The 56,072-nt window shown below is 71.6% G+C and carries 50 protein-coding genes, 5 tRNA genes and 3 pseudogenes (2 of these 58 running past the window's edge); 40 read left to right on the top strand and 18 right to left on the bottom strand.

The window, feature by feature from the left end:
• On the bottom strand, window positions 1–659 hold the 5' portion of the coding sequence (locus ACSU6L_RS11185) for a nitrate- and nitrite sensing domain-containing protein (RefSeq protein WP_437055961.1). It extends 3,139 nt beyond the left edge of the window; the window shows 659 of its 3,798 coding nt (coding positions 1–659); the start codon lies at window positions 657–659; its stop codon lies off the left edge, out of view.
• Window positions 660–1,235: 576 nt separating this feature from the next.
• Here ACSU6L_RS11185 and ACSU6L_RS11180 point away from each other — a divergent pair.
• The 9 genes from ACSU6L_RS11180 to ACSU6L_RS11140 all read left to right on the top strand — a co-directional run bounded on the left by ACSU6L_RS11180 (window position 1,236) and on the right by ACSU6L_RS11140 (window position 5,223).
• Window positions 1,236–1,421, top strand: a complete 186-nt coding sequence (locus ACSU6L_RS11180) for a hypothetical protein (RefSeq protein ID WP_073941120.1) — start codon at window positions 1,236–1,238, stop codon at window positions 1,419–1,421.
• Between the two features lie 119 nt (window positions 1,422–1,540).
• Entirely contained in the window at window positions 1,541–2,326 is a 786-nt protein-coding gene (locus ACSU6L_RS11175; protein WP_437055959.1) for a fumarylacetoacetate hydrolase family protein, read from the top strand.
• On the top strand, window positions 2,319–3,803 hold the full coding sequence (gene gltX, locus ACSU6L_RS11170; protein ID WP_437055957.1) for a glutamate--tRNA ligase: 1,485 nt from the start codon (window positions 2,319–2,321) through the stop codon (window positions 3,801–3,803). The genes ACSU6L_RS11175 and gltX overlap by 8 nt, the downstream gene beginning before the upstream one ends.
• Window positions 3,804–3,918: 115 nt before the next feature.
• The gene (locus ACSU6L_RS11165; protein WP_437055955.1) at window positions 3,919–4,650 is read left to right on the top strand and encodes an HAD family hydrolase; all 732 of its coding nucleotides are present in this window, start codon (window positions 3,919–3,921) and stop codon (window positions 4,648–4,650) included.
• 92 nt (window positions 4,651–4,742) lie between these two features.
• A tRNA-Gln gene (locus ACSU6L_RS11160) sits at window positions 4,743–4,814 on the top strand.
• A 41-nt stretch (window positions 4,815–4,855) separates the two neighbouring features.
• Window positions 4,856–4,928, top strand: a tRNA-Glu gene (locus ACSU6L_RS11155).
• A 29-nt stretch (window positions 4,929–4,957) separates the two neighbouring features.
• A tRNA-Glu gene (locus ACSU6L_RS11150) sits at window positions 4,958–5,030 on the top strand.
• Between the two features lie 20 nt (window positions 5,031–5,050).
• A tRNA-Gln gene (locus ACSU6L_RS11145) sits at window positions 5,051–5,122 on the top strand.
• Window positions 5,123–5,150: 28 nt separating this feature from the next.
• Window positions 5,151–5,223, top strand: a tRNA-Glu gene (locus tag ACSU6L_RS11140).
• A gap of 55 nt (window positions 5,224–5,278) precedes the next feature.
• Here the strand turns inward: ACSU6L_RS11140 and ACSU6L_RS11135 are convergent.
• Entirely contained in the window at window positions 5,279–5,923 is a 645-nt protein-coding gene (locus ACSU6L_RS11135; RefSeq protein WP_437055953.1) for a MerR family transcriptional regulator, read from the bottom strand.
• Window positions 5,924–5,994: 71 nt separating this feature from the next.
• Between ACSU6L_RS11135 and ACSU6L_RS11130 the strand changes: the two genes are divergently transcribed.
• Window positions 5,995–6,489: a DUF4188 domain-containing protein gene (locus ACSU6L_RS11130; RefSeq protein ID WP_437064850.1), complete on the top strand. Its 495-nt coding sequence runs from the start codon at window positions 5,995–5,997 to the stop codon at window positions 6,487–6,489.
• 102 nt (window positions 6,490–6,591) lie between these two features.
• On the opposite strand, the gene ndgR is transcribed toward ACSU6L_RS11130, so the two are convergent.
• Complete coding sequence (ndgR, locus tag ACSU6L_RS11125; protein WP_026278050.1) at window positions 6,592–7,308, bottom strand: IclR family transcriptional regulator NdgR; 717 nt, start codon at window positions 7,306–7,308, stop codon at window positions 6,592–6,594.
• 194 nt (window positions 7,309–7,502) lie between these two features.
• On the opposite strand from ndgR, the gene leuC reads away from it, so the two are divergent.
• The 4 genes from leuC to ACSU6L_RS11105 all read left to right on the top strand — a co-directional run bounded on the left by leuC (window position 7,503) and on the right by ACSU6L_RS11105 (window position 10,843).
• On the top strand, window positions 7,503–8,927 hold the full coding sequence (gene leuC / locus ACSU6L_RS11120) for a 3-isopropylmalate dehydratase large subunit (protein ID WP_437055950.1): 1,425 nt from the start codon (window positions 7,503–7,505) through the stop codon (window positions 8,925–8,927).
• A gap of 6 nt (window positions 8,928–8,933) precedes the next feature.
• Entirely contained in the window at window positions 8,934–9,527 is a 594-nt protein-coding gene (gene leuD, locus ACSU6L_RS11115) for a 3-isopropylmalate dehydratase small subunit (RefSeq protein WP_437055948.1), read from the top strand.
• A 278-nt stretch (window positions 9,528–9,805) separates the two neighbouring features.
• On the top strand, window positions 9,806–10,036 hold the full coding sequence (locus ACSU6L_RS11110) for a hypothetical protein (protein WP_073941127.1): 231 nt from the start codon (window positions 9,806–9,808) through the stop codon (window positions 10,034–10,036).
• Window positions 10,037–10,174: 138 nt separating this feature from the next.
• Complete coding sequence (locus ACSU6L_RS11105) at window positions 10,175–10,843, top strand: HU family DNA-binding protein (RefSeq protein WP_437055946.1); 669 nt, start codon at window positions 10,175–10,177, stop codon at window positions 10,841–10,843.
• A 104-nt stretch (window positions 10,844–10,947) separates the two neighbouring features.
• Here the strand turns inward: ACSU6L_RS11105 and ACSU6L_RS11100 are convergent, their stop codons facing one another.
• Both ACSU6L_RS11100 and cofC read right to left on the bottom strand, forming a co-directional pair.
• Window positions 10,948–11,151, bottom strand: a complete 204-nt coding sequence (locus tag ACSU6L_RS11100; protein ID WP_073941129.1) for a hypothetical protein — start codon at window positions 11,149–11,151, stop codon at window positions 10,948–10,950.
• A 9-nt stretch (window positions 11,152–11,160) separates the two neighbouring features.
• Entirely contained in the window at window positions 11,161–11,799 is a 639-nt protein-coding gene (gene cofC, locus ACSU6L_RS11095; protein WP_437055944.1) for a 2-phospho-L-lactate guanylyltransferase, read from the bottom strand.
• A gap of 154 nt (window positions 11,800–11,953) precedes the next feature.
• Between cofC and ACSU6L_RS11090 the strand changes: the two genes are divergently transcribed.
• From ACSU6L_RS11090 to ACSU6L_RS11080, 3 genes are all read left to right on the top strand, one after another.
• A complete protein-coding gene (locus ACSU6L_RS11090; protein WP_073941131.1) occupies window positions 11,954–12,724 on the top strand; it encodes a lysophospholipid acyltransferase family protein in 771 nt (256 codons plus the stop codon).
• Complete coding sequence (locus ACSU6L_RS11085; RefSeq protein ID WP_073941132.1) at window positions 12,721–13,731, top strand: NAD(P)H-dependent glycerol-3-phosphate dehydrogenase; 1,011 nt, start codon at window positions 12,721–12,723, stop codon at window positions 13,729–13,731. Before ACSU6L_RS11090 ends, ACSU6L_RS11085 begins: the two co-directional genes overlap by 4 nt.
• Window positions 13,732–13,902: 171 nt before the next feature.
• Window positions 13,903–15,063 (top strand): D-alanine--D-alanine ligase family protein, encoded by a 1,161-nt coding sequence (locus ACSU6L_RS11080; RefSeq protein ID WP_437055941.1) that lies wholly within the window; start codon window positions 13,903–13,905, stop codon window positions 15,061–15,063.
• A gap of 216 nt (window positions 15,064–15,279) precedes the next feature.
• On the opposite strand, the gene ACSU6L_RS11075 is transcribed toward ACSU6L_RS11080, so the two are convergent.
• Window positions 15,280–15,777 carry a DUF3515 domain-containing protein gene (locus ACSU6L_RS11075; protein WP_437055939.1) on the bottom strand — a complete coding sequence of 166 codons (498 nt, stop codon included), beginning with the start codon at window positions 15,775–15,777 and terminating at the stop codon, window positions 15,280–15,282.
• A 20-nt stretch (window positions 15,778–15,797) separates the two neighbouring features.
• Complete coding sequence (locus ACSU6L_RS11070) at window positions 15,798–16,031, bottom strand: Lrp/AsnC family transcriptional regulator (RefSeq protein ID WP_029384521.1); 234 nt, start codon at window positions 16,029–16,031, stop codon at window positions 15,798–15,800.
• Window positions 16,032–16,257: 226 nt separating this feature from the next.
• On the opposite strand from ACSU6L_RS11070, the gene ACSU6L_RS11065 reads away from it, so the two are divergent.
• Window positions 16,258–17,223 carry a thiamine-phosphate kinase gene (locus ACSU6L_RS11065; protein WP_073941134.1) on the top strand — a complete coding sequence of 322 codons (966 nt, stop codon included), beginning with the start codon at window positions 16,258–16,260 and terminating at the stop codon, window positions 17,221–17,223.
• Window positions 17,220–18,032, top strand: coding sequence for a bifunctional hydroxymethylpyrimidine kinase/phosphomethylpyrimidine kinase (gene thiD / locus ACSU6L_RS11060; protein WP_437055937.1), 813 nt, complete (start codon window positions 17,220–17,222; stop codon window positions 18,030–18,032). The genes ACSU6L_RS11065 and thiD overlap by 4 nt, the downstream gene beginning before the upstream one ends.
• Here thiD and ACSU6L_RS11055 read toward each other — a convergent pair.
• The 3 genes and pseudogenes from ACSU6L_RS11055 to rpmB form a co-directional block, all read right to left on the bottom strand.
• Window positions 18,014–19,251, bottom strand: a pseudogene (locus ACSU6L_RS11055) (FAD-dependent monooxygenase). The gene thiD and the pseudogene ACSU6L_RS11055 overlap by 19 nt on opposite strands.
• 35 nt (window positions 19,252–19,286) lie before the next feature.
• Window positions 19,287–19,847 carry a tetratricopeptide repeat protein gene (locus ACSU6L_RS11050; RefSeq protein ID WP_437055935.1) on the bottom strand — a complete coding sequence of 187 codons (561 nt, stop codon included), beginning with the start codon at window positions 19,845–19,847 and terminating at the stop codon, window positions 19,287–19,289.
• 73 nt (window positions 19,848–19,920) lie between these two features.
• Entirely contained in the window at window positions 19,921–20,106 is a 186-nt protein-coding gene (gene rpmB, locus ACSU6L_RS11045) for a 50S ribosomal protein L28 (protein WP_003993230.1), read from the bottom strand.
• A gap of 264 nt (window positions 20,107–20,370) precedes the next feature.
• On the opposite strand from rpmB, the gene ACSU6L_RS11040 reads away from it, so the two are divergent.
• Window positions 20,371–22,059, top strand: a complete 1,689-nt coding sequence (locus ACSU6L_RS11040) for a DAK2 domain-containing protein (protein WP_437055933.1) — start codon at window positions 20,371–20,373, stop codon at window positions 22,057–22,059.
• A gap of 101 nt (window positions 22,060–22,160) precedes the next feature.
• On the opposite strand, the gene ACSU6L_RS11035 is transcribed toward ACSU6L_RS11040, so the two are convergent.
• Together ACSU6L_RS11035 and ACSU6L_RS11030 are read right to left on the bottom strand one after the other, a co-directional pair.
• Window positions 22,161–24,452: a tetratricopeptide repeat protein gene (locus ACSU6L_RS11035; RefSeq protein WP_437055931.1), complete on the bottom strand. Its 2,292-nt coding sequence runs from the start codon at window positions 24,450–24,452 to the stop codon at window positions 22,161–22,163.
• Between the two features lie 89 nt (window positions 24,453–24,541).
• Window positions 24,542–25,603: pseudogene (locus ACSU6L_RS11030) on the bottom strand (HSP90 family protein); the annotation flags it as partial.
• Window positions 25,604–25,794: 191 nt separating this feature from the next.
• Here ACSU6L_RS11030 and recG point away from each other — a divergent pair.
• The 8 genes from recG to mutM all read left to right on the top strand — a co-directional run bounded on the left by recG (window position 25,795) and on the right by mutM (window position 33,157).
• A complete protein-coding gene (gene recG, locus ACSU6L_RS11025; protein WP_437055929.1) occupies window positions 25,795–27,990 on the top strand; it encodes an ATP-dependent DNA helicase RecG in 2,196 nt (731 codons plus the stop codon).
• A gap of 32 nt (window positions 27,991–28,022) precedes the next feature.
• The gene (gene rsmD, locus ACSU6L_RS11020; protein WP_437055927.1) at window positions 28,023–28,739 is read left to right on the top strand and encodes a 16S rRNA (guanine(966)-N(2))-methyltransferase RsmD; all 717 of its coding nucleotides are present in this window, start codon (window positions 28,023–28,025) and stop codon (window positions 28,737–28,739) included.
• A complete protein-coding gene (gene coaD, locus ACSU6L_RS11015) occupies window positions 28,736–29,245 on the top strand; it encodes a pantetheine-phosphate adenylyltransferase (protein ID WP_073941141.1) in 510 nt (169 codons plus the stop codon). Before rsmD ends, coaD begins: the two co-directional genes overlap by 4 nt.
• 99 nt (window positions 29,246–29,344) lie before the next feature.
• Window positions 29,345–30,439 (top strand): ATP synthase F0 subunit B, encoded by a 1,095-nt coding sequence (locus tag ACSU6L_RS11010; RefSeq protein WP_437055925.1) that lies wholly within the window; start codon window positions 29,345–29,347, stop codon window positions 30,437–30,439.
• A 130-nt stretch (window positions 30,440–30,569) separates the two neighbouring features.
• Window positions 30,570–31,214, top strand: a complete 645-nt coding sequence (locus ACSU6L_RS11005; protein ID WP_437055923.1) for a YceD family protein — start codon at window positions 30,570–30,572, stop codon at window positions 31,212–31,214.
• A gap of 2 nt (window positions 31,215–31,216) precedes the next feature.
• A complete protein-coding gene (gene rpmF, locus ACSU6L_RS11000; protein ID WP_003951102.1) occupies window positions 31,217–31,390 on the top strand; it encodes a 50S ribosomal protein L32 in 174 nt (57 codons plus the stop codon).
• Between the two features lie 19 nt (window positions 31,391–31,409).
• Window positions 31,410–32,219, top strand: a complete 810-nt coding sequence (gene rnc, locus ACSU6L_RS10995; RefSeq protein ID WP_437064848.1) for a ribonuclease III — start codon at window positions 31,410–31,412, stop codon at window positions 32,217–32,219.
• Between the two features lie 77 nt (window positions 32,220–32,296).
• Window positions 32,297–33,157, top strand: coding sequence for a bifunctional DNA-formamidopyrimidine glycosylase/DNA-(apurinic or apyrimidinic site) lyase (gene mutM, locus ACSU6L_RS10990; protein ID WP_073941145.1), 861 nt, complete (start codon window positions 32,297–32,299; stop codon window positions 33,155–33,157).
• On the opposite strand, the gene ACSU6L_RS10985 is transcribed toward mutM, so the two are convergent.
• Window positions 33,130–33,531: a winged helix-turn-helix transcriptional regulator gene (locus ACSU6L_RS10985; RefSeq protein WP_437055921.1), complete on the bottom strand. Its 402-nt coding sequence runs from the start codon at window positions 33,529–33,531 to the stop codon at window positions 33,130–33,132. The two genes, mutM and ACSU6L_RS10985, sit on opposite strands and share 28 nt — an antisense overlap.
• Before the next feature lie 169 nt (window positions 33,532–33,700).
• Here ACSU6L_RS10985 and ACSU6L_RS10980 point away from each other — a divergent pair, with 169 nt between their 5' ends.
• Window positions 33,701–34,285, top strand: coding sequence for a flavodoxin family protein (locus tag ACSU6L_RS10980; RefSeq protein ID WP_437055919.1), 585 nt, complete (start codon window positions 33,701–33,703; stop codon window positions 34,283–34,285).
• 46 nt (window positions 34,286–34,331) lie between these two features.
• On the opposite strand, the gene ACSU6L_RS10975 is transcribed toward ACSU6L_RS10980, so the two are convergent.
• Both ACSU6L_RS10975 and ACSU6L_RS10970 read right to left on the bottom strand, forming a co-directional pair.
• Window positions 34,332–34,649: a hypothetical protein gene (locus ACSU6L_RS10975; RefSeq protein WP_437055917.1), complete on the bottom strand. Its 318-nt coding sequence runs from the start codon at window positions 34,647–34,649 to the stop codon at window positions 34,332–34,334.
• A gap of 287 nt (window positions 34,650–34,936) precedes the next feature.
• On the bottom strand, window positions 34,937–36,058 hold the full coding sequence (locus ACSU6L_RS10970) for a CAP domain-containing protein (protein WP_437055915.1): 1,122 nt from the start codon (window positions 36,056–36,058) through the stop codon (window positions 34,937–34,939).
• Window positions 36,059–36,230: 172 nt separating this feature from the next.
• On the opposite strand from ACSU6L_RS10970, the gene ACSU6L_RS10965 reads away from it, so the two are divergent.
• From ACSU6L_RS10965 to ACSU6L_RS10950, 4 genes are all read left to right on the top strand, one after another.
• On the top strand, window positions 36,231–36,512 hold the full coding sequence (locus tag ACSU6L_RS10965; RefSeq protein WP_073941150.1) for an acylphosphatase: 282 nt from the start codon (window positions 36,231–36,233) through the stop codon (window positions 36,510–36,512).
• 379 nt (window positions 36,513–36,891) lie between these two features.
• Window positions 36,892–37,098 carry a hypothetical protein gene (locus ACSU6L_RS10960; protein ID WP_073941151.1) on the top strand — a complete coding sequence of 69 codons (207 nt, stop codon included), beginning with the start codon at window positions 36,892–36,894 and terminating at the stop codon, window positions 37,096–37,098.
• Between the two features lie 208 nt (window positions 37,099–37,306).
• Window positions 37,307–41,203, top strand: coding sequence for an AAA family ATPase (locus ACSU6L_RS10955; protein WP_437055913.1), 3,897 nt, complete (start codon window positions 37,307–37,309; stop codon window positions 41,201–41,203).
• A gap of 233 nt (window positions 41,204–41,436) precedes the next feature.
• Window positions 41,437–42,852, top strand: a complete 1,416-nt coding sequence (locus ACSU6L_RS10950) for a sugar porter family MFS transporter (RefSeq protein ID WP_437055911.1) — start codon at window positions 41,437–41,439, stop codon at window positions 42,850–42,852.
• Window positions 42,853–42,933: 81 nt separating this feature from the next.
• Here the strand turns inward: ACSU6L_RS10950 and ACSU6L_RS10945 are convergent.
• Window positions 42,934–43,906, bottom strand: a pseudogene (locus ACSU6L_RS10945) (LLM class flavin-dependent oxidoreductase).
• A gap of 143 nt (window positions 43,907–44,049) precedes the next feature.
• The gene (locus ACSU6L_RS10940; RefSeq protein WP_437055909.1) at window positions 44,050–45,519 is read right to left on the bottom strand and encodes a cytosine permease; all 1,470 of its coding nucleotides are present in this window, start codon (window positions 45,517–45,519) and stop codon (window positions 44,050–44,052) included.
• Between the two features lie 170 nt (window positions 45,520–45,689).
• Between ACSU6L_RS10940 and ftsY the strand changes: the two genes are divergently transcribed.
• The gene (gene ftsY / locus ACSU6L_RS10935; RefSeq protein ID WP_437055907.1) at window positions 45,690–46,907 is read left to right on the top strand and encodes a signal recognition particle-docking protein FtsY; all 1,218 of its coding nucleotides are present in this window, start codon (window positions 45,690–45,692) and stop codon (window positions 46,905–46,907) included.
• 147 nt (window positions 46,908–47,054) lie between these two features.
• Here ftsY and ACSU6L_RS10930 read toward each other — a convergent pair whose 3' ends face one another.
• Window positions 47,055–47,717 (bottom strand): bifunctional DNA primase/polymerase, encoded by a 663-nt coding sequence (locus tag ACSU6L_RS10930; protein WP_437055905.1) that lies wholly within the window; start codon window positions 47,715–47,717, stop codon window positions 47,055–47,057.
• A 454-nt stretch (window positions 47,718–48,171) separates the two neighbouring features.
• Here ACSU6L_RS10930 and nsdA point away from each other — a divergent pair, with 454 nt between their 5' ends.
• The 6 genes from nsdA to ftsH form a co-directional block, all read left to right on the top strand.
• The gene (nsdA, locus tag ACSU6L_RS10925) at window positions 48,172–49,677 is read left to right on the top strand and encodes a transcriptional repressor NsdA (protein WP_437055903.1); all 1,506 of its coding nucleotides are present in this window, start codon (window positions 48,172–48,174) and stop codon (window positions 49,675–49,677) included.
• A gap of 335 nt (window positions 49,678–50,012) precedes the next feature.
• Complete coding sequence (locus ACSU6L_RS10920; RefSeq protein ID WP_437055901.1) at window positions 50,013–51,353, top strand: ammonium transporter; 1,341 nt, start codon at window positions 50,013–50,015, stop codon at window positions 51,351–51,353.
• Entirely contained in the window at window positions 51,350–51,688 is a 339-nt protein-coding gene (locus ACSU6L_RS10915; RefSeq protein WP_003997576.1) for a P-II family nitrogen regulator, read from the top strand. The genes ACSU6L_RS10920 and ACSU6L_RS10915 overlap by 4 nt, the downstream gene beginning before the upstream one ends.
• A gap of 65 nt (window positions 51,689–51,753) precedes the next feature.
• On the top strand, window positions 51,754–54,201 hold the full coding sequence (locus ACSU6L_RS10910; protein WP_437055899.1) for a [protein-PII] uridylyltransferase: 2,448 nt from the start codon (window positions 51,754–51,756) through the stop codon (window positions 54,199–54,201).
• Window positions 54,202–54,321: 120 nt separating this feature from the next.
• Window positions 54,322–55,872 (top strand): signal recognition particle protein, encoded by a 1,551-nt coding sequence (ffh, locus tag ACSU6L_RS10905; protein WP_437055897.1) that lies wholly within the window; start codon window positions 54,322–54,324, stop codon window positions 55,870–55,872.
• A gap of 107 nt (window positions 55,873–55,979) precedes the next feature.
• A protein-coding gene (gene ftsH, locus ACSU6L_RS10900; RefSeq protein WP_437055895.1) for an ATP-dependent zinc metalloprotease FtsH crosses the window boundary here: on the top strand, window positions 55,980–56,072 show its 5' portion. 1,854 nt of this gene lie beyond the right edge of the window; 93 of the gene's 1,947 nt are visible here — the first part of the coding sequence; it begins with the start codon at window positions 55,980–55,982; its stop codon lies beyond the right edge, outside the window.

Genomic DNA, 56,072 nt, shown 5'->3' with positions numbered 1-56,072 from the left:
TTGTTGTTCTTGGCCTCGTAGGCCGAGCTGCGGACCTTGTTCAGCGTCATCAGGTCGCGCGCCAGACCGACGACGCTGTCGCGGACGCCCTGGAGGTTGCCGTCCCGGCTGGTGCTGTCGAGCTCCTCGGCCGAGTCGAGGAAGTTCTTCAGGGCCCGGTCGGTCTTGTCCCGGTAGCCCTTGACGGTGATGGCGCTCGACTTCGAACCGTGCGCCAGCGGACCCGCGGACTTGTCGCGCTCCTCCTGGAGCGCGGCGGCCAGCTCGGTGGCCTCCTTGGTCATGTCCGTCAGCAGCTTCATGTTGTCGAGCTGCTGCATGTCCTCCATGGACTGGCTGATGCGCAGCGCACCCAGCGAGGTCGCCGCGACCACGGGGAGGGTCAGCAGCGCGACCAGACGGGTGGAGATCCGCCAGTTCCGCAGGGCTATTCGCGGGCCGGGGCCGGGCGGGCCCTGCGGCGGCTTCACGGCCGGAGCGGGGCTCGCCGGGCCCGAGGGCGCGGACGTGCCGGGGCGCCCGGGGCGCGTGCCGGCCTCACCGGACGGGCTCTGGCCCTGGGCGTGCTGGGGCGAGGAGCTGCCGGCCATGGGGCCAGTCCCGCCGTGCGGCTCCGGCTCCGCCGAAGCGCTGCCATCCCTCTTGAAACGTCCCTGCACTAGCGTCGCAACCTCTGGACCAGGCGCCCCTCCGCGAACGGAAGGACGGTGTCGGCGTCGTCGGGGACGCCCTGAATACGTCCCCGGGTGGTCGTGAGTGACCGGCGCTGGCCTCCCCCTTCTCGCCGCCACTCGGCGCGTGTCGCGCCCTGGTGCGCCGGCTCGTTCCTGCGGCGGTCCGTGGAATTCCAGCACAGTGCCGGATCTCCAACAAGGTCCGTTGGTCAGGCTGTGACCTCCGTGACAGCACGTGAGGGCCGGGTTACGAGACGTAGAGCTGCGCCCGCCTTATAACGGACATTTGCCTACGAGTCGCCGAGGTGTGCCGGGTGTCCCAGTCGCCATGATCAGGAGCGGAATGGTCGCTTCAGGGGCCCAATGTCCGTTTCATGGGCATCAGTTGTGAGCCTGAATTGACCGGTTTGCGCGTGGCTTCGTGAGCAAAATCACACGCCGATCCTGAACGCTTCCGCCCTTTGACGGGAATCCGCATGTTTAGCCTGACGCTTTACAAGAGTCACCGCGATGACAAGCTCTGACAAGCCCCGACAAGTCTGACGACGAGCAAGGACACCCGTGAAGACGACGATGTTCCACAAGATCGCCAACCCGCGGCGCACGACGCTGGCGCACCTGAAGGACGCCGACGACCTGCAGACCCCGGTGCAGCCGGAGCACCCCGTCGAGCTCCCGTCGCAGACGGCCAACCCCAAGCGTACGGTCCTGATGGAGGTCCCCGTGGGCGCCTCCGCCGCGGAGTGACACGCTCCGCACCCGGGTCGACAGGGCGCCTCGCGCACAATGCGCGAGGCGCCTCGCCTTTGCCGCGTTAGCCTGGAGCGTCAGACTCCCGCCGCTTAAGTCAAGGGGCAAAGCATCCCGTGCGCATCGCCAGGTTCTCCATCGACGGGAACGTCGCCTTCGGCGCGGTCGAGGGCGACAAGCCGGACGAGCTCGTCCTCGACATCATCAAGGGCATCCCGTTCGCGGACTTCGAGCTCTCCGGTACGAAGGTGCCGCTGAGCAAGGTCCGGCTGCTGCCGCCGGTGCTCCCCAACAAGGTCGTGGCCTTCGGCCGCAACTACGCGGAGCACGCGCGCGAGCTGGGCAACGAGGCCCCCGACGCCCCCTTCGCCTTCTTCAAGCCGTCCACCTCGGTCATCGGCCCGGGCGACGACATCCAGTACCCCTCCTTCTCCGAGGAACTGCACCACGAGGCTGAGCTGGCCGTCGTCATCGGCCGGATGTGCCGCGAGGTCCCGCGCGACCGCGTCAAGGACGTGATCTTCGGCTTCACCTGCGCCAACGACATCACCGCGCGGGACGTGCAGCGCCGCGAGAAGCAGTGGGCGCGGGCTAAGGGCTTCGACACGTCCTGCCCGCTCGGCCCCTGGGTGGAGACCGGCCTGGACCTCGACCGGGCGTCCGACCTGACCGTCCAGCTCACGGTCAACGGCGAACAGCGCCAGCTCGGCCGCACCAGCGAGATGATCCACTCCATCGAGGATCTGATCGTCAACATCTCCGAGGCCATGACGCTGCTCCCCGGCGATGTGATCCTCACCGGCACCCCCGCAGGGGTCGGACCCCTGAACGTCGGCGACGAGGTCGCCGTCACCATCGAAGGCATCGGCACTCTCACCAACAAGGTTGTCAAGCGTGGCTAGCGCATCCGGCTCCCCCGTACGCGTCCGTTTCTGTCCGTCGCCCACCGGTAACCCCCATGTGGGCCTGGTCCGCACCGCCCTGTTCAACTGGGCGTTCGCCCGGCACCACGGCGGCACCCTGGTCTTCCGCATCGAGGACACCGACGCGGCCCGCGACTCGGAGGAGTCGTACAACCAGCTGCTCGACTCGATGCGCTGGCTGGGCTTCGACTGGGACGAGGGCCCCGAGGTCGGCGGCCCGCACGCGCCCTACCGCCAGTCGCAGCGCATGGACCTCTACAAGGACGTCGCGGCCAAGCTGCTGGACGCCGGCCACGCCTACCGCTGCTACTGCTCCCAGGAGGAGCTGGACACCCGCCGCGAGGCCGCCCGCGCCGCCGGCAAGCCGTCCGGCTACGACGGCCACTGCCGCGAGCTGACCGCCGCGCAGGTCGAGGAGTACCAGGCCCAGGGCCGCGAGCCGATCGTCCGCTTCCGGATGCCCGACGAGACGATCACCTTCACCGACCTGGTCCGCGGCGAGCTGACCTTCACCCCGGAGAACGTCCCGGACTACGGCATCGTCCGCGCCAACGGCGCCCCGCTGTACACCCTCGTCAACCCGGTCGACGACGCCCTGATGGAGATCACCCACGTCCTGCGCGGCGAGGACCTGCTCTCCTCCACCCCCCGCCAGATCGCCCTCTACAAGGCGCTGATCGAGCTGGGCGTCGCCAAGGGCATCCCGCAGTTCGGCCATCTGCCGTACGTCATGGGCGAGGGCAACAAGAAGCTCTCCAAGCGCGACCCGCAGTCCTCGCTCAACCTGTACCGCGAGCGCGGCTTCCTGCCCGAGGGCCTGCTCAACTACCTCTCGCTGCTCGGCTGGTCGCTCTCCGCCGACCAGGACATCTTCACGATGGACGAGATGGTCGCGGCCTTCGACGTCGCGGACGTCAACCCCAACCCGGCCCGCTTCGACCTGAAGAAGTGCGAGTCCATCAACGGCGACCACATCCGCCTGCTGGACGTGAAGGACTTCACGGAGCGCTGCCGCCCCTGGCTGAAGGCCCCGTTCGCCCCCTGGGCGGCGGAGGACTTCGACGAGGCCCAGTGGCAGGCGATCGCCCCGCACGCCCAGACCCGTCTGAAGGTGCTCTCCGAGATCACCGACAACGTCGACTTCCTCTTCCTGCCCGAGCCGGTCTTCGACGAGCCGAGCTGGACGAAGGCGATGAAGGAGGGCAGCGACGCCCTGCTGCGCACCGCGCGGGAGAAGCTGGAGGCCGCCGACTGGACGTCCGCGGAGTCCCTCAAGGAGGCCGTCCTGGCCGCCGGCGAGGCCCACGGCCTCAAGCTCGGCAAGGCCCAGGCCCCGGTCCGGGTCGCCGTCACCGGCCGCACGGTCGGCCTGCCCCTGTTCGAGTCCCTCGAGGTCCTGGGCAAGGAGAAGACCCTGACCCGCATCGACGCGGCCCTGGCCAAGCTGGCCGCGTAGGACGCACAGGCGCGTGAAAGGGGCGGTACCCGGACTCCACGGGTACCGCCCCTTCGTCGTACGGCTCCTCCCGCGTCCCCCGGACACGGGGGCCGTCCCGCGCTACCGTCGGATCATGAGCATCCGTGCCGTGGTCTGGGACGTGGACGACACCCTCTTCGACTATTCGACCGCGGACCGCGAGGGCATCCGCGCCCATCTGGCGGCCGAGGGACTCCTGGAGCGCTACGCCGGCCCCGAGCGGGCCCTCGCCCTCTGGAAAGAGGTCACCGAGCGTCACTGGGACCGTTTCGCGGCGGGGGAGACCACCTACGAGGGCCAGCGCCGGGACCGGGTGCGGACGTTCCTGGCCCGGGACCTCACCGACCCGGAGGCCGACGCCTGGTTCGAGCGTTATCTCGCTCACTACGAGGCCGCCTGGGCCCTGTTCCCGGACGTCCTGCCGGTGCTGGACGCGCTGGCCGCCAGCCACCGTCACGCGGTGCTCTCCAACTCCAGCCTCGTGGTGCAGGACCGCAAGCTGCGCGCCCTCGGCGTGCACCACCGCTTCGAGACCATCCTGTGCGCCGCGGAGCTCGGCGTCTCCAAGCCCGAGGCCAGGGCGTTCCTGGCCGCCTGCGAGGCCCTGTCGCTGCCTCCGGACCAGGTGGCGTACGTCGGCGACCACCCGGAGATCGACGGCCGGGGCGCCGCGGAGGCCGGGCTGCTGTCGGTCTGGATCGACCGCGTGGGCGGCTCCGCGACGGTGGCCGCGGGGTCCGGTCCGCACCGGATCGCGTGCCTCTCCGAACTCCCGGCGCTGCTCGGCGCGGATACCCGTTTTGGAGCCCCGTCCACCTTCGGGTAATGTTCTTTCTGCGCCGCCGGGGAGCGGGCCGAAAGGCCGGGAACCGGAGGAGCGAACTAGAACAAGATCCCCACACGGGGCTTGCGTTCCAGTGGCCTATGGTGTAATTGGCAGCACGACTGATTCTGGTTCAGTTAGTCTTGGTTCGAGTCCAGGTAGGCCAGCTCGCGGAGCTTCATCCGCAACCGTGGATCTGATCCACAAAGCCCCCGTTGTGTAGCGGCCTAGCACGCTGCCCTCTCAAGGCAGTAGCGCCGGTTCGAATCCGGTCGGGGGTACGGTGATCTCTCACGAGGTGATCGCTAGGGCCCCCGTTGTGTAGCGGCCTAGCACGCCGCCCTCTCAAGGCGGTAGCGCCGGTTCGAATCCGGTCGGGGGTACTGACTGGTCTAAACCACATTGGTCTATGGTGTAATTGGCAGCACGACTGATTCTGGTTCAGTTAGTCTTGGTTCGAGTCCAGGTAGACCAGCTCGGACCTGCGGAAACGCAGAGTCCACGCCCCCGTTGTGTAGCGGCCTAGCACGCCGCCCTCTCAAGGCGGTAGCGCCGGTTCGAATCCGGTCGGGGGTACATCAGAGGAAGGCCCTCCGCTTCGGCGGAGGGCCTTCGTCGTGCCCGGCGCCGGCTAATCGAATCCGTACCGCCGCGTCGTCTCCTCCTCCTGCGCCAGCCGGTGCAGCGCCTGCAGCACGGGCTCGTTGAGGATCGCCCCCAGCACCGCGAACTCGACCCGCTCCGCCTCCGACGGGTACGTCTCCATGTTGTCCACGTCGAGAACGGCCGTCCGGTGCATCAACTCGGCGTACGGCGCGAGCTGTCCGGCCCCCCAGTCGTAGCCGAGCCTGCGGAACGCGGCCACCCCCACCACCAGCGAGCGGTACGCGCGGGAGAAGCCCGCGAGCCGCTTGGCGTTCTCCCAGCCGAGCCGGTCCATGAGCGCGGCGACCTCCTCGTGCGCGGCCCGGACGTACTCGTCGTCCTCGTCCGGCTCCGGGCCCCGCGGCAGCTCCAACAGGGCCGCGCCCAGCCGGATCGAACGGCCCAGGGGCTCGTCGTCGACGTGCCGGAGCACTTCACGGGCGTTGGCCACCGGGACCTTGCCGACCTGGATCAGCGCCCGCACCAGCCGCAGCCGGCGCAGGTGTGTCTCGTCGTAGTCCGCCGTGGTGGCGTTGAGCTGGCGGCCGGGCGGCAACAGGCCCTCACGCAGGTAGTACTTGATCGTCGCGGTGGAGACACCGCTGCGGTTGCTCAGTTCGGCGAGCCGCATGTCTTGCGCCTTTCATTGGGTAGCGGCACTATCCAAGCATGGCGGACACTGAGAAGAAGACGGGCCGCGCGATGCGGCTCACGACCGCGGATGCTCGGGGGGACGTGATCGTCCTGCTGATCGGGATGCGCATCAACAGGTTCTGGGCGGTGCACCAGTGGTTGCCTGTGATGCTGTCGATGCTCCGGATGCTGGCGGAGCTGAAGAAGAGCCCGGGACGCGGGCTGCTGTCGAGGGTGCTGCTGACGGCCTCGCCCCGGACGTACTACCTCGTGCAGTACTGGGAGTCGAAGGAGAAGCTCTACGCGTACGCGAGCGCGCCGGACGGGTTCCACCACGAGATGTGGGGGCGGATGAACCGCATGGACCGCGAGGGGAAACTCCGGGGGCACGTCGGGATCTGGCACGAGGCGTACGTCGTGCCGGAGGGGCGTTACGAGGCGATCTACGGGGACATGCCGGCGTTCGGCCTGGCCTCCGCCCATGGGCAGGTGCCGCTGGAGCGGCGCGGGCGGTACGCCAAGGACCGGTTCGCTCACCGGTCGGAGGGCGGAACGGCCGCCTGAGAGCCGTGGGGGCATCCCGTGCCGTAGGGACATCCCGTGCCGTAGGGAAGGAGCTGCCGCGGCGTTGAGGCCGCTCTTCCCCTACGGCGTTCGCTTCCGCGGTCAGCCCGAGCGGCGCAGGGCCTCGGAGAGGCGGGCGGCGGCGTCGATGACCGCCTGCGCGTGCATACGGCCGGGGTGGCGGGTCAGGCGCTCGATGGGGCCGGAGACGGACACGGCGGCCACCACGCGGTTCGACGGGCCGCGCACGGGCGCGGAGACGGACGCGACACCCGGCTCGCGCTCGCCGATCGACTGGGCCCAGCCGCGGCGCCTGACGCCCGACAGGGCCGTCGCCGTGAAGCGGGCGCCCTGCAGGCCGCGGTGCAGGCGCTCCGGCTCCTCCCAGGCCATGAGGATCTGCGCCGAGGAACCCGCCTTCATCGTGAGCGTCGAGCCGACCGGGACGGTGTCCCGCAGGCCGGACAGGCGCTCCGCGGCGGCGACGCAGATGCGCATGTCGCCCTGGCGGCGGTAGAGCTGCGCGCTCTCGCCCGTGACGTCACGGAGGTGGGTGAGCACCGGGCCGGCCGTGGCGAGGAGACGGTCCTCACCGGCCGCCGCGGCCAGTTCTGCCAGGCGGGGGCCGAGAATGAAACGGCCCTGCATGTCACGCGCCACCATGCGGTGGTGTTCCAGAGCCACGGCCAGGCGGTGTGCCGTGGGTCGTGCCAGTCCGGTGGCCGCGACCAGACCCGCGAGGGTGGCCGGACCGGACTCCAGAGCGCTCAGGACGAGGGCCGCCTTGTCCAGAACGCCGACGCCGCTACTGTTGTCCATGCAACGATACTTGCGTCTCACTCTGTGAAACGCAAGTTCAATTTTCCGTGGAACACGCCACCCTGGAATCACGAAGGCACAGCGGCCCGCACAAATGACGGGCCTGGCGGCGGACGCCCGGAACCAGGGGCGCGGGCGCCGCCTCACAGATCTCTAGTTGGGTCGGCGCACCTTTGCCGGCCGGAGGGAAAGCGATGGGTAGGACACTCGCGGAGAAGGTCTGGGACGACCACGTCGTCCGGCGCGCCGAGGGCGAGCCCGACCTCCTCTTCATCGATCTGCACCTGCTGCACGAGGTGACCAGCCCGCAGGCCTTCGACGGCCTCCGCAAGAGCGGGCGGAAGGTGCGCCGGCTCGACCTCACCATCGCGACCGAGGATCACAACACCCCGACCCTCGACATCGACAAGCCGATCGCCGACCCGGTCTCCCGGGTCCAGCTGGAGACGCTGCGCAAGAACGCCGCCGAGTTCGGTGTGCGCCTGCACCCGCTGGGCGACGTCGAGCAGGGCGTCGTGCACGTCGTCGGCCCGCAGCTGGGTCTGACCCAGCCCGGCATGACCGTCGTCTGCGGCGACTCCCACACCTCCACGCACGGCGCCTTCGGCGCGCTGGCGTTCGGCATCGGCACCTCCCAGGTGGAGCACGTGCTGGCCACCCAGACGCTGCCCATGGCCCGCCCGAAGACCATGGCGATCACCGTGAACGGCGAGCTGCCGGAGGGCGTCACCGCCAAGGACCTGATCCTGGCGATCATCGCCAGGATCGGCACCGGCGGCGGCCAGGGCTACGTCCTGGAGTACCGCGGCTCCGCCATCGAGAAGCTCTCGATGGAGGCCCGGATGACCATCTGCAACATGTCGATCGAGGCCGGCGCCCGTGCGGGCATGATCGCCCCCGACGAGACCACCTTCGAGTACATCAAGGGCCGCGTCCACGCCCCCGAGGGCGCCGACTGGGACGCCGCGGTCGAGTACTGGAAGACGCTGAAGACCGACGACGACGCCGAGTTCGACGCCGAGGTCGTCATCGACGCCGCCGCGCTGTCGCCGTTCGTCACCTGGGGCACCAACCCCGGCCAGGGCGCGCCGCTTTCGGCGTCCGTCCCCGACCCGGCTTCGTACGAAGACGCTTCGGAGCGCCTCGCCGCCGAAAAGGCCCTGGAGTACATGGGGTTGGAGGCCGGACAGCCGCTGCGCTCCATCAAGGTGGACACCGTCTTCGTAGGCTCCTGCACCAACGGCCGCATCGAGGACCTGCGCAACGCCGCCGACATCCTGCGCGGCCGCAAAATCGCCGACGGGGTACGGATGCTGGTCGTCCCGGGCTCCGCGCGGGTGGGTCTGCAGGCCGTCTCCGAGGGCCTGGACGTGGTCTTCAAGGAGGCCGGCGCCGAGTGGCGGCACGCGGGCTGCTCGATGTGCCTCGGCATGAACCCGGACCAGCTGGCCCCGGGCGAGCGCTCCGCGTCCACCTCCAACCGCAACTTCGAGGGCAGGCAGGGCAAGGGCGGACGTACGCACCTGGTGTCGCCGCAGGTCGCGGCCGCGACCGCCGTCCTGGGGCACCTGGCCTCGCCCGCCGACCTGTCCGACGCCCCCGTGCCCGCTGGAGTCTGATCAGTCATGGAAGCTTTCACCACGCACACCGGCCGGGCCGTCCCGCTGCGCCGCAGCAACGTCGACACCGACCAGATCATCCCCGCCCACTGGCTCAAGAAGGTGACCCGGGACGGGTTCGAGGACGGGCTGTTCGAGGCCTGGCGCAAGGACCCGGAGTTCGTGCTCAACCGGCCCGAGCGGCAGGGCGCCACGGTGCTGGTCGCCGGACCCGACTTCGGCACCGGCTCCTCCCGTGAGCACGCCGTCTGGGCGCTGCAGAACTACGGCTTCAAGACGGTCATCTCGTCCCGCTTCGCCGACATCTTCCGCGGCAACTCACTCAAGAACGGCCTGCTCACGGTGGTGCTGGAGCAGAAGATCGTGGACGCGCTGTGGGAGCTCACGGAGGCGGACCCCGAGGTGGAGATCACCGTCGACCTGGTCGCGCGCGAGGTGCGCGCCGAGGGCATCACCGCCTCCTTCGAGCTGGACGAGAACTCCCGCTGGCGGCTGCTGAACGGGCTGGACGACATCTCCATCACCCTCCAGAACGAGGAGGACATCGCGGCGTACGAGGCGAAGCGCCCCGCGTACAAGCCGCGGACGCTGGAGGTCTGACCTCAGGAGCCCCACAGGCCCCACCCGGAGGTCGAGTTTCGGCCACCCCAACACCCCGGCTGTACCCCCGATCGGCCCGATCGGGGGTACAGCCGTTTTTGTGCCCGCGGCGCCCCGCACGGCCTCCGGAGGCTCCCCAACTTCCCACGTTAGAGCGGTGATTGGCGGGGTACGCGTGCGTTGGCGGCGCGGCGGCGATGACCGTCCGGAGGGCCGTTTGAGGCGGCAGTTGCCCCCCCGGGCAGGCGACAACTCGCCCCAGATGGCACAATCTGTGCATGGAACACGACGGCCAACTCGAGCTCTATACGGCAGTCGCGGACCGACTCAAGGAAGCGCACGCAAAGGTGCGCGCACTGCAAGTCCCGGAGGGCGTACGGATGGCGCTGACCCGGAAGCTGCTGGTCATCACGGCCGCGGCCAAGCACGATCTCGCCGAAGCGACAAGGCGTCTGGACCGGTTCATGGCCGACCTCGACGAGGGGCGATTCCCCGAAGGGGATGGCTGAAACAAGTCCGGGACAGTTGAGTCGGATGCGGCACAAGGGTGATTAGCCCGTTTCGTGTTTGATTTGCGGTATATATCTGCCTAACGTGCGAAAAAGCTTGAACACTTTCGTTCTGGCGATGTCTCCGAAGGGGAAGACGTGAACAAGGCGCAGCTCGTAGAAGCGATTGCCGACAAGATGGGCGGCCGCCAGCAGGCCGCCGATGCCGTCGACCACGTACTGGACGCCATCGTCCGCGCGGTCGTCGCCGGTGAGCGGGTCTCCGTCACCGGCTTCGGTTCGTTCGAGAAGGTCGACCGGCCGGCGCGTTACGCCCGTAACCCTCAGACGGGCGAGCGGGTTCGGGTCAAGAAGACCTCTGTGCCGCGCTTCCGTGCAGGTCAGGGCTTCAAGGACCTGGTCAGCGGCTCGAAGAAGCTGCCGCGTGGCGGCGAGGTCGCCGTGAAGAAGGCCCCCAAGGGCAGCCTGACCGGCGGCGCTTCGGTGACGGTCAAGAAGGCCGCCGCGAAGAAGACCACCGCGAAGAAGGCGGCGCCGACGGCGAAGAAGGCCGCCGCGAAGAAGACGACGGCCGCCGCGAAGAAGACCACGGCCGCCGCCAAGAAGACCACGGCGAAGAAGGCCCCCGCCAAGAAGACCACGACGGCGGCGGCCAAGACCACCGCCGCGAAGAAGACCACCACCGCGAAGGCGACGGCGGCCAAGAAGGCCCCGGCGAAGAAGGCGACGGCCAAGAAGGCCCCCGCCAAGAAGTCGTCGGCACGCAAGACCACGACCGCCAAGAAGGCCACCGCCCGCAAGAAGTAAGGGCAGCCACAGGGGCACTCACGCGCCGGGCCGGACTCCCCAGGGAGCCCGGCCCGCGGCGTTTCCGGACGCCGAACGGGCCGGTCGGGCGGTCCGCGCCCAGGTCAGAAGGTCTGCAGCGTCACCAAGGTGATCCGGCGGCCCTCGCCCTCGCCCTCGGTCTCGATCCGCACCCGCTGGCCCGGCCGCAGCAGCCGCAGCCCGCCCGCGTCGAACGCGGCGGCGTCGAAGGGGACGGGAGTGCCGTCGTCGAGCAGCACCTGCCCGCTGCGCGTCCCGGCGTCGTACGTGTATGCGGTCGCGTGCATGACGGCAGCCTACTGCCCGGGGATCAGCAGGCGCTCGGCCACCGCCGCCGTACGGGGGCCCACGCCCAGCGCGAGCGCCGTGCGCAGATCGTCGCCGGTGTCCACGTCCTGGCGTACCGAGTCCACCCCGGTGAGGGCCAGCTCCACCGCGCCCGACGCGCGGTGACGGGCCCGGGAATCAAGGCCGAAGGCCGGCTGTAATTCCCGCCCCGGACTCGCGGCCAGCAAGGTCGTGCCGATTTCCGCGGCGTCCGGGAGAAAAGCACGCGGGAATTCCGCGGCGGCGGCCAGTACCCGGTCCAATTCCGCCGGGCGCAGCGCCGGAAGATCCGCGTTGAGGGCCGCCACGGCGCTTTCGGGGCGCGCGGCACGCACGGCCGCCACCGCGTGCTCCAGTGCGGCGTTGAGACCGCCGCCCGGCTCGTCGGGGACGATTCGGGCGCCCAGCGCGCCCAGCTCCCGGCCCGCCATGCCGTCGTCCGTGACCACTGCCACATCCCGCACCCCCGGGCAGGCCAGGGCCGCGGCCACCGTGTCCTGCGCGAAGGCCAGCGCGAGACCCGGCCGCAGCCCGTCGTCCGCTGTGTCCGCCAGCCTGCTCTTCGCCCGCGCCAAAGGCTTCACGGGGATCACCAAGGTCCAGTGCACGAGCGTTCGACCCCTCTCTTGTCGCGGACATTGTCCCCCGGGCCATCCGGCGGCCGCGTCCTCGGGGCGTACGGTGTTCTCGACAGACCGACGGTCTGGGGCGACACTTGTGCGGCCCCCGGGCCTGGTGGCAGCCCTAGAGGAAGGTGTCCGCGTGCCCCGCCGCAGAATCGGCTTCTGGTACCGCTTCGCCGCGGTGATCTGCAAACCGCCGCTGGTGGTTCTGCTCAAGCGGGACTGGCGTGGAATGGAGAACATTCCGGCCGAGGGCGGGTTTATCACCGTGGTGAACCACAATTCGCACGTCGACCCCTTCGCGTACGCGCACTTTCAGTACAACACCGGACGGGTGCCGCGATTCCTGGCGAAGAGCGGCCTTTTCAAGAAGGGATTCGTCGGCGCCGCGATGCGCGGCACCGGACAGATCCCCGTCTACCGCGAGAGCACCGACGCGCTCAGTGCCTTCCGGGCCGCGATCGACGCCGTGGAGCGCGGCGAGTGCGTCGCCTTCTACCCCGAGGGCACCCTCACCCGCGACCCGGCCGGCTGGCCCATGACCGGCAAGACCGGCGCAGCCCGCGTCGCCCTGCGCACCAAGTGCCCGGTGATCCCGGTCGCCCAGTGGGGCTGCAACGAACTGCTGCCGCCGTACGCCAAGAAGCCGCACCTCTTCCCGCGCAAGACCAGCCGGGTGCTGGCGGGCCCGCCCGTCGATCTGTCGCGCTTCTACGACAAGGAGATGACCGCGGACGTCCTCAAGGAGGCGACCGAGGTCATCATGGCCGCGATCACCCGCCACCTGGAGGAGATCCGCGGCGAGAAGGCTCCCGCGACGCCCTACGACCCGAAGCGCGAGCGCATCGAGCAGCGGCGGCGCACCCGGGCGCAGGCCGAGGGGAAGCAGCCGGAAGGGCAGGGCAAGTGAGCAAGCCGGTCAAAGCGGCGGTGTTCAGCGCCGGTTCGTGGGGCACGGCCTTCGGCGTGGTGCTCGCCGACGCGGGCTGTGACGTCGTGCTGTGGGCGCGCCGCCCGGAGGTCGCCGAGGCGATCAACTCCACCCGGACCAACCCCGACTACTTCCCCGGCGTCGAGCTGCCGCAGAACCTGCGGGCCACCACGGACCCCGCCGAGGCCGCCGCCGGCGCCGACTTCACGGTCCTGTCCGTGCCGTCCCAGACGCTGCGCGCCAACCTCGCCGAGTGGACTCCGCTGCTCGCGCCCGGCACCGTCCTCGTGTCCCTGATGAAGGGCATCGAACTCGGCACCGCGATGCGGATGAGCGAGGTCATCGACGACGTCGCCAAGGTCGGCCAGGACCGCATCGCCGTGGTCACCGGGCCCAACCTGGCCCGCGAGATCGTCGCCCGGATGCCGGCCGCCTCCGTCGTCGCCTGCACCGACGAGGCCGTCGCCCAGCGGCTGCAGACCGCCTGCCACACGCCGTACTTCCGCCCGTACACCAACACCGACGTCGCCGGCTGCGAACTCGGCGGCGCGGTCAAGAACGTCATCGGGCTCGCCGTCGGCATCGCGGACGGCATGGGCCTCGGTGACAACGCCAAGGGTTCGCTGATCACGCGCGGGCTCGCCGAGACCACCCGGCTGGGTCTCGCCATGGGCGCCGACCCGCTGACCTTCTCCGGCCTCGCCGGACTCGGCGACCTGGTCGCCACCTGCTCCTCGCCGCTGTCCCGGAACCACACCTTCGGCACCAACCTCGGCAAGGGCATGACGCTGCAGGAGACCATCGCGGTCACCAAACAGACCGCCGAGGGCGTCAAGTCCTGCCAGTCGGTGCTGGATCTGGCCCGCCGGCACGGCGTCGACATGCCGATCACCGAGACGGTCGTCGGCATCGTGCACGAGGGCAAGCCTCCGGTGGTCGCCCTCAAGGAGCTGATGTCGCGCAGCGCGAAGCCCGAGCGACGCTGAGCGAACGCGCTGCGTTCGATCAGTCACCTCCGGGGCGCTTCAGCCGGTGTCGAGCGCGCGATCGTGCTCAGCCCTTCGGGCCTCCGCGCGTCCGCACTCCCGACACCGGCGCGCCCCTTCGGCGGGCGGACGCTGTCTCCGCGCCCTACCAACGGGTACTCTCATCGCGATATGAGCACCGAGAACCTCCCCCAGAGCCCCGAGCAGCAGCCGACGCGCAAGCCGCGGGTGGCCGTCGTGTGCGGCGGGCGCAGCTCCGAACACGGGATCTCCGTGGTCACGGCCGGCGCCGTCCTCAAGGCCATCGACCGGACCAAGTACGAGGTCCTGCCGATCGGCATCACCCGCGACGGCCGCTGGGCGCTCACCGCCGACGAACCCGAGCGGATGGCGATCACCGATCGCCGTACGCCGACCGTCGAGGACCTCGCCGAGTCCGGCGAGGGCGGTGTGGTGCTCCCGGTCGACCCCGGCAACCGCGAAGTCGTCTACACCGAGCCGGGTTCCGTGCCCAAGGCACTGGGCGAGGTCGACGTGGTCTTCCCGGTGCTGCACGGCCCGTACGGCGAGGACGGCACTCTCCAGGGCCTGCTGGAGCTGTCCGGGGTGCCGTACGTGGGCTCCGGTGTGCTCTCCTCGGCCGTCGGCCAGGACAAGGAGTACATGAAGCGGGTCTTCGAGTCGTTCGGGCTCAAGGTGGGCCCGTACCTCGTGATCCGGCCGCGCGAGTGGGAGGCGGACGAGGCGGGCGCCCGGCGGCGGATCGCCGACTTCGCGGGCGAGCACGGCTGGCCGCTGTTCGTGAAGCCCGCCCGGGCCGGCTCCTCCATCGGCATCACCAAGGTCGACGACTTCTCCGGCCTGGACGACGCCATCGCCGAGGCCCGCCGTCACGACCCCAAGATCCTGATCGAGGCCGCGCTGCGCGGCCGTGAGATCGAGTGCGGCGTCCTGGAGTTCGAGGACGGCCCGCGCGCCTCCGTGCCGGCCGAGATCCCGCCGCCGGACGCGCACGCGTACTACGACTTCGAGGCCAAGTACATCGACTCCACGCCCGGCATCGTCCCCGCCCCGCTGACCGGGGAGGAGACCGCCGAGGTCCAGCGGCTCGCGGTGGAGGCCTTCGAGGCCGCCAGCTGCGAGGGCCTGGTCCGCGCGGACTTCTTCCTCACCGAGGACGGCGAGTTCGTGATCAACGAGATCAACACGATGCCCGGCTTCACGCCGATCTCCATGTACCCGCAGATGTGGCAGGCGAGCGGCATCGCCTACCCGGAGCTGGTGGACCGCCTGATCCAGGCGGCCCTGCGCAGGTCGACCGGCCTTCGCTGAGACGCCCCGCGGTGCCTAAGGGGTGTCTCGCCGATCATGCCGGGCTCGCGGCGCCTGGCACCGCGCCTCGCCGCGTTGTCGTCACTCGCCGATTCCCCCAAGCTCTCGGCTCCGCTCGAGCAGGGGGGACCCCCATCGCATCGGCTCCCTCCTCCGCCTTGCGATGCACGGCACCGGACGCCGCTCCCTGATCCGGCCTGATCGACGAGACACCCCCTAGTCGGCGATCCCCTTCGGAATCGCCGACTTGATCGCGGGCGCCAGCTCGATCAGCACCGCCGAGCTGTCCACGTCCCCCGGCACCGACACCTCGACGTACGCCTTCCGGTTCGCCGTGGTGAACCGGAACCCGTCCTCCGCCTTCTCCTGCAGCCAGTCGACCCCGTTCACCCCGCCGGGAGCCGCGTCCGGGTCGTGTCCTTCCGCGACCTTCGGGTCGATCATCTTCGGCGGTCTGGGCACCCCGCAGCGCAGTATGATCTCCGGGTTTCCCCAACCCGCGGTCAGTGCGGACCGGGGCTCAGGGTCCTCGCGGCTCAGACCGGCCACCTTCCTCGGCAGCGCTTCGTCCAGCTTCCGGCACAGCTCGGTCACCGTCGCGTCCGGACTGGGAACCGCCACCGACGCGCTGTCGTCTGCTGAGGAGCAGCCCGCGGTGGTGATCAGCAGGGCGAGCGCGGGCAGGCCGATGAGCCGGTGACGGAAAGAGTTCACCGGCACAGCGTAGACGGGGGCTACAGATGGACGACCGGACAGGTCAGAGTGCGGGTGATGCCGTCCACCTGCTGGACCTTGGCGACCACCATGCGACCCAGGTCGTCGACGGTGTCGGCCTGCGCGCGCACGATGACGTCGTACGGACCCGTCACGTCCTCGGCCTGGATCACCCCAGGGATCTTGCCGATCGTCTCGGCGACGGTCGACGCCTTGCCGACCTCAGTCTGGATCAGGATGTACGCCTGTACCACGGAACCTCCAGGGCGGCCACGAGGATCATGTGGGGAAAAGGAACGCCACGGTATCGCGTCGCCGCTCGTCGCGGGGAGACCTGCGGGAACCGGGACCTGCGCGCCGGGTGGCGGCACGACGGAGGTTGACGGTCAGGGGGACCGCGCCGACGGTCACTTCGACCGTATCGAGGACACTGATGACGCGCGACCGGGCATGCACGAGGACAGAAGGGGCGTAAGGGCAATGAAGGGCACTGTTGGTGAGCTCGGGGAGTTCGGGCTCATCAGGGAGCTCACCTCCCGTCTCACCACCACCCCGGCGGTGCGGGTCGGCCCCGGCGACGACGCCGCGGTGGTCGCCGCACCCGACCGCAGGGTCGTGGCCAGCACCGACATCCTCGTCGAGGGGCGGCACTTCCGCCGCGACTGGTCCACGGCGTACGACGTCGGCCGCAAGGCCGCCGCGCAGAACCTCGCGGACATCGCCGCCATGGGCGCCGTGCCGACCGCGCTGCTGCTCGGCCTGGTCGTACCCGCCGAGCTGCCGGTGACCTGGCCGAGCGAGCTGATGGACGGACTGCGCGACGAGTGCCAGGTCGCGGGCGCGGCCGTCGTCGGCGGGGACGTCGTACGCGGCGACACCATCACCGTGTCGATCACCGCGCTCGGCGACCTGCGCAACCAGGAGCCGGTGACCCGGGCCGGCGCTCAGCCCGGCGACCTGGTCGCGGTGACCGGCTGGCTCGGCTGGTCCGCCGCCGGGTACGCCGTGCTCTCCCGCGGCTTCCGCTCGCCGCGGGCCTTCGTCGAGGCGCACCGCCGCCCGGAACCGCCGTACCACGCGGGCCCCGCCGCCGCCGGGCTCGGCGCGACGGCGATGTGCGACGTCAGCGACGGGCTGATCGCCGACCTCGGGCACATCGCGGAGGCCAGCAAGGTCCGTATCGACATCCGGTCCGGGGCGATCGACATCCCCTCCCAGATGAACGACATCGGGCAGGCGGTCGGCGTGGATCCGCTCCAGTGGGTGCTGACCGGGGGAGAGGACCACGCGATCGTGGCGACCTTCCCGCCGGACGTGAAGCTGCCCGCCCGCTGGAAGGTGATCGGCGAGGTCCTGAACCCGTCCGCGCTGCCGCAGGTCACGGTGGACGGGGCGCCCTGGACCAGCAAGGGCGGCTGGGACCACTTCGGGGACATCGAGTCGTGAGCGCGCCGCCCCGGGTCCTGACCGTGGCCGGCTCCGACTCCGGCGGCGGCGCCGGCGTCCAGGCCGACCTGAAGACGATGCTCGCGCTCGGCGTGCACGGCATGAGCGTGATCACCGCGGTCACCGCGCAGAACTCCCTCGGCGTCCAGGGCGCTTGGGAGCTGCCGGTGGAGGCGGTGCGGGCCCAGTACCGCAGCGTCGTCGACGACATCGGCGTACAGGCGGTGAAGACCGGCATGCTCGCCTCGGCGGAACTCGTCGAGACGGTCGCCGAATTGATCTCCGGGACGGACGCCCCGGCCGTCGTCGACCCCGTCGGCGTCTCCAAGCACGGGGACGCGCTGCTCGCGGCCTCCGCGCTGGACTCCGTACGGACCAGGCTGCTGCCGGTCGCGACCGTCGCCACCCCGAACCTCGACGAGGTCGCCCAACTGACCGGCGTCCGGGTCGAGTCCGAGGAGCACATGCGGCGGGCCGCGGTGGCCGTCCTCGGGTACGGGCCCCGCTGGGTGGTGATCAAGGGCGGCCATCTGTCCGGGGAGGCCGTCGACTTGCTCACCGACGGCTCCGAGGAGCACTGGCTGCGCGCGCCCCGGCACGACAACCGCCACACCCACGGCACCGGCTGCACCCTGGCCTCCGCGATCGCCTCCCATCTCGCGAAGGGCCTGTCCGTGCCCGAGGCGGTGACGGCGGCCAAGGAGTACGTCACCGGGGCGATCGCGGCCGGTTTCGCCCTCGGCGGCGGCATCGGGCCGGTCGACCACGGCTGGGCGCTCGGGACGCGCGGTCAGGCGGAGGCCGGGTAGTCCCGCCGGGTCCCGGCGGGGGCCGGATAGTCCGGCAGGTCGATGGCCGTTGCCGCCCGCTCCGTCAGCCGCTTGAGGAGACCCGCCAGCGGGCGGGAGGCGAGCAGGCGGTACACGCGGTCCCGGGAGCGGATGCGGCGCTCGGTCGGCGGGGCGAAGAACGGGCCCGCGTTGCCGGCGGTCCCCTGGCAGCCCTTGGCGAAGTCCCGGACCAGGGCCTCGTACCCGGCGAAGGCGACGCGGTGGTCCCCGCCCGCGCGGGCCAGCCCGCCGGCCGGCACGTACGCCGCGACGATCGCGACGCCGGTGCCCATGCCGCCCATGGTGGCGCCGTACCCGGCGTCCCCGACCAGCGCCACCCTGCCCCGCGTGGGACGGTCGACGTGGATCTGCGCGATCGCGTCGAAGTACTGCTCGTCGGTCTCCTCCAGGGCCCGCAGGACGCTCGGCGCCTCCCAGCCCATCCCCGCGAACCGGTCGGCGAGGATCCGCCTCTGCCCGGCGACGTCCCGGCGGTCGTACGTCAGCGGCTCGGACCGGAAGACCAGCAGGGCTCCCGCGCGGTCCGGGTCTCCGTCGTAGTTGCTGACGCCCACCGCGCGGCCGGGCTCGCTGTGGAGGACGCCCGTGCGGTTCAGGCCGAGGTGGGTGGGGACCGGGAAGACGGCCGCGTAGTGGTCGAGGAAGCGCAGGTACCTGGACTCGTCGCCGAAGACGAGACGGCGGGTGCTCGAATGCAGTCCGTCGGCGCCGACGACCAGGTCGAAGCGGCGGCGAGCGCCCTTCTCGAAGACGACATGCACGCCGTCGCCGTCTTCGGTGAGGGCGGTGATCGAGTCGCCGAAGACGTACTCGGCGGAGTCCCGGGTGCGCTCGTACATGATCTTCGCGAGCTCGCCGCGGAAGATCTCCACATCGCCGCTCATCAGCTCGGCCGGCAGGTCCACGCGCACGCGCCCGTCGGCGTCGACGACGGTCTGCCGGCCCATATGGGTCTGCCGCGCGTGGATCTCCTCCCAGATGCCCATGGCGGCCAGCACCTCGCGGTGCACCCGGCCGCGGAAGTCGACCGCGAAGCCGCCTCCCGCAACGCCGGGGCCTTCTCGACGACCGTGACCCGGGCGCCGTACCGGGCGAGGTTCAGGGCGACGGCGGGGCCGGCGACGCTCGCGCCGGAGATCAGGACGGTGAGGTGACCGAGGTCGTGTGTCTTCGTCATGGGCGGCAGCCTCCGGGCAGGCGCCGACCGTCTCCCTACCGTTCGCTGACCGCCGCCGACCGCAGCGCCCGGCCCTGCTCGAAGGCCTTCTCGTACAGGTCCGCGGACAGCAGATCGCGGACGCGGGCCCGGGCCCCTGCGACCTCGGGGTCGCCGTCGGCCGGGGCGCCCCGCAGGCCGACGGCGGCACCCAGGAGCTCGGCCGCGCGGTCGGGCCGCTCGGCGACAGAGGCGAGGGCGTCGGCGACGTCCGCGAGGGCGAGGACGTCCGGGGAGTCCGCGGCGTGCGCGCCCGCCCGGGTGAACCAGTCGCGGGCCGCGCCGGTGTCGCCCTCCGCGGCGGCCGCCCGGCCCAGCCCGACCAGGATCCGGACCGTCTCCCCGACGCTGAACCAGTTGGCGGCACACACCTGAAGGGCGCTCTCGTAGTGTCCACGCGCGCGTGCCGGATCACCGGACGCCCGGGCCGCGTCGCCGAGGCCGCGCCAGGCGCTCGCCACCTTGTCGGTGGCGCCCGCGACGCGCGCCAGCTCCGCGGACTCCGTGAAAACGCATCCCCGGATTCTGGCAGCAGGCGCCGGCCCGGAGGCGGGCACAGCAAAAAGCCGGTCCACGTGAGTGGACCGGCTTCTGCAGCGAACCGGCAGTGGCCGCGCGCTCAGCTGAGCGTCAGCGCGAGACCTTGCCGGCCTTGATGCACGAGGTGCAAGCGTTCACGCGCTTCGGCGTCCCGCCGACCACGGTACGCACACGCTGGATGTTCGGGTTCCAGCGGCGGGACGTACGGCGGTGCGAGTGCGAGATGTTGTTGCCGAAGCCCGGCCCCTTGCCGCAGACGTCGCAGTTGGCAGCCACGGGTCACTCCAAAGACTTCAGATGCACTTACGGTTAATCCCGGCATGCCGGGATCGAGATCTTAGGCTCTACGAGCGATCTGAGATCTGAGTGGCGTTGCCAGGGGAACAGCCCGATCGGATCGGGCAACCGGAGCAGCATACAACGGCTGCGCCCGTGGAACGAAACTACCATGGCTGCTCCGGGGCCCGCCCCGGCCCTCTTCCGGCGGTCACCGGCCCTGGGTCTACGCTGCGTCCAGTCCAGCAGCTCAAGGAGGCGCAGGTGCCGCAGGTGCCGCAGACATTCTTCGATGCTCTCGCGGTGCGCACCTGGTGCGGTCTCGCGCTCCAGGCCCTCGGGCGGGCGCGCGAGGAGATCGACGCGATCAACGTGTACCCGGTGGCGGACGGCGACACCGGTACGAACCTGTATCTGACCGTCGAGTCGGCCGCCGCCGCCGTGGACGCGGTGTTCGCCGGCCACGAGGCCGGATCACGGGGGCCGGAACGCCCTTCGCTCGCGCAGGCCGTGCGCGCGATGGCGCACGGCGCGCTCATCGGGGCGCGCGGGAACTCCGGGACCATCCTCGCCCAGCTGCTGCGCGGCATGGCCCAGGTGCTCGCCGCCGACGACACCCCGCACACCGACGGCCCCGGGCTGCGCCTCGCCCTGCGCCGGGCCGCCGACTCCGCCCGCCAGGCCGTCGCCCACCCCGTCGAGGGCACGGTGCTGACCGTCGCCTCGGCCGCCGCCGACGCGGCAGGGAAAGCCGAGGGGGACTGCGGGGCCGTCGCGCGGGCCGCCCACGAAGGGGCGCTCGCCGCGCTCGCCGCGACCCCCGGGCAGCTGGCCGTGCTGGAGCGCGCCGGGGTGGTCGACGCCGGGGGACGGGGACTCGTGGCGGTCCTGGGCGCCCTCGTGGAGACCCTCACCGGCGAGGCACCGCGCGGGGTGCCGACCTCGCTGTCCGCGGGGCACGCGCGCGGGGAGGGCGACGCGGCGGAGCCGCACTCCTGCCCGGACGCCGCCGCGGCGCCGGAGGACGGCGGTCCCGCCTTCGAGGTGATCTACCTGCTGGAGGCCGGCGACGACGCCGTGGCGCGGCTGCGGCGGCAGCTGGACGCCCTCGGCGACTCCCTCGTCGTGGTCGGCGGCGACGGACTGTGGAACGTCCATGTGCACGTGGACGACGCGGGCGCCGCCGTGGAGGCGGGCGTCGAGGCCGGCCGGCCGTACCGGATCCGGATCACCCACTTCGGCGCCGGTGACGTGCACACCGCGCGCGGTGAGCGGCCGCCCGTGGAGCGTGTCCAGCGCGCGGTGGTCGCCGTCGTGCCCGGCGAGGGCCTGGCCGGGCTGTACGCCGACGCGGGCGCGACCACGGTGCTCGCGCGCCCCGGGGAGCCGCCCGCCAGCGGGGAACTCCTGCACGCCGTGCGCCGGGCCCACGCGCGCGAGGTCGTGCTGCTGCCCAACGACGCCGAGCTGCGCCACACCGCCGCCGCGGCGGCCGAGCAGGCCCGGACGGAGGGCATCCGCGTGGCCCTCATCCCGACCCGCTCCGCCGTGCAGGGCATCGCGGCGCTCGCGGTGCACGAGCCGGAGCGCCGCTTCGACGAGGACGTCGTCGCCATGACCTCGGCGGCGGGCGCGACCCGCTACGCCGAGGTCGCCGTCGCCGAGGAACAGTCCTGGACCATGGCCGGCATCTGCCAGGCCGGCGACGTGCTCGGCCTCATCGACGGCGACGTGGCCGTGATCGGCTCGGACGTCACCGCCACCGCCGAGACCGTCCTCGACCGCATGCTCGCGGCCGGCGGGGAGCTGGTCACCGTCGTCCTCGGCGACGAGGTGCCCCAATCCGTCGCCGACCGGCTGGAGGCCCGGGTGCGGGAGGCGTACCTGGCCGTGGACACCGTGGTGTACCGGGGCGGACGACAGGGATCGCTGGTGCTGATCGGGGTGGAGTAGGGTCCCGCGCGGGGCGGACGGTTCGCCGGTCCCGGGCGGGCGTGCGGTTCGGAGCCCCGCCCGGGGCGTGCCGTTCGCCGGTCCCGCGCGGGGCACGCCGTTCAGCCGTCCCCCTGCTCCCGCACGACCCGCAGCATCTGCTCCGCCTCCGCCCGGCGGGTCCGCGCCACCTCGTCCTCCTCCGAGACGTCGGCGTACGCCGCCAGCACCCCACGCGCGCGTGCCGCGGCCTCGGCCGGGCGGCCCAGGTCGGCCTCCAGCCAGCCGGCGGCCAGTTCCGCGCCGGTACGGCTGGGCAGGGCCTCGTCGCCGAGGGCGGCGAACACCGCGACGGCCTCCGCCATCTGCGCCAGAGCCTCCTCGAACACGTCCTGGATCGAGCCGTCCTCGGCGTCCTCCGTGCATGAGCGGGCCAGCAGGTCGCCGAACTGCCGGTGCGTGTGGCCCAGTTCGGCGGCGAGCCGCCGCCGCGCCTCCTCGTCCGGTGCCGCGGCGGGCGCCGCCGCGCACTCTCGCAGGGCGTCCGCCATCAGCTCCCGCGCCCGGTCCGGGCCGTCCTGGGTGCGCAGCGCCAGCCACGCGCGGGCCCGCAGCGAGCGGACCAGGCCGTGTACGTTGCCGAGCGAACGCCACAGGTCGCCCGCGCGCGCGTACGCCCGGTCGGCCTCGGCCGGCATGTCCGCCTGGCCCAGGGACTCGGCGGCGAGGTGGGCGAGGGTCGCGTGGTCGTGCTGCTCGGGCCAGTGCCGGGCGATCTCGGCGGCCTGCAGACGCCGCTCGGCCGCCGCCTGGTGCTCTCCCAGCTCGCCCAGACAGTCGCCGAGCCACCACAGTGTCTGGACGACCGCGCCGTCGCCGTGCGTCTCGGCGGTCAGGTCGGGCAGCGCCGACTCCAGCACCTCGGCGGCCTCGGCCCAGCGGCCCTGCCGCAGCATGAAACCACCGAGCAGCTGCCGCGCCCACGGGCCGAGGGTGCGGCCCTCGCCCGCCTCGTCGGCCCAGTGCGCCGCCTCCAGAGCGTGCTCGGCGGCCTCCTCGGCCGCGCCCCGGCCGCCGACCACCTCGGCCAGCTGGAGGTGCAGCTGGGCGCGCCCGACGGGCTCCAGGTGGGCTCCGCCGTGCCCCAGGGCCGCGCGCAGCGCCCGCTCCGCCTCCGCCTCGTCGCCGAGCTGGTGCGCGAGCCCCGCCAGCCGGACCTCGTACTCCACGGCGAACCACGGCAGCCCCATGGCCGCGTACTCCGCGGCGGCCCGCGCGAACAGCGCGGTCGCCGTGCGCGCGTCCCCGGTCCGCGCCGCCAGCTCCGCGAGCATCGCCCGCGCCTCGGCGGCCCGCGAGGCCAGCCGCACATCACCCCCGGTGTGCCCGTCCACCAGCGCCAGCACCTCCCGGACGGCGGCCTCCGCCTCGGCCAGGACGGGGTCGCCGGACGGAGGCGGTACGTCGTCCCCGGCGGGCTCCTCCAGCTCGTACACCCGCCGCATCAGGATCCGCGCCCGGCCCATCAGCACCGACGCGGCCTGGCTTATGCCCGTGCCGTCCTCGGCGTACAGCGCGAGCACCCGGTCGTACGGCTCGGCGACCGCGGCCACCGCCTCGTCGACCCGGCCCGCGAGCGCGCGGACGTACGCGGCACGGGCCAGGGCGGCCAGCGCCTCGCCGGGGTCACCGGCCTCCGCGTACAGCTCCGCGGCGCGCTCGAACAGGGCGGCGCCCTCCGGGCCCAGGCCCATCGCCTCGTGGTCGGCGATCTCCGCGCGGTCACGGGCGGCCAGCTCGACGCCGTCGGCCGTCTCGGCGGCGCGCGCGACCGCGGCCCACGCCTCGACGGCGTTCGGCTGCAGGGTGTCCGACAGCCGCCGGGCCTCGGCCAGCAGCGCGTCGAGGCGGGCCCGCGGGCCGGAGCCGGTGCCGCCCCCGTCGGCGTCCGCGCCGTTCGCGTCGGTGAGCGCGGCGGGTCGCGCGTTCGTGGCGAGCGCGGGATCGTGCGCCGCGGGCGCCGGCGGCGTCTGGCGCTGGGAGCGCACGCCCAGCGGGAGCCGGTCCACCAGCGCCGGCTGATCCATGCGCGCGCGGACCCGCTCACTGACGTACGTCGTGCCGTTGCGCTGGTCGAACCGCGCCGCCAGCGCCAGCGCCTCCACGCGCGCGTGCCCGGCGAGTTCGCCCGCCGTCCACGACCGCCCGGCCGGCCCCGGCACCTGCCGCCCGCCGAAGCCGAGCACCGTCAACCGGCCCATCAGCAGCGCCACCACGCTCAGGAACTCCATCCGGCTGCGCGGCTGCCCGGTGTCCGTGAAGTACGCCGGCCGCTCCGCCAGCAGCTCCAGACCGCGCGCCTCGTTGCCGGTCAGCGCGCAGAACTCCACGTGCTCCGCGTACGCGCTGCGCATGCTCTCCTTGGCGCGCACCAGCCGGAAACCCCGCAGATGGTGACCCCGCGCCTCGTCCAGCCGGCCGAGCCGCACCAGTGGCAGCAGCGAAGCCGCTGCGGATCACCGGCCGCCAGCCCGGTCAGCCAGGACCTGATCCGCTCCCCGAGCGCCTCGCGCACGGCGGCCAGGGTCTCGTCCTCGTACAGCGCCTCCCGCGAGGCGGTGGGCCGCAGGCTGTCGGTGTCCAGCACGCAGCGCACGAAGAACGCCCAGTCTGGCAGCAGCTGCTCGGCCCGCTCGGTCAGCAGCATGCCCTTCAGATGCACCCGGTGCCGGGCGCGCTGGGCCGGGCTGACCGCGGCGGGCAGGACGTACGCGACACCGCGTATGCCCGCCAGCGGCACGTCCAGGTCGATCGAGTCCAGCGGCGTGAACCCGAACTGCTCGTGACAGTGCCGGGCGAGGGCCACCCGACGGGCGGCGGGGGAGGGGTACGGCCGGTCCCAGGGCGCGGGCAGGTCGGTGACCTCCTCCTCGCCCACCCGCACGTCGTACGGCAGCAGCGAGCCGAAGTCCCGGGCCAGCGCCAGCACCCGCTCCTCGGACAGCCACTCCGCGGCACCGGGCCGCGCCACGAGGTGCACGGTGGTGCCGGGTTCGGGCCGGGCCTCGGCGGGCAGGGTCCGCACGGTGTACGAGCCGTCGTCCGACGCCGTCCACTCCACGGGCCGGGCGTCCGGCGTAAGGGCACTGCGGCTGACGACCCGGATCCGCTCGGCGACCACGAAACACGCCAGCAGCCCGATGCCGAACTGCCCGAGGAAGTCCGAGCGCGCCTCCCGCAGGCCGTCGGCCCGCTTGGAGCTGCGGCCGATGGTCGCCAGCAGAGTGTGCACATCGGACTCGGTGAGCCCGATGCCGGAGTCCTCCACGCGCAGCGAGCCGCCCTCCGCGTACAGCCGCACCCGGGCCGGGGCGTCGGGTTGCCCGCCCCGCCGGGCGGTGATGGCGTCGACGGCGTTCTGCAGCAGTTCCCGCAGGTAGACCTTGGGACTGGAGTAGAGGTGATGGGAGAGCAGGTCCACCAGGCCGCGCAGGTCGACCTGGAACGTATGAGGCGCGGAAGGTGCCTCGGATGCCTGTGATGACTGTGAGGTCTGGGAGTCCATCGTCACAGCGCCGTTGGGGGGAGAAGCTACGGCGCGGGGTCGGGCGGCCCCGGTGAGGCGGTGACCGCGGAAAGGATGGCCGGAGCGCGTCATCCTAGAGCCCGATCGAGCCGCCTGACCATGGCTTTCCCAGACCGAAACGGCATGGCTCGCAGGGCGTCACCTGCGCGTTGTCAGTGCCGTGGTGTGCAATGGATCTCGTGCCCGCACTGGAAGAACCCCTGAAGAAGGTGCTCGGCCCCGCCACCGCGAAGGTGATGGCCGAGCACCTCGGCCTGCACACCGTCGGCGACCTCCTGCACCACTACCCACGCAGATACGAGGAGCGGGGCCAGCTCACCCACCTCGCCGACCTCCCCATGGACGAGCACGTCACCGTGGTCGCCCAGGTCGCCGACGCCCGCCTGCACACCTTCGCCTCCGCCAAGGCCCCCCGCGGCAAGGGCCAGCGGCTGGAGGTGACCATCACCGACGGCAGCGGCCGGCTCCAGCTGGTCTTCTTCGGCAACGGCGTGCACAAGCCCCTCAAGGAACTCCTGCCCGGAACGCACGCGATGTTCGCCGGCCGGGTCTCCGTCTTCAACCGCCGCCTCCAACTCGCCCACCCGGCCTACGAACTGCTGCGCGGCGACAGCGACGAGACCGTGGAGACCTGGGCCGGCGCCCTGATCCCCATCTATCCCGCGACCGCCAAGCTGGAGTCCTGGAAGATCGGCAAGGCGGTGCAGACCGTCCTGCCCAGCGTCCAGGAGGCCGCCGACCCGCTCCCGCCCGCCCTGCGCGAGGGCCGCGGCCTGGTCCCGCTCCCCGAAGCCCTGCTCAAGATCCACCGCCCGCACACCAAAGTGGACATCGCCGCCGCCCGCGACCGCCTCAAGTGGGACGAGGCCTTCGTCCTCCAGGTCGCCCTGGCCCGCCGCCGCCACGCCGACGCCCAACTCCCGGCGGTCCCCCGCAGGCCCGCGCCGCACGGCCTCCTCACCGCCTTCGACGACCGCCTCCCCTTCACCCTCACCGAGGGCCAGCGCAAGGTCTCCAAGGAGATCTTCGACGACCTGGCCACCGAACACCCGATGCACCGGCTGCTCCAGGGAGAGGTCGGCAGCGGGAAGACGATGGTCGCGCTGCGCGCCATGCTCGCCGTCGTCGACGCCGGCGGGCAGGCCGCGATGCTCGCGCCCACCGAGGTGCTCGCTCAGCAGCACCACCGGTCGATCGTGGAGATGATGGGCGAGCTCGCCGAGGGCGGGATGCTCGGCGGGGCGGAGCACGGCACCAAGGTCGTGCTGCTCACCGGCTCCATGGGCGCCGCCGCCCGCCGGCAGGCGCTGCTCGACCTGGTCACCGGCGAGGCCGGGATCGTGATCGGCACGCACGCGCTGATCGAGGACAAGGTGCAGTTCCACGACCTGGGCCTGGTCGTGGTCGACGAACAGCACCGCTTCGGCGTCGAGCAGCGCGACGCCCTGCGCGGCAAGGGCAAGCAGCCCCCGCACCTGCTCGTCATGACCGCCACGCCCATCCCGCGCACGGTCGCCATGACCGTCTTCGGCGACCTGGAGACCTCGGTCCTCGACCAGCTCCCGGCCGGCCGTTCCCCGATCGCCAGCCATGTCGTCCCCGCCGCCGACAAGCCGCACTTCCTCGCCCGGGCCTGGGAGCGGGTGCGCGAGGAGGTGTCGAACGGCCATCAGGCGTATGTCGTCTGCCCCCGCATCGGCGACGAGGAGGTGGACACCAAGAAGAAGTCCGCCGAGGACGAGGCGGAGAAGCGGCCCCCGCTCGCCGTCCTCGACGTCGCCGACCAGCTTGCCAACGGCCCCCTCCAGGGCCTGCGGGTGGAGGTCCTGCACGGCAGGATGCACCCGGACGACAAGGACGCCGTCATGCGCCGCTTCGCCGCCGGCGAGACGGACGTCCTCGTCGCCACCACCGTCATCGAGGTCGGCGTCAACGTGCCCAACGCCACCGCGATGGTGATCATGGACGCCGACCGCTTCGGCGTCTCACAGCTGCACCAGCTGCGCGGCCGGGTGGGCCGCGGCTCCGCCCCCGGCCTGTGTCTGCTGGTCAGCGAGATGCCCGAGGCCAGCGCCGCCCGCCAGCGGCTGAACGCGGTCGCCTCCACCCTCGACGGCTTCGAACTGTCCCGCATCGACCTCGAACAGCGCCGCGAGGGCGACGTCCTCGGCCAGGCCCAGTCCGGCGCCCGCACCAGCCTGAAGGTCCTCGCCGTCATCGAGGACGAGGAGATCATCGCCGAGGCCAGGGAGGAGGCCACCAAGGTCGTCGCCGCCGACCCCGAGCTGACCCACCTCCCGGGCCTGCGCACGGCCCTGGACGCCCTTCTGGACGAGGAGCGGGAACAGTACTTGGAAAAGGGGTGAAGGACAGCGCCGATCAAGGGGCGCGGGGCTGGATGGATATGCGGCTCCGCCGCGGGGGCGAGATCAACCACAGCGAACCCGCAGCCGTTCACGACGGAAAGCACCCGCTGCCTCCGCCTGCCAGACTGAACCCGTCAGTCACCCACCACCAAGGACCCCAGATGACCCGCGTGATCGCCGGCAAGGCCGGCGGACGTCGCCTAGCCGTCCCGCCGGGAACAGGCACCCGCCCCACCTCCGACCGCGCGCGCGAGGGCCTCTTCTCCACATGGCAGTCCCTGCTGGGCGGCCCCCTGGACGGCGAGCGGGTCCTCGACCTGTACGCCGGTTCCGGCGCCGTCGGCCTGGAGGCCCTGTCGCGCGGCGCGGGCCACACCCTGCTGGTCGAGGCCGACGCCAGGGCGGCCCGCACGGTCCGGGAGAACGTCAGGAACCTGGGCCTGCCGGGCGCCGAGGTCCGGGCGGGCAAAGCGGAACAGATCATCCGTGACGCCCGGCCGGAGCAGCCGTACGACCTCGTCTTCCTCGACCCGCCGTACCGAGTCACAGATCACGATCTTCGCGAGATTCTGCTCACACTCCGCTCGGAGGGGTGGCTCGCCGACGACGCCCTCGTCACCGTTGAGCGCAGCACCAGAGGCGGGGAATTCGTATGGCCGGACGGCTTCGAGCCGCTGAGGTCCCGGCGCTACGGAGAGGGAACGTTTTGGTACGGTCGCGCCGCCTCTACGTGCGAAGACGCACCATGACCGGACCGGAGAGCGAGGGAACTCAAGTGCGCCGCGCCGTCTGTCCCGGGTCGTTCGACCCGATCACCAACGGACACCTCGACATCATTGCCCGCGCCTCCCGTCTCTACGACGAGGTCTACGTCGCGGTGATGATCAACAAGGCCAAGAAGGGCCTGTTCGAGATCGACGAGCGGATCGATCTGATCCGCCAGGTCACCTCCGAGTACGCCAACGTCCGCGTCGAGGCCTTCCACGGCCTCCTCGTCGACTTCTGCAAGCAGCGCGACATCCCCGCCATCGTCAAGGGCCTCCGCGCGGTCAGCGACTTCGACTACGAGCTCCAGATGGCCCAGATGAACAACGGCCTCACGGGTGTCGAGACGTTGTTCGTGCCGACCAACCCCACCTACAGCTTCCTGTCGTCCTCGCTGGTCAAGGAGGTCGCGGCATGGGGCGGAGACGTCTCCCACCTGGTGCCGCAGGTGGTCCTGGAGGCCCTCACCGAGCGGCTGCGCCAGGACTGACCCCCTGACGTGCCGTCACCCGGTGTCCACCACGCGTCCCATGGCCGTACAGTCGTCCCGTCCGTCTCCAACACAGCTGTAGAGAGTGGCGAGCACACGGTGGACGTGCAGAAGAAGCTCGACGAGATCGTCGCGGCGGTCTCCAGTGCCCGGTCGATGCCGATGTCGGCCTCGTGCGTGGTCAACCGCGCCGAACTGCTCTCCATGCTGGAGGAGGTGCGCGCGGCGCTGCCCGACTCCCTCGCCCAGGCGCAGGAGCTGATCGGCGGCCGTGAGCAGATGGTCGAGCAGGCCCGCCAGGAGGCCGAGCGGATCATCCAGAGCGCGCACGCCGAACGCGGCTCCCTGATCTCCGACACCGAGGTCGCCCGCCGCTCCCAGGCCGAGGCCGACCGGATCCTCGCCGAGGCCCGCCAGGAGGCCGAGGAGGTCCGCGCCGAGGCCGACGAGTACGTCGACTCCAAGCTCGCCAACTTCGAGGTCGTGCTCACCAAGACGCTCGGCTCGGTCGGCCGCGGCCGCGAGAAGCTGCTCGGCACCGGCCCCGGCCTCGACGAGCAGGGCTACGCGGACGAGGACGCCCCGGAGCGCAGCCACGATCCGGAGACCCTGCGCCGTACCGCCGACGAGTACGTGGACGCCAAGCTCGGCGCCTTCGAGGCGGTCCTCGCCAAGACCCTGGAGGCCGTCGGACGCGGCCGGCAGAAGCTGCACGGCCGGATCGCCACCGACGACCTCGGCGCCCTCTCCGACGATCTCGGCACGGTCCAGCACTCCAGCGACGCCGACTACCTGGCCGACCTGGCGGCCCTCGCCGAGCAGGACGCCCAGGCGGAGCAGCCCGCCCGGCAGCAGCAGCAGCCGGCCGAGCCGGAACCGGCGTACGGCTATCAGCAGCAGCCGGACCCCTACGGCGGCTACCAGCAGGGCTACGGCCAGCACGACCCCTACGGCTACCAGCAGGCCGACCCCTACGCCTACCAGGGCTACGACGCCCAGCAGGCCGCCTACGTGCCGCAGCAGGCCCAGCAGGCCCAGCAGGCCCAGCAGGCCGTCCAGCAGGTCCCGCCCCAGCCGTCGCAGCCCCCGCAGGTCCAGCAGGGCTATGCCCTGGACGAGACCAGCCTCTTCGACACCAGCATGATCAGTGCCGAGCAGCTGAGGGCGTACGAACAGGGACGCGGCAACGGCTGACCCCGCGGATTGGGCCCAGAGCGAAAGGTCCAGTATCCTGGCTCTTCGGTCGCGCGTACGTTCGCGATCAGCGCTGCCCGGGAACACCGAAGGGCGGCGTCCGTCCGAGCTCGGAAGATCGAAAGCAGGAATGGCTCCTCACGCCCGCCTCGACCACCGCAACCCTCTCGTGTTCGACACGCACGAGCTGGGGCGGCGTCCAGGCGCGCTGCAGCGCCTGACCCGCGAGATCCCCGCCCCCCGGGACTTCGGTATCCAGGGAGTCATCGGAGTGCCGGAAGGCAACCCGGTGGAGCTCGAACTCCGACTCGAGTCGGTCATGGAAGGGGTGCTCGTAACAGGCACCGCCCGTGCAACGGCCGAGGGGGAGTGCGTAAGGTGTCTGGAGCCGCTGGAGCTCGAGCTCGAAGCGGACTTCCAGGAGATGTTCTCGTACCCTGACGCCGACGACCGGGGCCGTGTGAAAGCGGAACCGGCCGACGACGCCGAGGAAGACGAGGACAGGCTCTTTCTCGAGGACGGCCTGTTCGACCTCGAACCTGTGCTGCGTGATGCGGTGGTGCTCGCACTGCCGATGCAGCCGGTGTGCCAGGAAGACTGCCCGGGCCTGTGCTCCCAGTGCGGAGCGCGGCTGGCGGACGACCCGGACCACCACCACGACGCCGTCGACATCCGTTGGGCGGCATTGCAGGGACTCGCCGGTTCACTCGAAGACGGCGAGAAGGACGAGATGAGCGGCGCCGAAGCGGGCGTCGACGAGAAGCAGGAGAAGTAGCCGTGGCTGTTCCGAAGCGGAAGATGTCGCGCAGCAACACGCGCCACCGCCGGTCGCAGTGGAAGGCTGCGGTCCCCACCCTGGTTGCGTGCGAGCGCTGCCACGAGCCCAAGCAGCAGCACATCGCGTGCCCGTCGTGCGGCACCTACAACAAGCGCCAGGTCCTCGAGGTCTGAGCGGCTGGTGAGAGGCACTGTGTCCACGCCGAAGAAAAACTCTGCGGACAACCAGGCCTCGTCCCACACGCTTCTGGAAGGGCGGCTCGGCTACAAGGTCGAGTCCGCCCTTCTGGTGCGAGCGCTGACCCACCGTTCCTACGCGTACGAGAACGGCGGTCTGCCGACGAACGAGCGACTGGAGTTCCTGGGGGACTCCGTGCTCGGCCTCGTCGTCACGGACACGCTGTACCGCACCCACCCCGACCTGCCCGAGGGCCAGCTGGCCAAGCTCCGGGCCGCGGTGGTCAACTCGCGCGCGCTGGCGGAGGTGGGACGAACGCTGGACCTCGGCTCCTTCATCCGGCTCGGCCGTGGTGAAGAGGGCACGGGCGGCCGGGACAAGGCGTCCATCCTCGCCGACACCCTCGAAGCGGTGATCGGCGCTGTCTATCTCGACCAGGGCCTGGACTCGGCGGCGGAGCTGGTGCACCGCCTGTTCGACCCGCTGATCGAGAAGTCCTCCAACCTCGGCGCCGGCCTGGACTGGAAGACTTCCCTCCAGGAGCTGACCGCGACCGAAGGTCTCGGCGTGCCCGAGTACCTGGTCACGGAGACCGGCCCCGATCACGAGAAGACCTTCACTGCTGCCGCCCGCGTCGGAGGCGTCTCGTACGGCACCGGCACCGGCCGCAGCAAGAAGGAGGCCGAGCAGCAGGCCGCGGAGTCCGCCTGGCGGGCCATCCGCGCCGCGGCGGACGAGCGTGCCAAGGCGGCGGGCGCCAACGCCGTCGACATCGCTGCGGCCACCGGGGAAGGCGAAGCCGACGCCTCGTCGGCGAACGCCTGACACCAACGACTGAGCGCCCGCCCCCGTATCCCTGGGGCGGGCGCTCGTCTCATCCATCGGTTTCCACGGGGGTTGCCATGCCCGAGTTGCCCGAGGTCGAGGTCGTCCGACGCGGCCTGGAGCGGTGGGTCGCCCACCGGACCGTCGCCGACGCCGAGGTGCTGCACCCGCGTGCGGTGCGCCGGCACGGCGCCGGTGCCGACGACTTCACACACCGTCTCAAGGGCCACCGGATCGGCGTCCCGAGCCGGCGCGGCAAGTATCTGTGGCTGCCTCTGGAGGACACCGGCCAGGCCGTCCTCGCGCACCTCGGCATGAGCGGCCAACTGCTGGTCCAGCCGCACGAGGCCGCCGACGAGAAGCATCTGCGCATCCGGGTCCGCTTCACCGACGCCCTCGGCACGGAACTCCGCTTCGTCGACCAGCGCACCTTCGGCGGTCTGTCACTGCACGACACCACCCCGGACGGCCTGCCCGACGTCATCGCGCACATCGCCCGCGACCCCCTCGACCCGCTGTTCGACGAGGAGGCCTTCCACCAGGCGCTGCGCCGCAAGCGCAGCACCATCAAGCGGGCCCTGCTCGACCAGTCGCTGATCAGCGGCGTCGGCAACATCTACGCCGACGAGGCGCTGTGGCGCGCCCGCCTCCACTACGACCGCCCGACGTCCACCTTCACCCGCCCGCGCACCCGGGAACTGCTCGGCCACGTCCGGGACGTGATGAACGCGGCGCTCGCGGTCGGCGGGACCAGCTTCGACAGCCTGTACGTCAACGTCAACGGCGAGTCCGGCTACTTCGACCGGTCCCTCGACGCGTACGGCCGTGAGGGACTGCCCTGCAAGCGGTGCGGTACGCCGATGCGCCGCCGCCCGTGGATGAACCGCTCCAGCTACTACTGCCCGCGCTGTCAGCGCCCGCCGCGCGTCTCGTCGTAGTGCTGACGGGCCGCGAGGACGTCGTCCATGCGGCCCTCCACGTAGTGGATGAGGCTCATCAGCCGCTCGGTGACCTCGCGGCCGAGGGGCGTCAGTTCGTAGTCCACCCGGGGCGGGTTGGTCGGCTGGGCCTCACGGCGCACCAGGCCGTCGCGCTCCAGCGCCTGCAGCGTCTGGGACAGCATCTTCTCGCTCACGCCGTCGACCCTGCGGCGCAGCTCGTTGAACCGGAACGAGCCGCCGTGCAGCGCCCCCAGGGTGAGCGCGCCCCAGCGTCCCGTGACGTGCTCCAGCGTGCCGCGCGAGGGGCAGGCCTTGGAGAACACGTTGTACGGGAGGTCCTGCTCCGGCGCGTACCCCTGCGTGGTCGTCATGCGTCCAGCTTAGGGGATTGCAGCGCAAACTTAGGGGTTGCGCTTTCGAAAAGTTAGTGCTCTGCTTGTGTCTGCCGCCGGTGCCGTGCCCCGTCGCCGGTGTCCTGCCGCCGATGTCCTGTCGGGCCGCCCGGCGGCTCCCCGTTCGCGTCCCCGAAGGAGCACTTCCGTGACCACCCCCGTCGTCTCCATCGCCTACCACTCGGGCTATGACCACACCACCGTCCTCGCCGAGGCCGTCCGCGCCGGCGCCGCCGAGGCCGGCGCCGAGGTGCACCTGATCAAGGTGGACGAGATCACCGACGAACAGTGGGCGGTGCTCGACCGCTCCGACGCCATCGTCTTCGGCTCGCCGACCTACATGGGCACCGCCTCCGGCGCCTTCCACGTCTTCGCCGAGGCCACCTCCAAGCGCTGGTTCGGCCAGGACTGGAAGGACAAGCTGGCCGCCGGCTTCACCAACTCCGGCGCCAAGAACGGCGACAAGCTGCACACCCTGCAGTTCTTCCAGATCCTCGCCGCGCAGCACGGCATGCACTGGGTCAACCTCGGTCTGCACCCGGGCTGGAACAACAGCGCCGGCTCCGAGAACGACCTCAACCGCCTCGGCATCTTCGCGGGCGCGGGCGCCCAGACCAACATCGACGAGGGCCCGGACGCCGTCCACAAGTCCGACGTCGCGACCGCCGAGCACCTGGGCCGCCGGATCGCCGAGACCGCGCGGGTGTTCGTGAAGGGCCTCGCGGCGGTGTGACGGCCGGGGCCGACGTCGGAGAAGCCGGCTCGGTCCGAGTGACTTGTCAGGGGCTGGAGTCGGGCAGCTCGGCGGCGAGAGCCACTGCCTCGCTGGGCTTGGCGTTACCCATCCTCCGTACGTCACCGGGCCCGCCGGCCTTCCCCGCGGCCGTGGTGGCAGCCTCCTGGTACAGCCGCTTGTCGACGTGGTTGGCCAGCCATTTGGCCCCGCCGACGCCGACGAGGAGCGCGCCCGCGACGCCCGATGCGGTGACGCCGTAGCTGAACCGGTAAGGGTTGCCCTCGTCCCCGAGGATGGGTGCGCCGCTCAACGGCCCGTACAGTCCCCAGGACGCGAAGGCGGCGATGGCGCCCACCAGCATCTGTCCGAGGAGCCCGGGCCTGCAGATGGTGTGGCTGTTCCCGGGGGACGGCACCGGGTACGGGAAGACGAATCCTCGGTCCTCGGAGAGCAGCGCGCTCCCGATCCCGCCGACGGCCCCGAAGGCGGCGATTGAAAGACCGACCTGTCACGCCTCCATGCCCGCTACCTCCCGATAGATGCCCTAGAGGTAACCGCTCGTGGCGAAGATGGCAAACCGGGATACAGAGGGTGTGTCGGGCCTCGACGGAAGCCCTGACGGAGTGCCCGGGCCGCCGTCGGGTCGTGTCAGTAGCCGAAGTCCTGCGTCCACCAAGGCCCGCCCGAGCCGAAGTGCACGCCGACGCCCAGGGTGGTGAACTCGCAGTTCAGGATGTTGGCGCGGTGGCCGGGGCTCTTCATCCAGGCCTGCATGACGGCTGCCGCGTCGGCCTGGCCGCGGGCTATGTTCTCGCCGCCGAGGTCGCTGACGCCGGCCTCCTCGGCCCGGTCCCAGGGGGTCGCCCCGCTGGGGTCGGTGTGGTCGAAGAAGCCGCGGCTCGCCATGTCCTCGCTGAAGTCGCGGGCCAGCTTCGACAGCGCGCTGTTCGCGGCCAGGGGGCGGCAACCGGCCTTCGCCCGCTCCTCGTTGACCAGCTTCAGCACCGCCGCCTCGGCGGCCGCCTCCTGGGAGACGGTGACCGGGGCGCTCTGCTCCGGCGTCCTGGTCGCCGTACGCGACGGCGTCTGCGCCGGGGTCGGCTTCGGCTTCGGCTTCTTCGATGGGGTGGCCGACGGCGTCCGCGAGGGCTTCGCGGACGGCTTCTCGGTGGTCGGCGACGCCGACGGGCTGGAGGGGGACGCCGAGGGCGAGGCGGAACGCTGGGTGCTCCCGCCCGCCGGGGTGTCGCCGGTCTGGGTCTCGGCGGTGCCGGAGGTACCGCCGAGCGGGCCCCCGGTGTTGCCGGCGCCGCCGTCGGTGGCCTGCACCGTGTCGCCGCCGCTGCCGCCGAGCGTGTAGTTCTCGCCGCCGGGCAGCACGCCCGCGGCGACGGCGACCGCACCGATGGCGACCGCCGCGGAGACGCCGAGCAGTCCGGTGCGGACCGGCGTCACGGTCTTCTTCCTGCGGCGGTGCGAGCGCCCGGGCCGGGGCCCGCCGTCGGGGCTGAAGCCGTCGGCGGCCGGCAGGACCGCGGTGTCGGCGGCGGAGCCGGCGTCGTCCGTGGCGAAGAGGTAGGCGTCGCTGCGGGCCTGCACCTCCGCGTAGGCCTCGGGGTTCAGGTAGGGCGCGATGCCCGGCTCGGGGTGACCGCCCGCCTGGGTGCGGCGCGGGTCACCGGTCCCGGTGCCCGAGCCCGGTACCGGCGTGCTCCCCGTGGCGCGGCCCGTGGCGGCGCGGCCGGCGTCGGAGCGTCGGTGGCGTCCCATGTACTGGCCTTCCTCGTCCCTGGTGCTCGTCCTCGCGGTCGACTCGTCCGGCGGTCAACCAAACCCACCCGATCGGGTGACTTTCATATGAGATGGGTTTGGGGCTGGACGGTACCGCATGGCGCCGGGGGAGGAAGTGTCCGGAGAGACATTGCCCGGTTAGGTTGCACCTATGAGCGAGGATGTACGGCTGGTCGCCTGGGTGCGTGGAAACGTGCAGGGCGTGGGTTTTCGCTGGTTCACGCGCGCCAAGGCGCTCGAGATCGGCGGCCTGAGTGGTTTTGCTCTCAATTTGGCCGATGGCCGTGTCCAGGTGGTCGCGGAAGGGGCGCGTGAGGGTTGTGAGGGACTGCTGGGCTGGCTCCAGGGTGACGACACGCCCGGGCGGGTGGACGGCGTCACCGAGATCTGGGACACACCCCGCGGCGGCTACGACGGCTTCGCGATCCGCTGATCCGGAACCGGCCGGCGGCTCCGGCGCGCGGGTGGGACATGCCGGGGGCAGTTGCCCGGCAGGAAAAGTCCCAGGTGGTTGCCAAGAAGCCCTTGCCGTGGCAGGCTCCGCACGGAAAGATGATCGCCACGCCCTGAGGTCCCGCAGGAGTCGCAGCGCCGCCGCTTCACGGCCGCGCGCCCCCGGGTCGCCCGTCAATACGGGGCGTGATCGTGTTGACCGTCAAACTTTTTGGTGAGACGCTGAAAGCCCCGCGCACCTTAGCTGTTTGGCATGGATGAACGGCAGCAATAACTCCAAAGTGCCAAGCACCGCGGGTGCGAATCCCTCACGACCCACACCGCTTCGGTCGGTCACTCATTGTGGAGGACCATCCATCATGGCAAAGGCGCTTCTCGGTTACGTCGGCGGCTCCGACCCTCGACTCCTCGCCGAGATGCGACGGCTCCAGCAGCGCGTCCAGGACCTGGAATCCGAGATCGTACGGATTCAGGCGGAGAAGGACGCGCTGGCGGCTGCCGCTTCTCACCACGACAGGATCATGGAGAGCGTCGACGCACACCAGGCGGAGCCTGCGCTCACCTGATCACTGCATCGCACAACGACACGCAGTGGTTGGGCTGCCCGTATCAACCGCTCTGTTGTCAGAAGTTGCAAGGGACGCTCCGGCGTCCCTTCTTTCTTTCCCCCGCGCATCCTTTCAGCTTCTTTAACGTTTGGTCTGCCCTGCGCGTTCACCGGTGAAACCGCGCGTTCATGGAGTGAGACTTCCCCGGAAGGTAGAGTCCAGCGGCGTGCACCTCAAGGCCCTGACCCTCCGTGGGTTCAAGTCGTTCGCCTCGGCCACCACGCTCCGCTTCGAGCCGGGCATCACGTGCGTCGTCGGACCGAACGGCTCGGGCAAGTCCAACGTCGTGGACGCGCTCAGCTGGGTCATGGGCGAACAGGGCGCCAAGTCGCTGCGCGGCGGAAAGATGGAGGACGTCATCTTCGCCGGCACCACCGGCCGCCCCCCGCTGGGCCGCGCCGAGGTGTCCCTGACCATCGACAACTCCGACGGGGCCCTCCCCATCGAGTACGCCGAGGTCACCATCACGCGGATCATGTTCCGCAACGGCGGCAGCGAGTACCAGATCAACGGCGACACCTGCCGCCTCCTCGACATCCAGGAACTCCTCTCCGACTCCGGCATCGGCCGCGAGATGCACGTCATCGTCGGCCAGGGCCAGCTCGACTCCGTACTGCACGCCGACCCCATGGGCCGCCGCGCCTTCATCGAGGAGGCGGCGGGCGTCCTCAAGCACCGCAAGCGCAAGGAGAAAGCGCTGCGGAAGCTGGACGCGATGCAGGCCAACCTCGCGCGCGTGCAGGACCTCACCGACGAGCTGCGCCGCCAGCTCAAGCCGCTCGGCCGGCAGGCCGCGGTCGCCCGGCGCGCCGCCGTCATCCAGGCCGACCTGCGCGACGCCCGCCTGCGCCTCCTCGCCGACGATCTCGTACGCCTGCGCGAGGCACTGCAGGCCGAGGTCGCCGACGAGGCCGCGCTGAAGGAACGCAAGGAGACCGCGGAGCAGGAGCTGCGCAAGGCGCTCCAGCGGGAGGGCCTGCTGGAGGACGAGGTCCGCCGGCTCACCCCGCGCCTGCAGCGCGCCCAGCAGACCTGGTACGAGCTGTCCCAGCTCGCCGAGCGGGTGCGCGGCACGATCTCGCTGGCCGAGGCGCGGGTGAAGAGCGCCACCTCCGCACCGCCGGAGGAGCGGCGCGGCCGCGACCCCGAGGACCTGGAGCGCGAGGCCGCCCGGATCCGCGAGCAGGAGGCCGAGCTGGAGGCGGCCCTGGAGGCGGCGCAGCGGGCGCTGGAGGACACGGTGGCGCACCGTGCCGAACTGGAGCGCGAGCTGGCCGTCGAGGAGCGCCGCCTGAAGGACGCGGCCCGGGCGATCGCCGACCGACGCGAGGGACTGGCCCGGCTGAACGGCCAGGTCAACGCCGCCCGGTCGCGCGCCGCCTCCGCGCAGGCCGAGATCGACCGGCTGGCCGCCGCACGCGACGAGGCGCAGGAGCGGGCCGTCGCCGCGCAGGAGGAGTACGAGGCGCTGCGGGCCGAGGTCGACGGGCTCGACGCGGGCGACGCCGAGCTGGCGGAACGACACGAGGCGGCGAAGGCCCGGCTGGCCGAGGCGGAGGCCGCGCTGACCGCGGCCCGCGAGGCCGTCACCACGGCCGAACGCAGCCGGGCAGCCACCCAGGCCCGGCACGAGGCACTGGCCCTGGGCCTGCGCCGCAAGGACGGAACCGGCGCGCTCCTCGCCGCGCAGGATCGTCTCAGCGGACTGCTCGGCCCGGCCGCCGGACTCCTGTCCGTCACCCCGGGCTACGAGGTCCCCCTCGCCGCGGCCTTCGGCGCCGCCGCCGACGCGCTCGCGGTGACGACCCCCGCCTCGGCCGCCGAGGCGATCCGCCTCCTGCGCAAACAGGACGGCGGCCGGGCGGCCCTGCTGGTCGCCGGCCCACCGGAGGAAGCGGGAATCGCCGGGCCACCGGAGGGAGCAGGAATCGTCGGGCCGGCGGCAGGAATCGCCGGCCCACCGGAGCACCCGGCCCCGGCGGGGCGCCGCGACCTCCGGCCCACCGCGGCGGAGCCGCCCGGCGCGGGGAGCGGCGCGGCTTCCGACGGCCTTGCCGCGGGGGCGGGCGTCGGCTCCTCCGCCGGTGGCACCGGCACTCACCCCGGCGCGGGCAGCGGCGCGGCTTCCGACGGCCTCGCCGCGCGTGCCACCGCCGGCTCCTCCACAGACGGTCCCGGCACCCGCCCCGACGCCGGGAGCGAAGGGCCGTCCGACCACCTCACCGAGCGAGCCACCGCCTACGCCGCTGCCGGCCGCACCAACGCAATCCCCGCCGCCGACCTGGTCCGTGCGCCCGCCGAGCTGGTGCCCTCCGTACGGCGTCTGCTGCGCGGGATCGTCGTCGTGGCGACGTTGGCGGACGCCGAGGAGGTGGTGTACGCGCAGCCCGAGCTGACCGCGGTGACCGCCGAGGGTGATCTGCTCGGGGCGCACTTCGCGCAGGGCGGGTCCGCCGGGGCGCCGAGTCTGCTGGAGGTGCAGGCCTCCGTGGACGAGGCCGCCGCCGAACTGGCGGAGCTGGCGGTGCGGTGCGAGGAGCTGACACAGGCGCAGCGGGCGGCCGCCGAGCGGCGCACCGAGACCGCCGCGCTCGTCGAGGAGCTGGGGGAGCGGCGGCGGGCCGCCGACCGGGAGAAGTCGGCCGTGGCCCAGCAGCTCGGCCGGCTCGCGGGGCAGGCGCGGGGCGCCGCGGGTGAGGCGGAGCGGTCCGTGGCCGCCGCCGCGCGGGCGCAGGAGGCGCTGGACAAGGCGCTCCAGGAGGTCGAGGAGCTGGCCGAGCGGCTGGCCGTGGCCGAGGAGATGCCGTTCGAGGAGGAGCCGGACACCTCGGTCCGGGACCGTCTCGCCGCCGACGGCGCCAACGCGCGGCAGACCGAGATGGAGGCCCGCCTTCAGGTCCGTACGCACGAGGAGCGGGTCAAGGGGCTGGCCGGGCGGGCCGATTCGCTCGACCGTGCCGCCCGCGCCGAACGGGAGGCACGCGCGCGTGCCGAGCAGCGGCGGGCCCGGCTGCGCCATGAGGCGGCCGTCGCCGAGGCCGTCGCCTCGGGTGCCCGGCAGCTGCTCGCGCACGTCGAGGTGTCCCTGGCCCGCGCGGAGCGGGAACGTGCCGCCGCCGAGGCGGCGAAGGCCCGGCGCGAGCAGGAGCTGGGCGCCGCCCGCACCCAGGGCCGTGACCTCAAGGCCGAGCTCGACAAGCTGACCGACTCCGTGCACCGGGGTGAGGTGCTGGGTGCGGAGAAGCGGCTGCGGATCGAGCAGCTGGAGACCAAGGCGCTGGAGGAGCTGGGCGTGGAGCCCGCCGGGCTCGTCGACGAGTACGGCCCCCATCAGCTCGTACCGCCGTCCCCGCCAGCCGAGGGCGAGGAGCTGCCCGAGGACCCGGAACATCCCCGCAACCAGCCGAGGCCGTTCGTGCGGGCCGCGCAGGAGAAGCGGCTGAAGGCGGCCGAGCGGGCGTATCAGCAGCTCGGGAAGGTGAATCCGCTCGCCCTGGAGGAGTTCGCGGCGCTGGAGGAGCGCCACAAGTTCCTCAGCGAGCAGCTGGAGGACCTGAAGAAGACCCGCGCGGACCTGCTCCAGGTGGTCAAGGAGGTCGACGAGCGGGTCGAGCAGGTCTTCACCGAGGCCTACCGGGACACCGCGCGGGAGTTCGAGGGCGTCTTCAGCCGGCTGTTCCCGGGCGGTGAGGGACGGCTCGTGCTGACCGATCCGGACAACATGCTCACCACCGGCGTGGACGTCGAGGCGCGTCCGCCGGGCAAGAAGGTCAAGCGGCTGAGCCTGCTCTCGGGCGGGGAGCGGTCGCTGACCGCCGTGGCGCTGCTGGTGTCCATCTTCAAGGCCCGGCCCAGCCCGTTCTATGTGATGGACGAGGTCGAGGCCGCGCTCGACGACACCAACCTGCAGCGGCTCATCCGGATCATGCAGGAGCTGCAGGAGGCCTCGCAGCTCATCGTCATCACGCACCAGAAGCGGACCATGGAGGTCGCCGACGCGCTGTACGGCGTCTCCATGCAGGGCGACGGTGTGTCGAAGGTCATCAGCCAGCGGCTGCGTTGATCGCCGGCTTCGGGGCACCGGTCTCCACCACTATCCATCTGCCACTCGCTTGATCACTTCAAGAAGTGAACGTAAGCCTGACGCGCCGTGGCTAAAAACTCACAGGTCTTGGCCTATTGACTTCGAAACCTGAAGGCATAGTCTCTGCAACGTCGCTTTTACCTTCAGTTTCGAGCGGCGTGAACTTCGCCCCCACGCCGGCAGCGTTGCCGGTGGCCCGAGGAGTTACCCACGTGACCAGCACAGCGCAGGCACCTCAGTCAGGAGCCAAGTCGGCGCACCCCGAACATCTCGGGCACGTCGTCTTCATCACCGCCGCGGCCGCCATGGGCGGTTTCCTGTTCGGCTACGACAGCTCTGTCATCAACGGTGCCAACGGCGGCATCCAGGACCGCTTCGACCTCAGCTCGGGCGCCACCGGAACCGTCGCCGCCTGCGCCCTGCTCGGCAGCGCCGTGGGTGCCGCCGTCGCGGGCCGGATCGCCGACCGGATCGGCCGTATCCGCGTCATGCAGATCGCCGCGGTGCTGTTCGCGGTGAGCGCCGTGGGCTCCGGTCTGCCGTTCGCCGCCTGGGACCTCGCCGCCTGGCGGGTGCTCGGCGGCATAGCCATCGGTATGGCCTCGGTCATCGGCCCGGCCTACATCGCCGAGGTCGCCCCGCCCGCCTACCGGGGCCGGCTCGCCTCGTTCCAGCAGGCCGCCATCGTCATCGGCATCGCCGTCTCGCAGCTCGTCAACTGGGCCATCCTCAACATGGCCGACGGCGAGGAGCGCGGTCAGGTCGCCGGCTTCGAGGCCTGGCAGTGGATGCTCGGCGTGATGCTCGTGCCGGCCGTGATCTACGGCCTGCTCTCCTTCGCCATCCCCGAGTCCCCCCGCTACCTGATCAGCGTGGGCCGTATCGCCGACGCCAAGAAGGTGCTCGCCGACGTCGAGGGCGACATCGACCTGGACGCCCGCGTCACCGAGATCGACACGGCGATGCGCGGCGACCACAAGTCCACCTTCAAGGACCTGCTCGGCGGCCGCTTCGGTCTGCTGCCGATCGTCTGGATCGGCATCGGCCTCTCCGTCTTCCAGCAGCTGGTCGGCATCAACGTCATCTTCTACTACTCGAACCTGCTGTGGCAGTCCGTCGGCGTCGACCCGTCGAGCTCCTTCTTCTACTCGTTCGAGACCTCGATCATCAACATCATCGGTACCGTGATCGCGATGATCTTCGTCGACCGCATCGGCCGCAAGCCGCTCGCGCTCATCGGCTCGGTCGGCATGGGCATCTCGCTCGCGGCGGCCGCCTGGTCCTTCTCCTTCCAGAACGGCAACGACCCGCTGCCCACCGCGCAGGGTTACGTGGCGCTGATCGCCGCCAACGCGTTCGTGCTGTTCTTCGCCCTGTCCTGGGGTGTGGTCGTCTGGGTCATGCTCGGCGAGGTCTTCCCGAACAAGATCCGTGCCGCGGCGCTCGGTGTGGCCGCCTCGGCCCAGTGGATCGCCAACTGGGTGATCACGATCACCTTCCCGGACCTCTCGGACTGGAACCTGTCGCTCACCTACGTCATGTACGCGGTGTTCGCCTTCCTCTCCATTCCGTTCATCCTCAAGTTCGTGCCCGAGACCAAGGGCAAGAAGCTGGAGGAGATGGGCTGATCCGGCCCCTCGAGAACTCGAGGAGACGGGCCAAGTCCCCGCTGCCCGCTCCTCGACACCCGTAAGACGCACTGCCCCGGCTCAGACACCGAGCCGGGGCAGTACGTCTTCGCACAGCAGCCGCAGGCTGCGTCGGCCCTCGTCCACCGGCATCCCGCCGACCAGCGGATGCAGCACCAGCTGGTCCGCGCCCCGCGCCACGCACTCGTCGGGGGTGAGGACCCGGTAGACGCCCTCCGCGCGCAGCTCGTCCACTGTCCCGGCCGCCGACCGCACCGCCGAGCGGATGCCCGCGCCCTGCCAGGAGGCGTACGTCCGCGCCTCGTGCAGGAAGTGTTCGCCGTACGCCGCTCAGACGCGGTCGGGGTCCTCGGCGAGGTGCAGCAGCGGCGTCTCGGCGGCGGGCATCATCGTCCAGCCCCGCGTGCCGTACTCCACCAGCCGCTCCTTGCAGTACGCCTCCAGTTCCGGCAGATGCGCGCCGGGGAAGAACGGCAGGCCGGGCCGGGCGGCGCGGCGGGCGGCGGCCCGCGAGGAGCCGCCCACGAGCAGCAGGGGGTGCGGCTCGGTGAAGGGGCGCGGGGTGACCCGCACCGTACGGCCCCGGTAGGCGAACTCCTCGCCCGTCCAGGCCCGGAGCGGGGTCTCCAGCAGCTCGTCCTGGAGCCGGCAGCGCCGGCTCCCAGGGCACCCCCGCGCGCTCGTACTCCTCGGCCCGGTAGCCGATCCCGGCGACGGTCACCAGCCGGCCGCCGCTCAGCAGGTCCGGTACGGCGATGTCCTCGGCGAGGCGCAGGGGCTCGTGCAGCGGGCCGATGGCGGCCGAGACGGTCACGGCGATCCGCCGGGTGGCGCCCAGTACCGCGCCCGCGAAGACGAACGGCGAGGGCAGCGAGTTGTCGGCGACACCGTGGTGCTCCTCGGTCTGCACGGTGGTGACACCGTGCGTGTCGGCGTACGCGGCCATCTCCAGCGCGGCCCGGTAGCGGGCGCCGAGCGAGGCGGGGGTGGCGCGGGGCTCGATCAGGTTGAACCGGACGACCGTGACGGGCATGGGAAGTCCCCCTCCGGTGCGGATCGGTGGAGGGGGACAGTGGCTGGCGGTACGTCAGATGGCCATGACCGTGTGCCGGCGGTTCCCGGACACCGGTCGCCGGCTCGGGCGCCGAGCGGCGTGCCCGGGAGCCGGCCGCTCCGTCAGGCGCGGGTCGCCGTGAGCTGCTCGGAGGCCTCCGTGGGCTCCGCGGGCTCGGCGGCCGTCGTCGACGGCGTCACCGCCGGCTTCGGCAGGGCCAGGTACAGCAGGCCCGAGATCACGATCGTGGCGACCCAGCCGAGGCCGTACTCGCCGATCACGTTGTTCGTGGCGAGCGGGCCGGTGAACCAGTCCGACGTGGTGAACAGCAGGCCCGCGACCAGGCCGACCGCCCAGGCGGTCACCGCGGCGGGGGAGAAGCCGCCCCGGTACCAGTAGGCGCTGGTGCGCGTGGTGTCGGCCATGGCCCGGCCGTCGTACTCCGTGCGCCGCAGCATGTCCGCGCCGAACACGCCGACCCAGGCGGAGAACGCCACCGCCAGCAGGGACAGGAAGGCGATGAAGGACCCCATGAAGCTCGTCGCCACCAGCATCAGCACCCCGCCGAACACCAGCGAGATCAGGGCGTTCACCGACACCGCCCAGTGCCGCGGCACCTTGATGCCGAGGGTCTGCGCGGTGAAGCCCGCCGAGTACATCGACATCGCGTTGATCAGCAGCATGCCGATCAGCGCGATCAGCAGGTACGGCACCGCGATCCAGGTCGGCAGGATCTCGCCGAGGAAGGAGACCGGGTCGGCGGCCGAGGCCAGGTCCGGCGTGGACACCGCCATCACCGCGCCCATCAGGACCATCGGCAGCACGACGACACCGGCGCCGCCCACCGCCGTGCCCACGATCGCCTTCGACGACGCGGTACGCGGCAGGTAGCGGGTGAAGTCCGGCGCGGACGGGATCCAGCTGACGCCGCCCGCCGCGATCATGCCGATACCGGTGATCACCGCGGCCGTGGAACCGGCGGAGTGGTCCAGCACCTTCGACCAGTCCGTGTTCACCGCCAGATAGCCCAGCACCAGCACCGAGAACGCGCCGAAGAGGTAGGTCGCGTACTTGTTGCACTTCTGCACGGCGTTGATGCCGAGCCCGGAGATCGCGAATGTCGCGACCACGAACGCCAGCAGCGTCACCATGTCCAGCACGCTGTTCGCGCCGATGCCGAACACGATGTCCAGGATGGTGAGCATGGCGTAGGCGCCGGTCACCGCGTTGATCGTCTCCCAGCCCCAGCGGGCGACCCAGATCAGCGAACCGGGCAGCAGATTGCCGCGCTGCCCGAAGACGGCGCGGGACAGCGCCATGCCCGGCGCGCCGCCCCGCTTGCCCGCGATGCCGATCAGTCCGACCAGCCCGTACGACACGAGGGGTGCGACGGCGGCGACGACCAGCGCCTGCCAGATGTTGAGGTGGTACGCGACGACCAGGCTGGCGCCCATGGTGAGCAGCAGCACGCTGATGTTGGCGCCCACCCAGGTGGGGAACAGCTCGCGGGTCCTGGCGGTGCGTTCGTCGTCCGGTACCTGCTCGATACCGCGGGTTTCGAGAGCGCCTTCGGCCTCGGCGGTCTTGCTCATGAAGAACATGCCTAGCGGTGGGGGGACGGGGGATGACGGGACTCTACGCGCGTTGACGCGGTCTGTGCCACTGTACTTTGGTCCGACTCGCACCCACCGGTGTCTTTTGTCTCTCGGAGGAAGCCACAAGCAGGGTCCGGCGGACCCCCATGGCCGATACTGGACGCGTTATGGACATCGTCATCCTTGCTGTAGTCATCGCCGTGGTCGTGCTCGGCGCGCTCGGCGGGCTCATCGTCGGCAGCCGGCGGAAGAAGTCGCTGCCCCCGCCGCCCCCCGCGACGCCCGACCTCACCGCACCCCCGGCCGAGCCGCACGTCGGCGACGAGGCCGAGACGCCTAAGGAGGAACCGCGCCGGACGATAGAGGAGGTGGACCTCCCGGACGGCTCGGCCCCGACCGCCGTCGAGGAGCCTCCCGTCGTCGAGGAGCCCCTTGTCGAGGCTCCCCCGATCGAGATCCCGGAACCCACCGCCGGACGCCTGGTGCGGCTGCGGGCCCGGCTGTCCCGCTCCCAGAACGCCCTCGGCAAGGGCCTGCTCTCGCTGCTCTCGCGCGAGCACCTGGACGAGGACACCTGGGAGGAGGTCGAGGACACCCTGCTCACCGCCGACGTCGGCGTCCAGCCCACGCAGGAGCTGGTCGAGCGGCTGCGCGAGCGGGTGAAGGTGCTCGGCACCCGCACCCCCGAGGAACTGCGCGGTCTGCTCCGCGAGGAGCTGCTCACGCTGGTCGGCACCGACTTCGACCGCACCGTGAAGACCGAGCCCGAGGGCCGCAAGCCCGGCATCGTGATGGTCGTCGGCGTCAACGGCACCGGCAAGACCACCACCACCGGCAAGCTCGCCCGCGTCCTGGTCGCCGACGGCAACAGCGTCGTCCTCGGCGCAGCCGACACCTTCCGCGCGGCCGCCGCCGACCAGCTCCAGACCTGGGGCGAGCGCGTCGGCGCCCACACCGTGCGCGGGCCCGAGGGCGGCGACCCCGCCTCCGTCGCGTTCGACGCGGTCAAGGAGGGCAAGGAGATCGCGGCCGACGTCGTGCTCATCGACACCGCCGGCCGGCTCCACACCAAGACCGGCCTCATGGACGAGCTCGGCAAGGTCAAGCGCGTCGTCGAGAAGCACGCCCCGCTCGACGAGGTGCTGCTCGTCCTCGACGCCACCACCGGTCAGAACGGCCTGGTGCAGGCCCGGGTGTTCGCCGAGGTCGTCGACATCAGCGGCATCGTGCTCACCAAGCTCGACGGCACCGCCAAGGGCGGCATCGTCGTCGCCGTCCAGCGCGAGCTGGGCGTCCCGGTCAAGCTGGTCGGGCTCGGCGAGGGCGCGGACGACCTCGCGCCGTTCGAGCCGGAGGCGTTCGTCGACGCCCTCATCGGAGAGTGACCCCCGCCTACGAAGATTCGTACGTGCTCGCGAAGCGCCCGCCCCCCGGAGAAAGGGGGCGGGCGCTTCGCCGTACGGCGGTGCGCGAGGCCCGCGATCGGTGGGGTGTCACGCCCGCGACCGAGGCGCTGGGTCCATGACCGGGCGTTACGCCCGCGACCGGTGCGCCACGTAGGCCAGCGTCCCCAGCAGCAGCCGGGCCTCCGGCGGCCGGGACGCCGAGTCCAGGGCGGGGGAGCGCAGCCAGCGCACCGGGCCGAGGCCGCCGCGGTCGGAGGGCGGCGCGGTGATGAACGTACCGGGGCCGAGTCCGCGCAGGTCCAGGCCGGGGTCGTCCCAGCCCATGCGGTAGAGCAGCGCGGGGAGCTCGGCGGCGGCGCCGGGCGCGACGAAGAAGTGGGCGCGGCCGTCCGGGGTGGCGGTCACCGGGCCGAGAGGGAGGCCCATCCGCTCCAGCCGGACCAGGGCGTGCCGCCCGGCCGTCTCGGCGACTTCGATCACGTCGAACGCCCGCCCGACCGGCAGCATCACGGCCGCGCCCGGCACCTCCGCCCAGGCGTCGGTCACCTCGTCCAAGGTGGCGCCGGCCGGCACCCGGGAGGCGAAGTCCAGCGGGTGCGCGCCCGGTGCCCGGCAGTCGGGGCGGCCGCAGGAGCACAGGCCCGCGGCTGCCCGCGCGCCCGGCACGACGTCCCATCCCCACAGACCGGTGTACTCGGCCACGGTGGTGCACTCCGACGAGCGGCCGCGGCGGCGCGAGCCGGACCGGATGTCGCGAATGCCCCGACTGCTGCCGATCGTGAAGCCCATGCCCCCTCCAACGGGTCCGAAGCGGCGGTGGTTACGAGCCGGATCGAGGCGAATGCGGAACGTGACCATGCCTACCCGGTTGCCCGATGCCGCGCGGTCTACTCGGCGCCCGGAAGTCCGCCGGGTGGTGCGCATGGCTGCGCACGCCCCCGTTCACTTCACTCCGCCCGTTCCTGGTCGTGATGTGTCAAGTGAATCGTGTGGAGGCCACCGTGAGTTCATTCGAAGGGGTGGCGAATGGTGGCGTTTCTTGAATCGCCATGGTTGGAGGGGTGATCGTAGGATTACTGTGAGTGCATAGCAAGTGGGGCACATGCGCTGGTGGGTATGCCGGAGGCAACTCGGTTTCCCGTTCGAAGGGTGAGAACTCGGGGACGGGCGGCGCACTTGACGGGCATTCTGATAAGGCTTGGCGCACTCGATGACAAGCGGTCTGAGGGATGGGGGCGTTCCAGTGGGCGGCAACGGCGGAAGCGGGACGAACGCTGAGAAGCGCCCGAATGAGCTGTTGGGCTCGTGGTTCGTGCGCAGCGGCTGGTCCAAGGGCGAGCTGGCCCGGCAGGTCAACCGCCGGGCGCGCCAGTTGGGCGCCAACCACATCTCGACGGACACCTCGCGGGTGCGACGCTGGCTGGACGGCGAGAACCCGCGCGAGCCGATCCCGCGGATCCTGTCCGAGCTGTTCTCCGAGCGGTTCGGCTGTGTCGTCTCCGTCGAGGACCTGGGCCTGCGCACCGCCCGCCAGTCACCCTCGGCGACCGGTGTCGACATGCCCTGGACGGGCCCGCAGACGGTGGCACTGCTCAGCGAGTTCTCGCGCAGCGACCTGATGCTGGCGCGGCGCGGCTTCCTCGGAACCTCGCTGTCCCTGTCCGCGGGCCCGGCCCTCATCGAACCCATGCAGCGCTGGCTCGTCCCGTCCCCCGCCTCCCCCCGGCTCTCCAACGGCTTAGACCTCGGGGCCGCGCCGGAACCCGCGTCCGCGCCCGCTGCCCGCGCGCGTGGACGCCTGTCCAAGCCCGAGCTGGACCTCCTGGAGTCCACCACGGCGATGTTCCGGCAGTGGGACGCCCAGTGCGGCGGCGGCCTGCGCCGCAAGGCGGTCGTCGGCCAGCTGCACGAGGTCACGGACCTGCTCCAGGAACCCCAGCCCGAGGCCACCACCCGCAAACTGTTCAAGGTCGCCGCCGAGCTGGCCGAACTCGCCGGCTGGATGAGCTACGACGTCGGGCTCCAGCCCACCGCGCAGAAGTACTTCGTGCTCGCCCTGCACGCCGCCAAGGAGGCCGGCGACCGCCCGCTCGGCTCGTACGTCCTCTCCAGCATGAGCCGGCAGATGATCCACCTCGGCCGGCCCGACGACGCACTGGAACTGATCCACCTCGCCCAGTACGGCAGCCGGGACTGCGCGAGCCCGCGCACCCAGGCGATGCTGTATGCGATGGAGGCCCGCGCGTACGCGAACATGGGTCAGCCTGGCAAGACCAAGCGGGCCGTGCGGATGGCCGAGGACACCTTCGCCGACGCCGAGGACTGGGACGAGCCGGACCCCGACTGGATCCGCTTCTTCAACGAGGCCGAGCTGCACGGCGAGAACAGCCACTCCTACCGCGACCTCGCCTACGTCGCCGGCCGCAGCCCCACCTACGCCTCCCTCGCCGAACCGCTGATGCGGCGAGCCGTCGAGCTGTTCGCCCAGGACTCCGAGCACCAGCGCTCGTACGCGCTCAACCTCATCGGCATGGCCACGGTCCACCTGCTCCAGCGCGAGCCCGAGCAGAGCGCCGTCTTCGCCGAGCGGGCCATGCAGGTCGCCAAGAAGGTCCGCTCCGAGCGCGTGAACACCCGTATCCGAAAGACCGTGGACACCGCCGCCCGCGACTTCGGCGATCTCGCCAAGGTCGTCGACCTCACCGACAAGCTCGCCGTCGAGCTGCCCGAGACCGCCGAGGCGGTCTGAGGCCCGAACCTCCCGAGCCCCGGCCGCGGCCGGCCCTCCCGAACTGCCCGACTCGGCTCCCCCACGCCAGGTCATCGGAAGGCCGCCCGCGGCCGGTTTCTTTCTCCCTCCGAAGATCTCGCTCGAAGGTTGCGCCACGATAACGATCGCGCGGCCCGAGATCTGCCAATTCATCGACGCGTAACACGCACCGCGCCTTCGTCACGGCGGCGAAACAACGAGGGGCTTCCACCGAAACCGCGCTGCGCCAATCTCGTGGCGCATAACCGGCCCACCCCTCAATCCGCTCCAGGCTTCGCCCGCACGGGGCCGTATCCAACGACGAGGAGACGCCGATGGCACCAGCCATCACGCTTGCCGCAGAGACGGAGATCTCTGCCGCCAACACAGGCTTCATGCTCATCTGTTCCGCCCTGGTGATGCTGATGACCCCGGCACTGGCCTTCTTCTACGGAGGCATGGTCCGGGTCAAGAGCACCCTGAACATGCTGATGATGAGCTTCATCAGCCTGGGAATCGTCACCATCCTGTGGGTGCTGTACGGCTTCTCCATGGCCTTCGGCAACGACTCCGGCGGCATCTTCGCCTGGAACTCGGACTACGTCGGCTTCACCGGCATCGACAAGGACGCGATCTGGGACGGCTACACCATCCCGGTGCTCGTCTTCGCCGTCTTCCAGCTGATGTTCGCCATCATCACCCCGGCCCTGATCAGCGGCGCCCTCGCCGACCGGGTCAAGTTCACCGCCTGGGCGCTGTTCATCGCCCTGTGGGCCACCGTCGTCTACTTCCCCGTCGCCCACTGGGTCTGGGGCACCGGCGGCTGGGCCTTCGAGCTGGGTGTGATCGACTTCGCCGGTGGTACGGCCGTCCACATCAACGCCGGTGCCGCCGCGCTCGGCGTCATCCTGGTCATCGGCAAGCGGGTCGGCTTCAAGAAGGACCCGATGCGCCCGCACAGCCTGCCGCTGGTCATGCTCGGCGCCGGACTGCTGTGGTTCGGCTGGTTCGGCTTCAACGCGGGCTCCTGGCTCGGCAACGACGACGGCGTCGGCTCCCTGATGTTCGTCAACACCCAGGTCGCCACCGCCGCCGCCATGCTCGCCTGGCTGATCTACGAGAAGCTGCGCCATGGCGCCTTCACCACGCTGGGTGCCGCCTCCGGTGCCGTCGCCGGCCTGGTCGCCATCACCCCGGCCGGCGGCGCGGTCGACCCGCTCGGCGCGATCGCCGTCGGCGCCATCGCCGGTCTGCTGTGCGCCATGGCCGTCGGCCTGAAGTACAAGTTCGGCTACGACGACTCGCTCGACGTCGTCGGCGTCCACCTCGTCGGCGGCATCGTCGGCTCCCTGCTCGTCGGCTTCTTCGCCTCCGGCGAGGGCCAGTCCGACGTCAAGGGCCTCTTCTACGGCGGTGACGCCGCCCAGCTCGGCAAGCAGGCCGCCGGTGTCTTCGCGGTGCTCGCCTACTCCCTGGTCGTCTCCGCGGTCCTCGCCTTCGTCCTCGACAAGACGATCGGCATGCGGGTCCCCGAGGACGACGAGGTGGCCGGCATCGACCAGGCCGAGCACGCCGAGACCGCATACGACTTCAGCGGCGCCGGCGGCGGCACCTCCCGCTCCGCCTCCGTCACCGCCCCGGTCGCCCAGGCCGAGACCAAGAAGGTGGACGCATGAAGCTCATCACCGCCGTCGTGAAGCCCCACCGGCTCGACGAGATCAAGGAGGCCCTCCAGGCCTTCGGAGTACACGGGCTCACGGTCACCGAGGCCAGCGGCTACGGTCGTCAGCGGGGGCACACCGAGGTCTACCGCGGCGCCGAGTACACCGTCGACCTCGTGCCCAAGATCCGCATCGAGGTGCTGGCCGAGGACGACGACGCCGAGCAGCTGATCGACGTCATCGTCAAGGCCGCCCGCACCGGCAAGATCGGTGACGGCAAGGTCTGGTCCCTGCCGGTCGAGACGGCCGTCCGGGTCCGCACCGGCGAGCGCGGCCCGGACGCGCTCTGACGGACGCGCGCTGAAAGACGCACTCTGACGGACGCGCTCTGACCGAGGAGAACAGGAGTCGCTGGGTGACGAGCACGGACACGACGAAAGCAGAGGACTCGGGACCCAGCGGCTACGCGGCGGCCCGGCTGCGCCTCCTCCAGGAGGGGGCGCGGTCCGGGCCGCCGCGCCGTGCCGCCCTCTCCGGGCTGACCGACGACTGGCTGGCGGGACTGTTCGACGCGGGAGCCGGCGGGCTGAAGGGCGTCTCGCTCGTCGCCGTGGGCGGCTACGGCCGCGGGGAGTTGTCACCGCGCAGCGACCTCGACCTGCTCCTGCTGCACGACGGCGGTGACCCGGACGCGATCGCCGCGCTCGCAGACCGCCTCTGGTACCCCGTCTGGGACCTCGGCCTCGCCCTCGACCACTCCGTGCGCACCCCGGCCGAGGCCCGCAAGACAGCCGAGCAGGATCTGAAGGTGCACCTCGGCCTCCTGGACGCCCGGCACCTCGCCGGTGACCTCGGCCTCACCGCCGGCCTGCGCACCGCCGTCCTCGCCGACTGGCGCAACCAGGCACCCAAACGCCTCCCCGAACTGCAGGAACTGTGCGCTGAGCGCGCGGAACGCCAAGGGGAGCTGCAGTACCTGCTGGAACCCGACCTCAAGGAGGCCCGCGGCGGCCTGCGGGACGCCACCGCGCTGCGCGCCGTCGCCGCCTCCTGGCTGGCCGACGCCCCGCGCGAAGGCCTCGATGACGCCCGGCGCCGCCTCCTCGACGTCCGCGACGCCCTCCACCTGACCACCGGCCGCGCCACCGACCGTCTCTCCCTCCAGGAACAGGACCAGGTCGCGGCCGAGCTGGGACTGCTGGACGCCGACACGCTGCTGCGGCAGGTGTACGAGGCGGCGCGCGTCATCTCGTACGCCAGCGATGTCACCTGGCGCGAAGTGGGGCGCGTGCTGCGTTCGCGCGCCGTGCGGCCCCGGCTGCGCGCCATGCTGGGCGGCGGGAAACCGGTGGCCGAGCGGTCCCCGCTGGCCGAAGGGGTGGTGGAGCAGGAGGGCGAGGTGGTGCTCGCCCGCGCCGCGCGCCCCGAACGCGACCCCGTGCTCCCCCTGCGTGCCGCGGCCGCCGCCGCGCAGGCCGGACTTCCGCTCTCCCTGCACGCCGTACGGCGCCTGGCCGCCACCGTGCGCCCCCTGCCCACGCCCTGGCCCGCCGAGGCCCGCGAGCAGCTGGTGACCCTGCTCGGCTCCGGTCGTCCGACCGTGGAGGTCTGGGAGGCACTGGAGGCCGAAGGGCTCATCACCCGGCTGCTGCCCGACTGGGAGCGGGTGCGCTGCCGGCCGCAGCGCAACGCCGTGCACATCTGGACCGTCGACCGGCACCTCATCGAGACCGCCGTGCGCGCCTCCGAGTTCACCCGCCGGGTCAGCCGCCCCGACCTCCTGCTGGTCGCCGCGCTGCTGCACGACATCGGCAAGGGCTGGCCCGGCGACCACTCCGTCGCCGGCGAGATCATCGCCCGTGACGTGGCGGGCCGGATCGGCTTCGACCGCGACGACGTGGCCGTGCTCGCCACACTCGTACGGCACCACCTGCTCCTGGTGGAGACCGCCACCCGGCGCGACCTGGACGACCCGTCCACGGTGCGGTCGGTCGCCGAGGCGGTCGGCACCCAGAGCACCCTGGAACTGCTGCACGCCCTCACCGAGGCGGACGCGCTGGCCACCGGCCCGGCGGCCTGGTCGTCCTGGCGGGGCTCGCTCGTTGCCGACCTCGTCAAACGGGTCTCGGCCGTGCTCGCCGGGGACGCCCCCGAGGAGCCCGAGGCCGCCGCGCCCACCGCCGAGCAGGAACGGCTCGCCGTCGAGGCGTACCGCACCGGCGGACCGGTGCTGGCGCTGCGGGCGCAGACCGAGCCGCCGTCGGAGCAGCCCGATGTTGCCGGTGACCCCGAGCCGCTGGGCGTCGAACTGCTCATCGCCGTGCCCGACCAGCCGGGCGTGCTGCCCGCCGTGGCCGGCGTCCTCGCCATGCACCGCCTGACCGTCCGTACGGCCGAGCTGCGCGCCCTGGAACTGCCCGACGGCGTCGACGGCACCGTCCTGCTCCTCGACTGGCGGGTGGCGGCGGAGTACGGCTCCCTGCCCCAGGCCGCCCGCCTCCGCGCGGACCTCGTCCGGGCCCTGGACGGCAGCCTCGACATCGCCGGCCGCCTGGCCGAGCGGGACGCGGCCTATCCGCGCCGCCGGGGCGTGGTCGCACCGCCACCGCGCGTCGCGGTCGCCTCCGCGGCCTCCCGCCACGCCACGGTGATCGAGGTCCGCGCCCAGGACGCGCCGGGACTGCTGTTCCGCATCGGGCGGGCGCTGGAGGACGCCGGGGTCCGGGTGCGCAGCGCCCACGTCTCCACGCTGGGCGCGAACGCCGTCGACGCGTTCTACGTCACCGGCGCGGAGGGCGTGCCGCTGCCGGGGGAGGAGGCGACAGCGGTGGCACGGAAGCTGGAGGAGACGCTGCGGGGGTGACACCCGCAGGTGTGGGGTCTTCGCCGTCGTGAGAACACGGGGGAGACCCCACCGCGGCCGTCCGGATACCCTGGAGGGCGATTCATCCGCCCGTCACCGACCCCGAGGACCGCGAGCGCCGTGTTCGATACTCTCTCCGATCGCCTTTCAGCGACCTTCAAGAATCTGCGCGGCAAGGGGCGTTTGAGCGAGGCGGACATCGACGCCACCGCGCGCGAGATCCGTATCGCGCTCCTCGAGGCGGACGTGGCTCTGCCCGTCGTGCGCACGTTCATCAAGAACGTCAAGGAACGCGCACTCGGTGCCGAGGTCTCGCGGGCGCTGAACCCCGCCCAGCAGGTCCTGAAGATCGTCAACGACGAGCTGGTCACCATCCTCGGCGGCGAGACCCGCCGCCTGCGCTTCGCCAAGCAGCCGCCGACCGTGATCATGCTGGCCGGTCTGCAGGGTGCCGGTAAGACCACCCTCGCGGGCAAGCTCGGCCGCTGGCTGAAGGAGCAGGGCCACTCGCCGCTCCTGGTCGCCGCCGACCTGCAGCGCCCGAACGCCGTCAACCAGCTGAGCGTCGTCGCCGAGCGTGCCGGTGTGGCCGTGTACGCGCCGGAGCCGGGCAACGGCGTCGGCGACCCGGTCAAGGTCGCCAAGGACTCCCTGGACTTCGCCAGGACCAAGGTCCACGACATCGTCATCGTCGACACCGCCGGCCGCCTGGGCATCGACCAGGAGATGATGCAGCAGGCCGCCGACATCCGGGACGCCGTCTCCCCCGACGAGATCCTCTTCGTCGTCGACGCGATGATCGGTCAGGACGCCGTCAACACCGCCGAGGCCTTCCGCGACGGCGTCGGCTTCGACGGCGTGGTGCTCTCCAAGCTCGACGGCGACGCGCGCGGTGGTGCCGCGCTGTCCATCCGGCAGATCACCGGCAAGCCGATCATGTTCGCGTCGAACGGCGAGAAGCTCGACGACTTCGACGCCTTCCACCCGGACCGGATGGCCTCCCGCATCCTCGACATGGGTGACCTGCTCACCCTGATCGAGCAGGCGGAGAAGACCTTCAGCCAGGAAGAGGCCGCCAAGATGGCCTCCAAGCTGGCGTCCAAGAAGGGCCAGGAGTTCACGCTCGACGACTTCCTGTCCCAGATGGAGCAGGTCAGGAAGATGGGCAGCATCTCCAAGCTGCTCGGGATGCTGCCGGGCATGGGGCAGATCAAGGACCAGATCAACAACCTCGACGAGCGGGACGTCGACCGCACCGCCGCGATCATCAAGTCGATGACCCCGGCCGAGCGCCAGGACCCGACGATCATCAACGGCTCGCGCCGCGCCCGTATCGCCAAGGGTTCCGGTGTCGAGGTCAGCGCGGTGAAGAACCTGGTCGAGCGGTTCTTCGAGGCCCGCAAGATGATGTCCCGGATGGCTCAGGGCGGCGGTATGCCGGGCATGCCGGGGATGCCGGGCATGGGCGGCGGCCCCGGCCGGACCAAGAAGCAGCCGAAGAAGGCCAAGGGCAAGCAGCGCTCCGGCAACCCGATGAAGCGCAAGCAGCAGGAGCAGGAGGAGGCCGCCCGCCGCGCGGCCGCCGCCGAGGGGAACGCCTTCGGGCTGCCGGGCCAGCAGGCCGGGCAGGACTTCGAGCTGCCGGACGAGTTCAAGAAGTTCATGGGCTGACGCCGGCCCGGTCGTACGTCCGCTGAGGGTGCCCTTTTTCCGGAAGGGGCGCCCTCAGTGCCGTCCATGGGAATGCTTGTACGGCTTTCCTGGCGTAACGTCCCGATATGACCAACCCTGCGCCGCCACGCGAGTCTCCCGACAAACCCTGGCGTACCGAGGGCACTCCCGACGAGTCGCCGAAGCCGCCGTCCGGTGGG

Source organism: Streptomyces sp. enrichment culture (genome assembly GCF_964272855.1).
In the GTDB taxonomy this organism is placed as follows: domain Bacteria; phylum Actinomycetota; class Actinomycetes; order Streptomycetales; family Streptomycetaceae; genus Streptomyces.
This window is presented reverse-complemented; position numbering and strand designations above follow the sequence as displayed.

What these genes read in the sequence shown, in the direction of transcription:
- ACSU6L_RS11165 (WP_437055955.1), top strand. Translation starts at nt 3,919, where the DNA reads ATGAGCATCCGTGCCGTGGTCTGGGACGTGGACGACACCCTCTTCGAC.
- ACSU6L_RS11135 (WP_437055953.1), bottom strand. Translation starts at nt 5,923, where the DNA reads ATGCGGCTCGCCGAACTGAGCAACCGCAGCGGTGTCTCCACCGCGACG.
- ACSU6L_RS11130 (WP_437064850.1), top strand. Translation starts at nt 5,995, where the DNA reads ATGCGGCTCACGACCGCGGATGCTCGGGGGGACGTGATCGTCCTGCTG.
- ndgR (WP_026278050.1), bottom strand. Translation starts at nt 7,308, where the DNA reads ATGGACAACAGTAGCGGCGTCGGCGTTCTGGACAAGGCGGCCCTCGTC.
- leuC (WP_437055950.1), top strand. Translation starts at nt 7,503, where the DNA reads ATGGGTAGGACACTCGCGGAGAAGGTCTGGGACGACCACGTCGTCCGG.
- leuD (WP_437055948.1), top strand. Translation starts at nt 8,934, where the DNA reads ATGGAAGCTTTCACCACGCACACCGGCCGGGCCGTCCCGCTGCGCCGC.
- ACSU6L_RS11110 (WP_073941127.1), top strand. Translation starts at nt 9,806, where the DNA reads ATGGAACACGACGGCCAACTCGAGCTCTATACGGCAGTCGCGGACCGA.
- ACSU6L_RS11100 (WP_073941129.1), bottom strand. Translation starts at nt 11,151, where the DNA reads ATGCACGCGACCGCATACACGTACGACGCCGGGACGCGCAGCGGGCAG.
- ACSU6L_RS11080 (WP_437055941.1), top strand. Translation starts at nt 13,903, where the DNA reads ATGAGCACCGAGAACCTCCCCCAGAGCCCCGAGCAGCAGCCGACGCGC.
- ACSU6L_RS11065 (WP_073941134.1), top strand. Translation starts at nt 16,258, where the DNA reads ATGAAGGGCACTGTTGGTGAGCTCGGGGAGTTCGGGCTCATCAGGGAG.
- ACSU6L_RS11035 (WP_437055931.1), bottom strand. Translation starts at nt 24,452, where the DNA reads ATGCGCAGCGCGTACGCGGAGCACGTGGAGTTCTGCGCGCTGACCGGC.
- recG (WP_437055929.1), top strand. Translation starts at nt 25,795, where the DNA reads ATGGATCTCGTGCCCGCACTGGAAGAACCCCTGAAGAAGGTGCTCGGC.
- rsmD (WP_437055927.1), top strand. Translation starts at nt 28,023, where the DNA reads ATGGATATGCGGCTCCGCCGCGGGGGCGAGATCAACCACAGCGAACCC.
- coaD (WP_073941141.1), top strand. Translation starts at nt 28,736, where the DNA reads ATGACCGGACCGGAGAGCGAGGGAACTCAAGTGCGCCGCGCCGTCTGT.
- ACSU6L_RS11005 (WP_437055923.1), top strand. Translation starts at nt 30,570, where the DNA reads ATGGCTCCTCACGCCCGCCTCGACCACCGCAACCCTCTCGTGTTCGAC.
- mutM (WP_073941145.1), top strand. Translation starts at nt 32,297, where the DNA reads ATGCCCGAGTTGCCCGAGGTCGAGGTCGTCCGACGCGGCCTGGAGCGG.
- ACSU6L_RS10985 (WP_437055921.1), bottom strand. Translation starts at nt 33,531, where the DNA reads ATGACGACCACGCAGGGGTACGCGCCGGAGCAGGACCTCCCGTACAAC.
- ACSU6L_RS10975 (WP_437055917.1), bottom strand. Translation starts at nt 34,649, where the DNA reads ATGCTGGTGGGCGCCATCGCCGCCTTCGCGTCCTGGGGACTGTACGGG.
- ACSU6L_RS10970 (WP_437055915.1), bottom strand. Translation starts at nt 36,058, where the DNA reads ATGGGACGCCACCGACGCTCCGACGCCGGCCGCGCCGCCACGGGCCGC.
- ACSU6L_RS10965 (WP_073941150.1), top strand. Translation starts at nt 36,231, where the DNA reads ATGAGCGAGGATGTACGGCTGGTCGCCTGGGTGCGTGGAAACGTGCAG.
- ACSU6L_RS10960 (WP_073941151.1), top strand. Translation starts at nt 36,892, where the DNA reads ATGGCAAAGGCGCTTCTCGGTTACGTCGGCGGCTCCGACCCTCGACTC.
- ACSU6L_RS10940 (WP_437055909.1), bottom strand. Translation starts at nt 45,519, where the DNA reads ATGAGCAAGACCGCCGAGGCCGAAGGCGCTCTCGAAACCCGCGGTATC.
- ftsY (WP_437055907.1), top strand. Translation starts at nt 45,690, where the DNA reads ATGGACATCGTCATCCTTGCTGTAGTCATCGCCGTGGTCGTGCTCGGC.
- ACSU6L_RS10930 (WP_437055905.1), bottom strand. Translation starts at nt 47,717, where the DNA reads ATGGGCTTCACGATCGGCAGCAGTCGGGGCATTCGCGACATCCGGTCC.
- ACSU6L_RS10920 (WP_437055901.1), top strand. Translation starts at nt 50,013, where the DNA reads ATGGCACCAGCCATCACGCTTGCCGCAGAGACGGAGATCTCTGCCGCC.
- ACSU6L_RS10915 (WP_003997576.1), top strand. Translation starts at nt 51,350, where the DNA reads ATGAAGCTCATCACCGCCGTCGTGAAGCCCCACCGGCTCGACGAGATC.